This is a genomic window from Streptomyces sp. NPDC033966 (genome assembly GCF_055575955.1).
In genome coordinates this window covers 57,672-115,342 of sequence record NZ_JBVIRQ010000016.1, presented here as the reverse complement: position 1 = coordinate 115,342, position 57,671 = coordinate 57,672, and the positions used below count along the sequence as shown (strand labels likewise).

Here is a 57,671-nt window from a genome sequence, read left to right as displayed (position 1 = left end):
CTGGCGGACGCGGCGCGTCTGGTTGCGGCGCGTGGTGCGCTGATGGGTGCGCTGCCGGAGGGCGGTGCGATGGTCTCCGTACGGGCTACCGAGGAGGAGATACGCCCGCTGCTGTCGGCGGATGTCGACATCGCGGCGGTCAACGGGCCTTCCTCGCTGGTGATTTCGGGTGACGAACAGGCCGTCCTGGCCGTGGCCGCGCAGCTGGCGGAACAGGGCCGCAAGACCAAGCGCCTGACCGTCTCGCACGCTTTCCACTCGCCCCTCATGGAGCCGATGCTGGAGGCGTTCCGCGAGGTCGCGGAATCCCTCACCTACGCGGCCCCCGCCATCCCGGTCGTCTCCAACGTCACCGGCGGGCAGATCACGGAGTTCACCGCCGACTACTGGGTCGAGCACGTCCGGGGTGCGGTCCGCTTCGCCGACGGGGTCCAGTACCTCGCCGCGCAGGGCGTGGGCCACTTCCTGGAGCTGGGCCCGCAGGGTGTCCTCGCCGCCATGGCGGGGGAGTCCCTTCCCGAGGACTTCTCCGGGCTGCTGACCCCCGTCCTGCGCAAGGACCGCCCCGAGCCCGAAGCCTTCCTCGGCGCACTCGCCGAGGCCTGGACCCGCGGCCTGCCCGTCGACTGGGCCCCGCTCCTCGCGGGCCGCCCGGCCCGCCGGGTGGACCTGCCGACGTACGCCTTCGAACACGAGCGGTTCTGGCTCGCCCCCGCCCCCGCCTCGAACGGCGCGGCGGCCGGACTCGGCCTGACCTCCGCCACCCACCCCCTGCTCGGCGCGTCGGTCGACCTGGCCGACGGGGACGGGCTGGTCCTCACCGGCCGGCTGTCCGCCGACACCCTTCCGTGGGCCGTCGACCACGCGGTGGCCGGAACGGTCCTGCTGCCCGGCACCGCCTTCGTGGAACTCGCGCTCCGCGCGGGCGACGAAGCGGGCTGCGGCCGTCTGGAGGAGCTGACCCTGGAAGCCCCGCTCGCGCTCCCGGAGCGCGGCGCGGCCCGCCTCCAGATCGCGGTGGGCGCCCCGGACGAGGAGTCGGGCTCCCGCAGCGTCGTGATCCACTCGCGGCCGGAAGGCGCCGAGGCGGCCCTGCCGTGGACCCGGCACGCCACCGGTACCCTCACCGCCGCCGGGCCCGCGCCGAGCGGTGCGGAGTTCGCGGTGTGGCCGCCGGCCGGGGCCCGGCCGGTCGACCTGCGCGGGTTCTACGAGGGGCTCGCCGAGGCCGGTTACGCCTACGGGCCCGCCTTCCAGGGCCTCAAGGCCGCCTGGCGGTCCGGCGAGGAGGTCTACGCCGAGGTCGTCCTCGACCCGGCCCGGCAGGAGGAGGCCGCCGCGTTCGGCGTGCACCCGGCCCTGCTCGACGCCTCCCTGCACGGCATGCTGCTCGACGTCGCGTCCGGTGCCGACAGCGGTCTGCGGCTGCCCTTCGCCTGGAGCGGGGTGACCGTGCACGCCGAGGGGGCCTCGGCGGTACGGGTCCGCCTGGTGCCCGCGGGCGCCGACGCGGTGGCGGTCACCGTCGTGGACCCGGCCGGGCTGCCGGTCGCGACCATCGACTCCCTCACCCTGCTGCCCGTCTCCCACGACCAGCTGCACCGGGCGCGGTCCGCCGACCAGGACGCCCTGTACCGGGTCGACTGGACGACGGCCACCGCCGCCGACGCACCGCAGCTGAACTGGGCGGTGATCGGCTCGCCGGGCGACCCGGACGAGGGTGGCCTGCCGGCCCACCCCGACCTCCAGGCGCTGGCCGCCGCCATCGCGGGCGGCGCCCCCGCCCCCGACGCGGTGCTGCTGCCGGTCGCCCGGACGCGTACCGCCGTACGGGCGGACGACGTACGGGAGGCCACCGCGGCCCTGCTGAGCACGCTCCAGCACTGGCTCGCCGAGCCCGCGTTCGCCTCGTCCCGCCTGGTCGTGGCGACGCGCGGCGCGGTCGCGGCCCGCCCGGGCGAGGACGTCACCGACCTGACGCACGCCGGGCTCTGGGGCCTGGTGCGCTCCGCGCAGGCCGAGAACCCCGGCCGGCTCGTGCTCATCGACACGGACACCGCCGTCGAGGACGCCCCGGTGATCCCGGCCGTCGCCACCGGCGAGAGCCAGATCGCCGTCCGCGACGGGGAGTTCCTCGTGCCGCGCCTGGCCCGCACCGACGCGGGAGCCCTGCTCGCCGCGCCGCAGGACGCCCCGCACTGGCGGCTCGACACCACCGGCGGCGGCACCCTGGAGAGCCTCGCCCTCACCCCGTTCCCGGAGGCGGCCGAGCCGCTGGCCCCCGGCCAGGTGCGGATCGCGGTCCGCGCCGCAGGCCTGAACTTCCGTGACGTCCTGATGGCGCTCGGCATGTACCCGGACAAGATCGTCCTGGGCAGCGAGGCCTCCGGCGTCGTCACCGAGACGGGCCCGGGCGTCACCCACCTCGCCCCCGGCGACCGGGTGATGGGCATGGTCCCGTACGCCTTCGGCGAGGTGGCCGTCGCCGACGCGCGGATGCTGGCGCCGATGCCCGGGGGCTGGTCCTTCGAGCAGGCCGCCTCCGTGCCCGCGGTGTTCCTGACCGCCTACTACGCGCTCGTCGACCTGGCCGGACTGCGGACCGGGGAACGCGTCCTGGTGCACTCGGCGGCCGGCGGCGTGGGCATGGCCGCCGTCCAGCTGGCCCGCCACCTGGGTGCCGAGGTGTTCGGCACGGCCAGCGAGGGCAAGTGGGACGTACTGCGCCGGCAGGTCAGGCTGGAGGGCGCCCATTACGGCTCCTCCCGCTCGACCTCCTTCGAGGAGCGGTTCACGCACGCGACCGGCGGCCGGGGCATGGACGTGGTCCTGGACTGCCTGGCCGGGGAGCTGGTGGACGCCTCGCTGCGGCTGCTGCCGCGCGGCGGCCGCTTCATCGAGATGGGCAAGACCGACATCCGCGACCCGCAGGACGTGGCCCGCGCCTACCCGGGCGTGCGCTACCGGGCCTTCGACCTGATGGAGGCCGGTCCGGACCGGATCGGGGAGATGCTCGCCGAGCTGGGCCGGCTGTTCGAGGCGGGCGTGCTGCGGCCGCTGCCGGTCCGGGCGTGGGACATCCGGCGTGCGCCGGAGGCGTTCCGCTTCATGAGCCAGGCCAAGCACGTGGGCAAGATCGTGCTGACGGTCCCGCAGGGCTGGGACCCGGCCGGGACCGTCCTGGTCACCGGCGGTACGGGCACCCTGGGCGCGCTGGTCGCCAAGCACCTGGTCACCACGCACGGCGTCCGGCACCTGCTGCTGGCGGGCCGGCGCGGCCCGGACGCCCCCGGGGCGGCCGAACTGGTGGCGGAGATAGCCGAGTTGGGCGGTACGGCCGAGGTGGTGGCCTGCGACGCCGCCGACCGCGACGCGCTCACCGCCCTCCTCGCCGCGATCCCCGCCGACCGGCCGCTGCGCGGGGTCGTCCACACCGCCGGGGTCGTGGACGACGGAGTCCTCGGCTCGCTCGACGCCGAACGGCTGGACCGCGTCCTGCGGCCCAAGGTCGACGCCGCCGTCAACCTGCACGAACTCACCCGCGACCTGGACCTGACCGCCTTCGTCCTCTACTCGTCGGCGGCCGGTGTCCTCGGCAACGCGGGCCAGGCCAACTACGCGGCGGGCAACTCCTTCCTGGACGCCCTCGCCCAGCACCGGCGCGCCCACGGCAGGCCGGGCGTCTCCCTCGCCTGGGGCCACTGGGCCGAGTCCAGCGGCATGACCGCCGGACTCGACACCACCGACCTCGCCCGCCTCGGCCGGTCCGGCTTCCTGCCCATGACCAACGAGCAGGGCCTGAGCCTCCTCGACGACTCCCTCAGCCAGGACGAGCCGCTGCTCGCCCCCGTCCGGCTGGACCTGGCCGGACTGCGCGGACAGGCCCGCGACGGCTCCCTGCCCGACGTGCTCAAGGGCCTCGTACGCGCCCCGGCACGCCGCATCGCCGGACCGGCCGCCGTCGAGGGCGCCGAGCCGCTGGGCCGGCGGCTCGCCGCCCAGCCGGAATCGGAGCGGGAGCACCTGCTGCTGGAGCTCGTACGGACCAACGTCGCCACCGTCCTCGGACACGGCGCTCCCGCCGCCGTCGGCGCGGACCGCACCTTCAAGGAGCTCGGCTTCGACTCGCTGACCGCCGTCGAGTTCCGCAACCGGCTCGGGGCCGCCACCGGACTGCGGCTGCCCCCCACGCTGATCTTCGACTACCCGACGGCCGGCACGCTCGCCAAGCACCTGCTGAACGAGCTGGTGCCCGAGGAGGCCGCCGCCCCCGGCGCCGACCTCCTCGCCGAACTCGGCCGCTTCGAAGCGGCCGTGTTCGCCGCCGACGCCGAGGCACCCGGACACGACGAGGTGACCGGCCGCATCGAGGACCTCCTCCAGCGCTGGAAGGCGGCGGCAGCCGCCTCCGCGCCGACGGCGTCCGCCGGCGGGGAGGACGTGGCGGACCGGCTCCAGTCGGCCTCGGCCGACGAGGTACTCGACTTCATCCAGAACGAGCTCGGGGTCTCCTGATCCCCGGCGACCGCGAGAACAGGGAAGGACACGCCGCGATGGCGAACGAGGACAAGCTGGTCGAGTCCCTCAAGCGAGTGGCCGCCGAGCTCCACGAGACCCGGCAGCGGCTCAGTGAGGCCGAGAGCCGGGGCAGCGAGCCCATCGCCCTGGTGGGCATGGCCTGCCGCTACCCGGGCGGGGTCCGCTCCCCCGAGGACCTGTGGCGGCTGGTCGCGGAGGGACGCGACGCGATATCCGGGTTCCCGGCCGACCGCGGCTGGGACCTGGACACCCTCTACCACCCGGACCCCGACCACCCCGGGACCACGTACACCCGCTCCGGCGGCTTCCTGCACGACGCGCCGGAGTTCGACCCCGGCCTGTTCGGCATCTCCCCGCGCGAGGCACTGGCCATGGACCCGCAGCAGCGGGTCCTGCTGGAGACCTCCTGGGAGGCGCTGGAACGGGCCGGGCTCGACCCCGGCACCCTCAAGGGCACCCAGACCGGGGTGTACGTGGGCGCGGCGACGCCCGCCTACATCGTCGGAGGACACAACACCCAGGGCGGCGCCGAGGGCTACTCCCTCACCGGCACCTCCGGCAGCGTCGTCTCCGGACGCCTCGCCTACCACTACGGCTTCGAGGGCCCGGCCGTCACCGTCGACACCGCCTGCTCCTCCTCACTGGTCGCCCTGCACCTCGCCGCCCAGGCGCTCCGCAACGGCGAGTGCTCGATGGCGCTCGCCGGCGGCGTGAGCGTCATGTCCGTCCCCGGCCTGTTCGTCGAGTTCAGCCGCCAGCGCGGCCTGTCCGAGGACGGCCGCTGCAAGGCCTTCGCCGCCGCAGCCGACGGCACCGGCTGGGGCGAGGGCGTCGGCGTGATCGTCCTCGAACGGCTCTCCGACGCCCGCCGCAACGGCCACCGCGTCCTCGCCGTCGTCCGGGGCTCCGCCACCAACCAGGACGGCGCCAGCAACGGCCTCGCCGCCCCCAACGGCCCCTCCCAGCAGCGCGTCATCCGCCAGGCCCTGGCCAACGCCCGGCTGCGCGGGCGGGACGTCGACGTCGTCGAGGCGCACGGCACCGGCACCACCCTCGGCGACCCGATCGAGGCCCAGGCCGTCATCGCCACCTACGGCCAGGACCGGCCGCAGGACGCCCCGCTGTGGCTGGGCTCGCTGAAGACCAACATCGGACACACCGCGGCCGCCGCCGGTATCGCCGGAGTCATCAAGATGACGATGGCGATCCGCAACGGCGTCCTCCCCAAGACCCTCCACGTCGACGAGCCCACCCCGCACGTCGACTGGTCGGCCGGCGCCGTCGAGCTCCTCACCGACGCCCGGGAATGGCCCGACCACGAACGCCCCCGCCGTGCCGCCGTCTCGGCGTTCGGCATCAGCGGCACCAACGCCCACCTCATCCTGGAGCAGGCCGCACCCGCCGAGGAGCCCGCCCCCGCCCCGGCCGCCGGCCCCGCCCCCTTCACGGCCGCGGCCCCCACGCCCTGGCCGCTCTCCGGCCACAGCGAGGCCGCCCTGCGCGGCCAGGCCGGCCGGCTGCACGCCTTCGCCGCCGGTACGGACGCCGGCACGGACGCCCCGCGCCCCGCCGACACCGCCCTCTCCCTGGCCGTCACCCGCTCCGCACTGGCCCACCGCGCGGTCGTCGTCGCCGGCCCGGACTCCGGTCCGGACTCCGGCGCCGACGACGCGGCCGGCGCGGACGCCCGGCTGGACGCGCTCGCCCGGCTCGCCGCCGGCGAGAGTGCCGCCCGGCTCGTCGAGGGCACCGCCGACATCGAGGGCAAGACCGCCTTCGTCTTCCCCGGGCAGGGCTCCCAGTGGGTGGGCATGGCCGTCGAACTGTACGGGTCCTCCCCGGCGTTCGCCGCCCGCCTCGACGAGTGCGCCGAGGCCCTCGCCCCGCACACCGACTGGTCCCTCCTCGCCGTCCTGCGCCAGGAGGACGGCGCACCCGGCTTCGACCGCGTCGACGTCGTCCAGCCCGTCCTGTGGGCCGTCATGGTCTCCCTCGCCGAGCTGTGGCGGGCGAGCGGCATCGAACCCGACGCCGTCGTCGGCCACTCCCAGGGAGAGATCGCCGCAGCCGCCGTCTCCGGCGCCCTGTCCCTCCAGGACGCCGCGAAGGTCTCCGCGCTGCGCGCCAAGGCCCTCCTCGCCCTGGCCGGCAAGGGCGGCATGATGTCCGTCGCCGACACCGCCGACGCCGTCGCGGAACGCATCCGCGCCTGGGGCGACCGGCTCGCCGTCGCCGCCGTCAACGGCCCCCGCTCCACCGTCGTCTCCGGCACCCCGCGGGCCCTCGACGAACTGCTCGCCGCATGCGAGGCCGACGGCGTCCGCGCCCGCCGCGTCAACGTCGACTACGCCTCCCACGGCCCCCAGGTCGAAGAGATCCGCGACGCCGTCATCGGCGCCCTCGCCGGCATCACCCCGCGCCGGACCCGCGTGCCGTTCCTGTCCACGGTCACCGGACGGCCCGTCGACGGCACCGAACTCGACGCCGAGTACTGGTACACCAACCTGCGCCGGACCGTGCGCTTCGAGGACGGCATCCGCGCCCTCCTCGAACGCGGCCACGGCTTCTTCATCGAGGCCAGCGCCCACCCGGTGCTCACCGTCGGCGTCCAGGAGACCATCGACGCCGCCGGCCTGCCCGCCGTCGCCCTCGGCTCCCTGCGCCGCGACGAAGGCGGCCCGCAGCGCTTCCTCACCTCCCTCGCCGAGGCCTGGACCCGGGGCGCCTCCCCCGACTGGCCCGCCGTGCTCGCCGGACACGCCCCCCGTACGGTCGACCTGCCCACGTACGCCTTCCAGCGCCGCCGGTACTGGGCCGAGGCGGCGGCCGGCGGCGCCGACGTGTCCGCCGCCGGACTGGCCGACGCCGGACACCCGCTGCTGGGCGCGTCCGTACGCTCCGCCGACGGCGACCGGTTCCTGCTGACCGGCCGGATCTCCCTGCACAGCCACCCCTGGCTCGCCGACCACGCCGTCGGTGACACCGTCCTCCTGCCGGGCACCGCATTCGTGGAACTCGCCGTCCGCGCCGGCGACGAGGCGGGCTGCGGACAGCTGCGCGAGCTCACCCTGGAGACCCCGCTGCCGCTGCCCGCGACCGGCACCGTCCAGCTGCAGCTCGTGGTCGGAGAACCCGCCGCCGACGGCAGCCGCCCGGTCGCCGTCCACGCCCGGCCCGACGACTCGGGCGCGGACACCGCCTGGACCCGCCACGCCACCGGCGTCGTCGCCCCCGCCCCCGCTGCCGCCCCGGTCCCGGCCGTGGACCTGGCGGTCTGGCCGCCGGCGGGTGCGCGGCCGGTGGACGTCGAGGGGTTCTACGAGCGGGCGGCCGGGGCCGGTTACGGCTACGGGCCCGCTTTCCAGGGCCTCAAGGCCGCCTGGGCCGAGGGCGGGACGGTGTACGCGGAGGTCGCGCTGGATTCCGCGCAGCGCGAGGAGGCGGCCGCCTTCGGCCTGCACCCCGCCCTCCTCGACGCCGCCCTGCACGCCACCCTCCTCGGGACCGGCACCGCCTTCGACGGGGTCCGGCTGCCCTTCGCGTGGAGCGGCGTGTCCCTGCACGCCACCGGAGCGCCCGCCCTGCGGGTCCGTATCACCCCGGCCGGCACCGGCGAACTCGCCGTGGACCTCGCCGACCCCGAGGGCCGGCCCGTCGCCACCGTGGACTCCCTCAGCCTGCTGCCCGTCACCCCCGACCGCCTCCAGGGCACCCGCGCGGACACCCTGCACCGGGTCACCTGGCACGACGTCCCGCTGCCCGCCGACGCGCCCGCAGACGGCTGGGCCGAGCTCGGCGGCGCCGGCTTCCCCGACCTGGGCGCGCTCACCGCCGCCCTCGACGCCGGAACCGCCGCTCCCACCCACGTCCTCCTCACCCACCCGGGCGCCGCCGCCGGCTCCGGTGACGACCCGGCCCGCGCCGCCCGCGCCGCGACGGCCGCGCTCCTGGCCACCCTCCGCGACTGGCTGGCCGACGAACGCCTCGCCGCCCCGCGCCTGGTCGTCACCACCACCGGCGCGGTCCGCACCGGGCCCGGCGACCCCGCGCCCGACCTGACCCTCGCCCCGCTGTGGGGCCTGGTCCGCTCGGCGCAGTCCGAACACCCCGACCGCATCCAGCTCGTCGACCTCGACGGCACCGACGCCTCCCGCGCCGCCCTGGAACGGGCCGTCGCCACCGGCGAACCCCAGCTCGCCCTGCGTACGGGCACCGCCCTCTCCCCGCGCCTGGTCCGGGCGGGCGCCGTGTCCGGCGGGGGTGTGGTGTGGGATCCGGAGGGGACGGTGCTGGTCACCGGTGGTACGGGTGCGCTGGGTGCGTTGGTGGCCCGGCATCTGGTGTCGGAGCACGGGGTGCGTTCGCTGGTGTTGGCGGGCCGTCGTGGTGCGGATGCGCCGGGTGCGGTGGAGCTGGCTGATGCGCTGCGGGCTTCGGGTGCGGTGGTGGAGGTCGTGGCGTGTGACGCGGCGGACCGGGAGGCGCTGGCTTCGGTGCTGGCGGGGATCCCGGCGGACCGTCCCCTGAGGGGCGTGGTCCACGCGGCGGGTGTGCTGGACGACGGGCTGGTCGCCTCGCTGACCGAGGAGCGGCTGGACGCGGTGATGCGTCCGAAGGTGGATGCGGCGTGGAACCTCCACGAGCTGACCCGCGACCTCGACCTCACCGCCCTCGTGTTCTTCTCCTCCGCCGCGGGTGTGTTCGGCAATCCCGGCCAGGCCAACTACGCGGCCGCCAACGCCTTCATGGACGCCCTCGCCGCCCACCGCCGGCACCAGGGCCTGCCCGCCCGCTCCCTGGCCTGGGGCCTGTGGGAGACCAGCGGCCTCACCGGCCACCTCACCGACGGCGACCTCGGCTGGGCCGCCCGCGCCGGCATCCTCCCGCTCACCGCGGCCCAGGGCCTCGCCGCCCTCGACGCGGCCGCGGCCGACACCGACGCCGACACCGAACCCGTCCTGGTCCCCGTACGCCTGGACGCGGCGACCCTGCGCACCCGCGCCGCCGCCGGGCTGCTGCCCGCACTGCTGCGCTCCCTAGTCCGCACCCCCGCCCGGCGCGCCGTCGAGACCGGCTCCGACGCCGAGGCCTCCTCCCTCGCCCGGCGGCTCGCCCCGCTCGGCGAGAGCGAACGCGAACGCGAACTCCTCGGCCTCGTCAGCGGCCAGGTCGCCGCCGTGCTCGGCCACGCCGATCCCTCCGCGATCCGCCCCGACGCGGCGTTCAAGGAACTCGGCTTCGACTCCCTCACCGCCGTCGAACTGCGCAACCGGCTCAACGCCGCCACCGGCCTGAAACTGGCCGCCACGCTCATCTTCGACCACCCCACCCCGGCCGCCCTGGCCCGCCACCTCCTCTCCGGGATCCTCACCCCCGCCACCACCAGCCCCGCCCCGGCCGCCCCGGCGCCCGCGCACGCCCCCGACGAGCCGATCGCGATCGTCGGGATGGCCTGCCGCTACCCCGGCGGGGTCCGCTCACCCGAGGACCTGTGGCGGCTCGTCACCGAAGGCCGCGACGCCGTCGCCGGCTTCCCCACCGACCGCGGCTGGGACCTCGACGCCCTCTACGACCCCGAGGGGAGCCGCCCCGGCACCTCGTACACCCGCAACGGCGGGTTCCTCTACGACGCCGCCGACTTCGACCCCGAACTCTTCGGGATCTCGCCGCGCGAGGCCGTCACCATGGACCCGCAGCAGCGGCTCCTCCTCGAAGCCTCCTGGGAGGCCTTCGAGCGCGCCGGACTCGACCCGGCGGAACGCAAGGGCACGCGTACCGGCGTCTTCGCCGGCGTCATGTACCACGACTACGCCAGCCACGTGGAGCGCGCCGCCGACAGCGCCGAGGGCTACCTGCTCACCGGCACCTCCGGCAGCGTTGTCTCCGGCCGCCTCTCGTACGCCTTCGGGCTGGAGGGCCCGGCCGTCACCGTCGACACCGCCTGCTCCTCCTCGCTGGTCGCCCTGCACCTGGCCGCCCAGGCCCTGCGGGCCGGCGAGTGCACCATGGCGCTGGCCGGCGGCGTCACCGTCATGGCCACCCCCAGCGTGTTCGTCGAGTTCAGCAAGCAGCGCGGACTGTCCGCCGACGGCCGCTGCAAGTCCTTCTCCGCCGCCGCCGACGGCGCCGGCTGGTCCGAAGGAGCCGGCGTGCTGCTCCTGGAGAAGCTCTCCGACGCCCAGGCCAACGGCCACCGGGTCCTCGCCGTACTCCGCGGCTCGGCCGTCAACCAGGACGGCGCCAGCAACGGACTCACCGCCCCCAACGGCCCCTCCCAGCAGCGGGTCATCGAACAGGCCCTCGCCAACGCCCGGCTGACCACGCACGACGTCGACGCGGTCGAGGCCCACGGCACCGGCACCACCCTCGGTGACCCCATCGAGGCCCAGGCACTCCTCGCCACCTACGGCCAGGACCGCCCCGAGGACCGGCCGCTGTGGCTCGGCTCCGTCAAGTCCAACATCGGACACGCCCAGGCCGCCGCCGGCGTCGCCGGCGTCATCAAGATGGTCATGGCCCTGCGCGAAGGGATCCTGCCCAAGACCCTGCACGTCGACGAGCCGTCGGCACACGTGGACTGGTCGGCGGGCGCCGTGGAACTCCTGACGGAGGCCGTGGACTGGCCCGAGACCGACCGTCCGCGCCGCGCGGGCGTCTCCTCCTTCGGAGCCAGCGGCACCAACGCCCACGTAGTCCTGGAACAGGCACCCGCGACGGCGCCCGCCCCCGCCGCCCCCGACACGGACGGCGGCCCGGTCACGTGGACCGTCTCCGGCCGCGGCGCCGAGGCCCTGCGCGCCCAGGCGGCACGGCTCGCCGCGTACGCCCGTACGCACACCGGCCTGGACCCGCGCGCCGTCGCGCACTCCCTGGCCACCACCCGCTCCGCGCTCGAACACCGGGGAGCGGTGACCGCCACGGGCCTGGACGGCCTGCTGGCCGGACTCGATGCCCTGACCGAGGCCACCAAGGCCCCGGTCCAGCCCGGGAAGCTGGCCTTCCTGTTCTCGGGTCAGGGTGCGCAGCGTGCGGGCATGGGCCGTGAGCTGTACTCGGCTCAGCCGGTGTTCGCGGCGGCCTTCGACGAGGTGTGCGCCCACTTCGACCTGCCGTTGAAGGAGATCGTCTTCGGGGGCGGGGACGAGGTCCACCGCACCGAGTACACCCAGCCGGCGCTGTTCGCGGTCGAGGTGGCCCTGTACCGGCTGCTGGAGTCCTACGGCGTCCGCCCGGACTTCGTGGCGGGTCATTCGATCGGTGAGATCGCGGCCGCGCATGTGGCCGGTGTGCTCTCGCTGGCGGACGCGGCGCGTCTGGTGGCGGCGCGTGGTGCGCTGATGGGTGCGCTGCCGGAGGGCGGTGCGATGGTCTCGATCCGTGCCACTGAGGAGGAGATACGCCCGCTGCTGTCGGCGGATGTCGACATCGCGGCGGTCAACGGGCCTTCCTCGCTGGTGATCTCGGGTGACGAACAGGCCGTCCTGGCCGTGGCCGCGCAGCTGGCGGAACAGGGTCGCAAGACCAAGCGGCTGACCGTCTCGCACGCTTTCCACTCGCCCCTCATGGAGCCGATGCTGGAGGCGTTCCGCGAGGTCGCAGAATCCCTCACCTACGCGGCCCCCGCCATCCCGGTCGTCTCCAACGTCACCGGCGGGCAGATCACCGAGTTCACCGCCGACTACTGGGTCGAGCACGTCCGGGGTGCGGTCCGCTTCGCCGACGGGGTCCAGTACCTCGCCGGACAGGGCGTCGCCCACTTCCTGGAGCTGGGCCCGCAGGGTGTCCTGGCCGCCATGGCGGGGGAGTCCCTCCCCGACACCTTCTCGGGACTGCTGACCCCCGTCCTGCGCAAGGACCGCCCCGAGCCGGAGGCCTTCCTCGGGGCCCTCGCCGAGGCCTGGACCCGCGGCCTGCCCGTCGACCGGGCGGCCCTGGCCGGCGGTACTGCGGCGGCCCCGGCCACCGTGGACCTTCCCACGTACGCCTTCCAGCGCAGCCGCTACTGGCCGCGCCCCGCCGCCTCCGCCTCCGCGGACGTGCTCGCGGCCGGACTCAGTGCTGCCGGACACCCGCTGCTCGGCGCCACCGTGGCGCCCGCCGACGGAGGGCAGCTGCTGCTCACCGGACGGCTCTCCCTGCACAGCCACCCCTGGCTCGCCGACCACGCGGTGGCCGGGACGGTCCTGCTGCCCGGCACCGCCTTCGTGGAACTCGCGCTCCGCGCGGGCGACGAAGCGGGCTGCGGCGAGCTGGAGGAGCTCACCATCGAGACGCCCCTGGTCGTTCCCGACCGGGGCGGCGTCCTGCTCCAGGTGCTCGTGGGTGCCGTCGACGAGGACGGCACCCGGCCGGTGAGCGTCCACTCGCGTCCCGAGGACGCCGACGCGGTCTGGACCCGGCACGCCGCCGGACGGCTCGCCCCTGCCCCCGAAACGGCCCCCGAACCCCTGTCCGACCTGGCCGTATGGCCTCCGGCGGACGCCGAGCCGGTCGACCTCGACGGGTTCTATGAGGGGCTCGCCGCGGCCGGTTACGGGTACGGGCAGGCCTTCCAGGGGTTGGCCCGGGCCTGGCGTCGGAGCGACGGTGACGTGGTGTTCGCCGAGGTGGGGCTGCCCGATGCGCAGCAGGATGAGGCGGGCTGGTTTGCACTGCATCCGGCCCTGCTCGACGCTGCGCTGCACGGGCTCGCTGTCGCCGGGCCGGCCACGGACGCGGGGCAGGTCCGCCTGCCCTTCGCCTGGAGCGGTGTGCGTCTGCACGCCGTGGGCGCGTCCAGGCTGAGGGTGCGGCTGACGCCGGCCGGCCCGGATTCCCTCTCGCTCGACATCGCGGACCCGGCCGGAAACCCGGTCGTCTCCGTGGCCTCGCTGGCGACCCGTACGGTCGCCGCCGAGCAGCTGACCGCCGCCGTGGCGGGTGCCGGCCACTCCGACGCCCTGTACCGGCTCGACTGGACCGCCGCTCCGCCGGCCGCCGGAACCGCCGGTGGGCCGCGGGTGGCGATCGGCGGTGCGGGCGCGGACCACGCGGACCTCGCTTCCCTGCGGGCCGCCCTCGACGAGGGTGCGCCGGTCCCCGCCGCGGTCCTCCTGCACACCGGCTCCCCGGCCGTCGCCCCGGCCGAAGGACTGGCCGGAGCCGTGCACGGGACCACCGCCGCGCTGCTCGACACCCTCCAGACCTGGCTGGCCGACGAGCGGCTCGGGGCCACCCGGCTGGTCGTCGTCACGCGCGGTGCGGTGGCCGTACTGCCGGGAGAGGACGTCACGGACCTGGCGCAGGCGCCCCTGTGGGGTCTGGTGCGGGCCGCGCAGGCCGAGAACCCCGGCCGCTTCGTCCTCCTCGACACCGACGCCGACACCGACGCCGGCAGTGACGCCGGCGCCGGCACCGGACACCCCTTCCCCGACGCGGTGTTCACCGGGAACGAGCCGCAGGCCGCGCTCCGCGACGGTGCGCTGCTCGTACCGCGCCTGGTCCCGTCCGCCGGAACGTCGGCCGCGGGCGGCGCCCTGGCCCTGCCCGCCGGTTCCTCCTGGATCCTCAACAGCACCCAGGCCGGGACGTTCGACAGCCTGGACTTCGTTCCGGCCCCGGCCGCCGGGATGGAGCTCGCCGAGGGCGAGATCCGGGTAGCGGTCCGCGCCGCCGGCCTGAACTTCCGCGACGTGATGATCGCGCTCGGCATGTACCCGGGTCTGGCCCGCATGGGCAACGAGGGAGCCGGCGTCGTCACCGAGGTGGGCCCGGGGGTCACCGGCATCGAGGTCGGGGACAAGGTCACCGGTCTCATCCGGGGCGCGTTCGGCCCCGTCGCGGTCGTCGACCACCGCCTCGTGGTCCGCATCCCCGACGGCTGGACCTTCGAGCAGGCCGCCGCGATCCCGACCGTGTTCCTCACCGCCTACTACGGGCTCGTCGACCTGGCGGGCCTGAAGGCCGGCGAGCGGGTCCTCGTCCACGCCACCGCCGGAGGCGTCGGCATGGCCGCCGTGCAGCTCATCCGCCACCTGGGTGCCGAGGTGTTCGGCACGGCCAGCGAGGGCAAGTGGGACGTGCTGCGCGAACTCGGGCTGGACGAGGCGCACATCGCCTCCTCCCGCGACGCCTCCTTCGAGGAGCGCTTCTCCGCCGCCACCGGCGGCGAGGGCGTCGACGTGGTCCTCGACTGCCTGGCCGGGGAGCTGGTGGACGCCTCGCTGCGGCTGCTGCCGCGCGGCGGCCGCTTCCTGGAGATGGGCAAGACGGACGTACGCGACCCCGAAGAGGTCGCCCGGCTCCACCCCGGAGTGACGTACCAGGCCTTCGACATGGTCGAGGGCGCCGGTCCGGAGCGGATCGGGGAGATGCTCGCGGAGCTGGGCCGGCTGTTCGAGGCGGGCGTGCTCCAGCCGCTGCCGGTCCGGGCGTGGGACATCCGGCGTGCACCGGAGGCCTTCCGCTTCATGAGCCAGGCCAAGCACGTGGGCAAGATCGTGCTGACGGTCCCGCAGGGCTGGGACCCGGCCGGCACCGTCCTGATCACCGGCGGTACCGGCACCCTGGGCGCGCTCGTCGCCAAGCACCTGGTCACCACGCACGGCGTACGGCACCTGCTGCTGGCGGGCCGGCGCGGCCCGGACGCCCCCGGCGCGGCCGAACTGGTGGCGGAGATAGCCGAGTTGGGCGGCACGGCCGAGGTCGTGGCCTGCGACGCCGCCGACCGCGACGCGCTCACGGCACTCCTCGCCGCGATCCCGGCCGACCGGCCGCTGCGCGGGGTCGTCCATACTGCCGGGGTCGTGGACGACGGAGTCCTCGGCTCGCTCGACGCCGAACGGCTGGACCGCGTCCTGCGGCCCAAGGTCGACGCCGCCGTCAACCTGCACGAACTCACCCGCGACCTGGACCTGACCGCCTTCGTCCTCTACTCCTCCGTGGCCGGCGTCATGGGCGGCCCCGGCCAGGGCAACTACGCCGCCGCCAACTCCTTCCTGGACGCCCTCGCCCAGCACCGGCGCGCCCACGGACGGCCGGGCGTCTCCCTCGCCTGGGGCCAGTGGGCCGAGTCCAGCGGCATGACCGCCGGACTCGACACCACCGACCTCGCGCGGATGAGCCGCAGCGGCGTCCTGCCGCTCGCCACCGAACAGGGCCTGGCCCTGTTCGACGAAGCGGCACGCCACGACGAGGCCCTGCTGGCCGCCGTACGCCTGGACACCACGGCGCTGCGCGGCCAGGCCGACGCGGGCCGGCTGCCCGGTGTGCTCAGGGGGCTCGTGCGGGCCTCCGTACGCCGGGCCGCGGGCGAGGCGGCCGCCGCCTCGGGGGCCTCGGCCCTGGCCGAGCGGCTGTCCCGGCTCACCGGCGCCGAACGCGCCGAAGCCCTCCTCGACCTGGTCCGCACCCAGGTCGCCCACGTCCTCGCCCACCCCAACCCGGCGGCCATCGACACCGAACGCGGGTTCCTCGACCTCGGGTTCGACTCGCTGACGGCCGTGGAACTGCGCAACGGACTCGGCGCGGCCACCGGTCTCCGGCTCCCGACCACGCTGATCTTCGACTATCCGTCGCCCGCCGCCCTCGCCGGTTTCCTGCACACGGAACTGGACCCGGGCGAGGGCACCCGGGAGGCCGCGGTGCTCGACGCCATGGCCGGCTGGGAGGCGGCCGTGGCCGCGCTGCCGGAGGGCAGCGACGGCAGGGAACGGGCCGTGAACCGGCTGCGCTCGATCCTGTGGAAGCTCGAGCAGGCCGGCACCGAGAACGACATTGACGAGGAAGCACAGACCTCCGACGGGACCGCGGAGATCACCTCGGCGAGCGACGACGAGATGTTCGCCCTCATCGAGAAGGAACTCGGTCTCAGCTGATCCCCGACCCGTCGTCCTGACCGTCCCACCGGAGGCACTGCCACGATGGCCAGCAGTAACGAAGACAAGCTCCGCGACTACCTGAAACTCGTCACCGCCGACCTCCAGCAGACCCGCAAGCGTCTGCAGGCCGCGGAGGCGAAGGAGCAGGAGCCGATCGCCATCGTCGCCATGGCCTGCCGCTACCCAGGGGACGTCGGTTCACCGGAGGACCTGTGGCGGCTGGTGGCGGAAGGCGGCGACGGCATCGTCGCCTTCCCCACCGACCGCGGCTGGGACCTCGACGGACTCTACGACCCGGACCCGGACGCCCACGGCAGCAGCTACGTCCGGGAGGGCGGGTTCGTCCCCGACGCGGCCGGGTTCGACGCGGGCTTCTTCGGGATCCCGCCGCGCGAGGCCCTCGCCATGGACCCCCAGCAGCGGCTCTTCCTGGAGTCCTCCTGGGAGGTCTTCGAACGCGCCGGGATCGATCCCGCCACCCTCAAGGGCAGCCGTACCGGGGTCTTCGTCGGCGCCGGAAACCCCGGCTACCTGGGCGGGGGCACGGGAACCCCGCACCGCGAGGTCGAGGGCTACACCCTCACCGGAAACGTCAACAGCGTCATCTCCGGCCGCGTCGCCTACACCTTCGGGCTGGAAGGCCCGGCCATCACCGTCGACACGGCCTGCTCCTCCTCCCTCGTCGCCGTCCACCAGGCCACCCAGGCCCTGCGCGCCGACGAGTGCTCCATGGCGATCGCCGGCGGCGTCACCGTCATGCCCAACCCGTGGCTGTTCCAGGAGTTCAGCCGCCAGCGCGGCCTGGCCGCCGACGGCCGCTGCAAGGCGTTCTCCTCCACCGCCGACGGCACCATCTGGGGCGAGGGCGTGGGCGTCCTCCTCCTGGAGAAGCTCTCCGACGCCCGCCGCAACGGCCACCGCGTCCTCGCCGTGGTCCGCGGCTCCGCCGTCAACCAGGACGGCGCGAGCAGCGGCCTGACCGCCCCCAACGGGCCCTCCCAGCAGCGGGTGATCCGCCAGGCGTTGGCCAATGCCCGGCTGACGGCGCAGGACGTGGACGCGGTCGAGGCGCACGGTACGGGCACCGCCCTGGGCGACCCGATCGAGGCGCAGGCGCTGCTCGCCACGTACGGCCAGGACCGGCCGGAGGACCGGCCGCTGCTGCTCGGCTCGGTCAAGTCGAACATCGGCCACACGGCCGCCGCGGCGGGCGTCGCCGGCATCATCAAGATGGTCATGGCGATGCGGGAGGGCGTGCTGCCGCGCACCCTCCACGTGGACGAGCCCACCCCCCAGGTCGACTGGTCGGCGGGCGCCGTGGAACTCCTGACGGAGGCCGTGGACTGGCCCGAGGCCGACCGTCCGCGCCGGGCCGGCGTCTCCTCGTTCGGCATCAGCGGCACCAACGCCCACGTGATCATCGAGCAGGCGCCCGCCGGCGCACCGGAGGAACAGCGGCCCGCCCCGGCCACCGCCGGGCCGCTGCCGTGGGTGGTCTCGGCGCACAGCGCGCAGGCGCTGCGCGGCCAGGCCGAGCGCCTCCTCGGCCTCGACACCTCCCTCCCGGCGGCGGACGTCGCGGCAGCACTCGTGACGACCCGCTCCGCGCTGGACCACCGCGCGGTGGTCCTGGCCGAGGACACCGACGGCCTCCGCTCCGGCCTGCGCGCCCTCGCGGACGGCACCCCGGACGGGTCCCTGTCCGAGGGCACGGCACGCCCGGGGAAGCTGGCCTTCCTGTTCTCGGGCCAGGGTGCGCAGCGTGCGGGCATGGGCCGTGAGCTGTACTCGGCTCAGCCGGTGTTCGCGGCGGCCTTCGACGAGGTGTGCGCCCACTTCGACCTGCCGTTGAAGGACCTGGTCTTCGGGGGCGGGGACGAGGTCCACCGCACCGAGTACACCCAGCCGGCCCTCTTCGCGGTCGAGGTGGCCCTGTACCGGCTGCTGGAGTCCTACGGCGTCCGCCCGGACTTCGTGGCGGGGCATTCGATCGGTGAGATCGCGGCCGCGCACGTGGCCGGTGTCTTCTCGCTGGCGGACGCGGCGCGTCTGGTGGCGGCCCGTGGTGCGCTGATGGGTGCGCTGCCCGAGGGCGGGGCGATGGTCTCCGTACGGGCCGGCGAGGACGAGGTCCGCGCACTGCTGACGGCCGGTGTCGACATCGCGGCGGTCAACGGGCCGGAGTCCGTGGTGGTTTCGGGCGCCGAGGACGCCGTCCTGGCGGTGGCCGCCACGCTCGCGGAGCGGGGCCGCAAGACCAAGCGGCTGACCGTCTCGCACGCCTTCCACTCCCCCCTCATGGAGCCGATGCTGGAGGCCTTCCGCGAGGTTGCGGAATCCCTCACCCACACCGCGCCCGCCATCCCGGTCGTCTCCAACGTCACCGGCGGGCAGATCACCGAGTTCACCGCCGACTACTGGGTCGAACACGTCCGCGCCGCCGTCCGCTTCGGCGACGGCGTCGCCCACCTCGCCGGACGCGGCGTCGGACACTTCCTGGAGCTCGGCCCCGCCGGGGTGCTCACCGCGATGGCCCGGGAGAACCTCCCCGAGGACTTCGACGGCCTGGTCGCCACCGCCCTCGACAGGCACCGCCCCGAGCCGGAAGGGTTCCTCGGCGCGCTCGCCGCGGCCTGGACGCGTGGCCTCCCCGTCGACTGGACGCCCCTCCTCGCCCCCGGCACCCCGGCGAACTCCGTCGAGCTGCCCACGTACGCCTTCCAGCACCGCCACTACTGGCTGACCCCCGGCACCGGCACCCCCCGCGACGCGGCCGAGGAGCGGTTCTGGCAGGCCGTCGACGAGGAGGACGTCGACACCCTCATCGCCACCCTGGACATCGACGGCGACAAGCCGCTGCGCGAAGCCCTCCCCGACATGGCCTCCTGGCTGCGCCGCCGCCGGGCCCCCGAGACCCGTACCGCCCTCGCGGCCCTGCACTCGGCACCCGACGCGGAGGCCGACGAGGCCGCCGGGTCGGCGCTGCGCGAGCAGCTCCGCGGCCTCCCCGAGGCCGAGCAGCTCCGCATCGTCCTGGACCTCGTACGCGCCCACGCCGCCGCCGTGCTCGGCCACGACGGGCCGGCCGCCATCGACCCGCAGCGGGCCTTCAAGGAGCTGGGCTTCGACTCGCTGGCAGCCGTCAACCTGCGCAACCGGCTGAACAACGCCACCGGGCTGCGGCTGCCCACCGCCTTCGCCTACGACCACCCGACCCCCACCGCCGTCGCCGCCTACGTCCGGGCCGAAGTGCTCGGTGAGCACACCGCCGCCGTCACCGGCCACATCGCGGGCGCGGCGGCGCACGACGAGCCCGTGGCGATCGTCGCCATGGCCTGCCGCTACCCCGGCGGGGTCCGCTCGCCCGAGGACCTGTGGCAGCTCGTCGACACCGGCGCCGACGTCATCAGCCCCTTCCCCGTCGACCGCGGCTGGGACCTGGAGGCCCTCTACCACCCGGACCCCGACCACCCCGGCACCACCTACGTCCGCGAGGGCGGGTTCCTCCACGACGCCGCCGACTTCGACCCGGCCTTCTTCGGGATCTCCCCGCGCGAGGCCGTCGCCATGGACCCGCAGCAGCGGCTGCTCCTGGAGGCCTCCTGGGAGGCCTTCGAGCGGGCCGGCATCGACCCGACGAGCGTGAAGTCCGCCCCCATCGGCGTCTTCGCGGGCGCCACCCAGCCCGGCTACTTCGGCGGGCTCCAGCAGATGGGCGGCGAAGGCGTCGAGGGCTACTCCCTCACCGGCAACCTGACCAGCGTCATCTCCGGCCGCATCGCCTACACCTTCGGGCTGGAGGGGCCGGCCGTCACCGTCGACACCGCCTGCTCCTCCTCCCTCGTCGCCCTGCACCTCGCCGCCCAGGCCCTGCGGGCCGGCGAGTGCACCATGGCACTGGCCGCGGGTGTCACCGTCATGCCGACGCCCGACCTGTTCGTGGAGTTCAGCCGCCAGCGCGGGCTGGCCGCCGACGGCCGCTGCAAGGCGTTCTCCGCCGACGCCGACGGCACCGCCTGGTCCGAGGGCGCCGGGGTCCTCCTCCTGGAGAAGCTCTCCGACGCCCGCCGCAACGGACACCGCGTCCTCGCCGTGGTGCGCGGTACGGCCACCAACCAGGACGGCGCCAGCAACGGCCTCATGGCCCCCAACGGGCCCTCCCAGCAGCGCGTCATCCGCCAGGCCCTCGCCAACGCCCGGCTCGCCCCGCAGGACGTGGACGCCGTCGAGGCGCACGGCACCGGCACCGCCCTGGGCGACCCGATCGAGGCGCAGGCGCTGCTCGCCACGTACGGCCAGGACCGGCCCGAGGACCGTCCGCTGCTGCTCGGATCGATCAAGTCGAACATCGGTCACACCTCGGCCGCCGCCGGTGTCGCCGGCGTCATGAAGATGGTCATGGCCATGCGCCACGGCGTACTGCCCAGGACCCTGCACGCCGACGAGGCCACCCCGCACGTGGACTGGTCCGCGGGCGCGGTGGAGCTGCTCACCGAGGCCGTGGAGTGGCCGGAGACCGGCCGCCCGCGCCGGGCCGGCGTCTCCTCGTTCGGCGTCAGCGGCACCAACGCCCACGTGATCATCGAAGAGGGCCCGCAGGAGCAGGAGCAGGAGCCCGTGCCGGCCCCGGAGCCCGCGCCCGGGGAGCTGCTGCCCTGGCTGGTCTCCGCCCGCACCCCCGACGCCCTGACCGAACAGGCGCGCCGCCTGCGCGACCTCACCGCCGCCCGCCCCGAGCTGGACACGGCGAGCACCGCCTCCGCCCTGCTGGCCTGGCGCGCCCAGCTGGAGAGCCGCGCCGTGGTCCTCGCCGACAGCCGCGAGGGCTACCTGGAGGGCCTCGACGCCCTCGCGGCCGGAGCCTCGGCACCCGGCACCTTCCGCGGCGAGTCCGTCGCGGGCGCCCGCACCGCCTTCCTGTTCTCCGGGCAGGGCGCGCAGCGCGTGGGCATGGGCCGGGACCTGTACGACGCCCAGCCGGTGTTCGCCGACGCCTTCGACGAGGTCTGCGCCCACTTCGACCTGCCGCTGAAGGAGATCGTCTTCGGCGGCGGGGACGAGGTCCACCGCACCGAGTACACGCAGCCGGCGCTGTTCGCCGTCGAGGTCGCGCTCTTCCGCGTACTGGCGTCCTACGGCATCCGCCCGGACTTCGTCGCGGGCCACTCGATCGGCGAGATCGCCGCCGCGCACGTCGCCGGGGTGCTCTCGCTGGCGGACGCGGCCCGTCTGGTGACGGCCCGCGGCGCCCTGATGGGCGCCCTGCCGGAAGGCGGCGCGATGGTCTCCGTACGGGCTACCGAGGAGGAGATACGCCCGCTGCTGTCGGCCGACGCGGACATCGCGGCGGTCAACGGCCCCGAGTCCGTGGTGATCTCGGGTGACGAGGACGCCGTCCTGGCCGTGGCCGCGAAGCTGGCGGAGCAGGGCCGCAAGACCAAGCGGCTGACCGTCTCGCACGCCTTCCACTCGCCGCTGATGGAGCCGATGCTGGAGGCGTTCCGCGAGGTCGCCGAGACCCTTGCCTACGCGACCCCCTCTATCCCGGTCGTCTCCAACGTCAGCGGTGAGCAGATCACCGAGTTCACCGCCGCCTACTGGGTCGAGCACGTCCGCGCCGCCGTCCGCTTCGCCGACGGCGTCGCCCACCTCGCCGGACAGGGCGTCACCCACTTCCTGGAGCTGGGCCCGCAGGGTGTCCTCGCCGCCATGGCGGGGGAGTCCCTCCCCGAGGACTTTTCCGGACTCCTCACCCCCGTGCTGCGCAAGGACCGCCCCGAGCCCGAGGCCTTCCTCGGGGCCCTCGCCGAGGCCTGGACCCGCGGCCTGCCCGTCGACTGGACACCGCCGCTCGCCGACCGCCCCGCCTGCCGGGTCGACCTCCCCACGTACGCCTTCCAGCGCAGCCGCTACTGGCTCGACGCCGCCCCCGCCGGCGCCGGAACGCCCACCGCGCAGGACGAGGTCGACGCCGAGTTCTGGGCGGCCGTCGAACGCGAGGACCTCCCGGCCCTCACCGGGACCCTGCGCCTCCCCGACGAGGAGCAGCTGCGCGGCGTCCTGCCCGCCCTGTCCACGTGGCGGCGCGGCCGCCGCGAGCAGCACACCATCGACTCCTGGCGCTACCGCATCACCTGGAAGCCCGCCCCCGACCCGGCCGCCGCCGCCCGCCCGGACGGACGCTGGCTGCTCGTCGTACCGGAAGGCGCGGACCCCGCCGGGCCGCTCGCCGACCGGGCCGCCGCCGCGCTCACCGCCGCCGGAGCCACCACCACCGTCCTGCGCCTGGACGCGACCGCCGCCGACCGCACCGACTGGGCCGCCCGGCTGCGCGCCGCCGCCGGCACCGGCCCGGAGCCCGCCGGCGTGCTCTCCCTGCTCCCGCTCGACGTCCGCCCGCACACCGCCCAGCCCGGGGTCAGCGCCGCGCTCGCCGCGACCGCCGCCCTGGCACAGGCCCTCGGAGACGCCGGCTTCGGCGCCCCGCTGTGGAACGTGACCAGCGGCGCCGTCTCCACCGGACCCTCGGACCCGACGGCCGACCCCACCGGAGCCCAGGCCCAGGTGTGGGCCCTCGGCCGGGTCGCCGCCCTCGAGTACCCCGACCGCTGGGGCGGCCTCGTCGACGTGCCCCACGACCTCGACGAGCGGGCCGCCGCCCGCCTCGCCGCCGTCCTGGCCGCACCCGGCGGCGAGGACCAGCTCGCCGTCCGCGGCGCCGGCGTCCAGGTACGCCGACTGCGCCGCGCCCCCGCCCCCGCCGCCCGCCCGGCCGCCGCACCCTGGCGGCCCACCGGAACCGTCCTCGTCACCGGCGGCACCGGCGCCCTGGGCAGCCGGCTCGCCGGCTGGCTCGCCGAAGGCGGCGCCGACCACCTGCTGCTGACCAGCAGGCGCGGCGCGGACGCCCCCGGTGCCACCGAACTCGCCGCCGCCCTGCGCGCGTCGGGCACCGAGGTCACCCTCGCCGCCTGCGACGTCGCGGACCGCGACCAGCTCGCCGCCCTGCTGGCGTCCGTACCGGCCGACCGGCCGCTGACCGCCGTCGTCCACGCCGCGGGCGTCTCCGACAACGGCTTCATGGACGAGGTCACCGCCGAACACCTGGCCCACGTCCTGCGCCCCAAGGCCGTCGCCGCCGACCTGCTCGACGAACTCACCCGCGGCCTCGACCTGTCCGCGTTCGTCGTCTTCGCGTCCAGCGCCGGCATGTGGGGCAGCGGCGGCCAGGCCGCCTACGCGGCCGCCAACGCCCACCTCGACGCCCTCGCCGAACGCCGCCGCGCCCACGGCCTGCCCGCCACCGCCGTCGCCTGGGGCCCCTGGGCCGAGGCCGGCATGGCGGCCTCCGAGGACATCGACGAACACCTGCGCCGCCGCGGCGTGATCGGCATCGCGCCCGGAACCGCCATCGCCGCCCTCCAGCAGGCCCTCGACCTCGACGAGACCTGCGTCGGCGTCGCCGACGTCGACTGGGCGCTGTTCGCCCCCACCTACACGGCCATGCGCCACAGCGCGCTGATCAGCGAACTGGCCGACGTACAGGAGGCGTTGGCGGACAGCGGTCCGGACGCCGGGCAGGGGACCACCGCCTCGGCCTCCGCCCTCAGGCAGCGGCTCGCCGCCGCCGCGCCCGCCGAACAGCAGCACCTCCTCGTCGAACTGGTCCGCGGACACGCCGCCGCGGTCCTCGGCCACCGCACCGCCGACGGGGTCCAGGAGGCGCGGCCCTTCAAGGACCTGGGCTTCGACTCGCTCAGCGCCGTCGAACTGCGCAACCGCCTCGCGGGCGACACAGGCCTGAAACTGTCCGCCACCCTCCTCTTCGACCACCCCACACCCGCCGTGCTCGCCCAGCACCTGCGCGAACACCTGCAGGGCGGCGACATCGACACGGACCAGTCCGTCCTCGCCGACCTCGACCGCATCGACGCGGCCCTCACCCGGCTCACCCCGGACGACGGGGCGCGCCACCGCATCGCCGGCCGGCTCCAGGTGCTGCTCACCAAGTGGGGCGGCACGAACCCGGAGAAGGCCGAAGAAGCCGACGCCCACGACGAACTGGCGTCCGCCTCGGCCGAAGAGATCTTCGCGTTCATCCACGAAGAGCTCGGCAAGTCGTAGCCCGTGCCGGAACGTCATCCAAGGAGCTCCCGCCAGATGGACAACGAACAGAAGCTGCTCGATCACCTCAGGTGGGTGACCGCCGAGCTGAAGCAGACCCGGCAGCGGCTGCGCGAGGTCGAGGCGGACGAGCCCGAGCCCATCGCCGTCGTCGGCATGGCCTGCCGCTACCCAGGCGGCGTGCGCTCGCCCGAGGACCTGTGGCAGCTCGTCCGCGACGGCCGCGACGCCGTCTCCGGCTTCCCCGTCAACCGCGGCTGGGACCTCGACTCCCTCTACGACCCGGACCCCGACCACCTCGGCACCACGTACGTCCGCGAGGGCGGCTTCGTCCACGACGCGGGCGACTTCGACGCCGACTTCTTCGGGATCTCCCCGCGCGAGGCCCTCGCCATGGACCCCCAGCAGCGGCTGCTGCTGGAGACCGCCTGGGAGGCCTTCGAGCGGGCGTCCGTCGACCCGACGGCGGTCGCCGGCAGCCGGACCGGCGTCTACGTCGGCACCACGTACACCGGCTACGGCAGCGACCGGGAGGGGGCCGCCGAGAACGTCGAGGGCCATCTGATGACCGGCATCGCCACCGCCGTGTCCTCCGGGCGCCTGTCGTACGCCTTCGGGCTGGAGGGCCCGGCCGTCTCCGTCGACACCATGTGCTCCTCCTCCCTCGTCGCCATCCACCTGGCCGTGCAGTCCCTGCGCCAGGGCGAGTGCGCGCTCGCCCTCGCGGGCGGCGCGCAGATCATGTCGACGCCCGAGGTGTACGTCGAGTTCAGCCGCCAGCGCGGGCTCTCCCCCGACGGCCGCTGCAAGCCGTTCGCGGCCGCCGCCGACGGCACCGGCTGGTCGGAGGGCGTCGGCGTCCTGCTCCTGGAGAAGCTGTCGGACGCCCGCCGCAACGGACACCGCGTACTGGCCGTCGTCCGCGGCTCCGCCGTCAACCAGGACGGCGCCTCCAACGGCCTGACCGCCCCCAACGGCCCCTCCCAGCAGCGGGTCATCGAGGAAGCCCTCGCCAACGCCCGGCTCTCGCCCCACGAGGTCGACCTCGTCGAGGCGCACGGCACCGGCACCACCCTCGGCGACCCCATCGAGGCCCAGGCCCTCCTCGCCACCTACGGCCGCAGCCGCCCCGAGGGCCGCCCCCTGCACCTGGGCTCCATCAAGTCCAACATCGGCCACTCGGCGGCCGCGGCCGGTGTCGCGGGCGTGATCAAGGCCGTGATGTCCGTACGCGACGGGGTGCTTCCCCGCAGCCTGCACATCGACGGCCCCACGCCCGAGGTCGACTGGTCCTCCGGCGCCGTCGAGCTCCTCACCGAGGAGCGGCCCTGGCCCGCCACGGAGGGTCCCCGCACCGCCGCCGTCTCCTCCTTCGGCGCGAGCGGCACCAACGCCCACGTGATCGTGCAGGCGGCCACCGGCCAGGACACGGACGTTGACGCGGACGCCGAATCCGCCCCGCGGGCAGCCGAGCCGGCCCGGCCGGTCCTCCCCGCCGCCGCCCTGCCCTGGGTGCTCTCCGGCCGCACCGCCGAGGGCCTGCGCGGCCAGGCGGCCCGGCTGCGCGCCTTCGCCGACGAAGCCGGCACCGGGGTCTCCGAGGCGGCCATCGGCCTCGCCCTGGCCACGACCCGGGCCGGGCTGGAGCAGCGCGGCGTCGTCCCGGCGGGCTCGCGGGCCGGTCTGGAGGCGCTGGCCGCCGGGCTCCCGGCGGCGGGCGTCGTGGACGGCGCCGTGGTGACGGGCGCGGAGCGTCCGGTGTTCGTGTTCCCGGGTCAGGGTTCGCAGTGGGCGGGGATGGCGGTGGAGCTCTACGAGGCCTCCCCGGTGTTCGCGGCCCGCCTGGACGCGTGCGCCGAGGCGCTGGCCCCGCACACGGACTGGTCGCTGCTGGAGGTGCTGCGTCAGGAGGGCGGCGCGCCCGGTTTCGACCGGGTCGACGTGGTCCAGCCGGCGTTGTGGGCGGTGATGGTGTCCCTGGCCGAGCTGTGGCGTGCCGCCGGTGTCGTCCCGGCGGCGGTCGTCGGCCACTCGCAGGGCGAGATCGCGGCCGCGGCCGTCTCGGGCGCGCTGTCGCTGCAGGACGCGGCGAAGGTGTCCGCGCTGCGGGCCCGGGCCATCGTGGCCCTGGCGGGCAAGGGCGGGATGGTGTCGGTCGCGGCTGCGGCCGACGCCGTGGCGGAACGTATCTCCGCCTGGGGTGAGCGCCTGGCGCTGGCTTCGGTGAACGGTCCGCAGTCGACGGTGGTTTCGGGTGATCCGGAGGCTCTGGACGAGCTGATGGCGGCCTGCGAGGCCGACGGCGTCCGTGCCCGCCGCATCAACGTGGACTACGCCTCCCACGGCCCGCAGGTCGAGTCGATCCGCGACGAGGTCATCGGCCTCCTTGCCGGGATCGAGCCCCGCACCGCCGAGATCCCGTTCTTCTCGACGGTGACGGGGGAGTGGGCCGACGGGTCGGAGCTGGACGCCGAGTACTGGTACACCAACCTCCGCCGCACGGTCCGTTTCCAGGACGCCATCAGCGCCCTGCTGGAGCGCGGGCACGGGCTGTTCGTGGAGTCCAGCGCGCACCCGGTGCTGACGATCGGCGTGCAGGAGACCATCGAGGCCGCCGGCTCCCCGGCCGTCACGCAGGGCACCCTGCGCCGCGACGAAGGCGGAGCCCAGCGCTTCCTCGCCTCCCTCGCCGAAGCCTGGACCCACGGCGCCCCCGTCGACTGGCAGAGCGTCTGCGACACCCCCGACGCGCCCGCCGACCTCCCCACGTACGCCTTCCAGCGCCGCACCTACTGGCTCGAAGGCACCCCGGCAGCCGACCGCGCACCCGTCGTGGACGAGGCCGAAGCCGGCTTCTGGAACTCCGTGGAGAGCGCCGACGTCACCGCCCTCGCCGACACCCTCGCCCTCCAGGACACCGGGCCGCTCCAGGAACTGCTGCCCGCCCTGTCCGCCTGGCGTCGCGACCGCCGCGAGGCGAGCGCGCTCGACGCCCGCCGCTACCGCATCACCTGGAAGCACCTGCCCGACGCTGCACCGGCCCGCCTCCGCGGCGACTGGCTGCTGCTGGCCCCCGAAGGCGCCACCGCCACCGCCGCCGGGCCCTTCGAAGAACTGCTCACCGCCCACGGCGCCCGCGCCCACCTCCTCACCCTCGACCCCGCCCGGGCCGACCGCGATGCCTGGGCCGGAGCCCTGCGCACCGCGCAGGACGGCCACGAGCCGTTCACCGGAGTCCTCTCCCTGCTCTCCACCGACGAGAGCGCCGGCCTCCTCGGCACCCTCGTCGCCACCCAGGCACTCGACGACGCCGGCATCGAGGCCCCCCTGTGGGCCCTCACCCGCGGGGCCGTCGCCGCCGGCCCCGAGAACGCTCCGCGCAGCGCCGTACAGGCACAGGTCTGGGGCCTCGGCCTCGTGGCCGCACTGGAACGGCCGCGCGGCTGGGGCGGCCTCGTCGACCTCCCCGCCGACCTCGACGAGGCCGCCGCGGCACGCCTCGCCGGGGCCCTCGCGGGCCGGGACGGCGAGGACCAGATAGCGATCCGCACCGCCGGCACCTACGTACGCCGGCTCGTCCGGGCCGCCCTGCCCGACGGCGCACCCGCCCGCGACTGGCAGCCGTCCGGCACGACCCTGCTCACCGGCGCCGCGGGCCCCCTGGGAGCCGAGGCGGCCCGCCGCCTCGCCGCCGCGGGCGCCGGCCACCTCCTGCTCACCGCGGCCCCCGCGGAGTTCACCCCCGCTCTCGAAGCCCTCGCCGGCGAACTCGCCGCCGACGGCACCGAGGTGACCCTGGAGGAGTGGGACGGCGCGGACCCGGCGGCGCTCGCCGCGCTGACCGTACGCGCCGAGCAGGCGGGACGGCCGGTCCGCACCGTCGTCCACGCCGCCGCCCACGTCGAACTCACCCCCCTCTCCGCCACCACCGGCCGGCACCTGGAGGAGGCCCTCGCCGCCAAGGTCACCTCCGCCCGGGCCCTCGACGAGGTGTTCGGCGCGGACGGCCCCGCCCTGGACGCGTTCGTACTGTTCTCCTCCGTCACCTCCTACTGGGGCGGCGGCGAGCACGCCGCGTTCGCCGCGGCCAACGCCCACCTGGACGCCCTCGCCCAGCAGCGCCGCGCCCGGAACCTGCCGGCCACCGCCGTCGGCTGGGGCGTATGGGACCTGTTCGACGCCGAAGCCCACCCCGACGAGGCGCGCGAACTCCACGAGCGTTCCGCCCAGCGCGGCCTGCCGCTCCTGGACCCGGCTGCGGCCCTCCAGGCCCTGCGGCGGATCCTCGGCCACGACGAGACGGCCGTGGCCGTCGCCGACGTCGACTGGGACCGCTTCCTGCCCCTGTTCACCTCGGCCCGTACCGGACGCCTCACCGAGGACGTCCCGCAGGCCCGCCGGATCCTCGCGCAGGCCGGCCACGGCGGCGACGAGGACGCCGGGAACACGGGAGCGGCCGACGCGCTGCGCCACAAGCTCGCCGAACTGTCCGGCGAGGAACAGGACCGCGTCCTCACCGACCTGGTGTGCGGCCACGCCGCCGCCGTCCTCGGCCACGCCTCGTCCGGCGCGGTCGACGCAGCCCGTGCCTTCAAGGACCTCGGCTTCGACTCGCTGACGGCCGTCGGCCTGCGCAACGGGCTGAACGCCGCCACCGGCCTCACCCTGCCCGCCACGATGGTCTTCGACTACCCCACCCCCGGCGCGCTCGCCGGCTACCTGCGCGGCCTGCTCCTGGACGGCGGCGCCCGACGCGAAGAGGCGACCACGGACTCCGTGCACGGAGACCTCGACCGCCTCGAGTCCGACCTGCTGTCGCTGGCACCCGGCCAGGACGAGCGCAAGAACCTCACCCGCCGCCTGGAGGCACTGCTCTCCCGCTGGAAGGACGCGCAGGCCGCCGCGGACGCCGAATCCGTCAGCGGAAAGCTCGACGCCGCGTCCGACGAAGAGATATTCGCATTCATCCGCAAGGAATTCGGCCGCCCGGAGTAGGGCGTCCTCCGGCCAGTCGGTCACACGAATTCCAGCTCTATCCGAGAGGTCCAAAGAGGTCCCCATGGCGACGAACGAAGAGACGCTCCGCGATTACCTCAAGTGGGTCACCGCCGATCTGCACGAGACGAAGCAGCGGCTGCGCGAGGTCGAGGACGCCGGCCACGAGCCGATCGCGATCGTCGGCATGGCCTGCCGCTTCCCCGGCGGCGTCGAGTCGCCGGAGGACCTGTGGCGTCTGGTGTCGGACGGCGCGGACGCCATCGGCCCCTTCCCCGAGGACCGCGGCTGGGACCTCGACGCGATCTACGACCCGGACCCCGAGCGCTCCGGCCGCACCTACGTGAAGGAAGGCGGATTCCTCTACGAGGCCGGCGCGTTCGACCCGGGCGTGTTCGGCATTTCGCCGCGCGAGGCCCTCGCGATGGACCCCCAGCAGCGCCTCGTCATGGAAGCCGCCTGGGAGGCCTTCGAGCGGGCCGGAATCGACCCGCAGTCCGTGAAGGGCAGCCGCACCGGTACCTTCGTCGGCTGCTACAACCTGGACTACTGCTGGTCCCTGCCCTCCATCCCCGAAGGGTACGAGGGCCACCTGACCACCGGCAGCGCGGCGAGCGTCGTCTCCGGCCGCGTCGCCTACACGTTCGGGCTGGAGGGCCCGGCCGTCTCCGTCGACACCGCCTGCTCCTCGGGACTCGTGGCCCTGCACATGGCCGCGCAGGCGCTGCGCGCCGACGAGTGCTCCATGGCCCTCGTCGGCGGCGTCACCGTCATGTCCACCCCGCTGGAGTTCATCGGCTACAGCGAACAGCGCGGCATGGCCGCCGACGGCCGCTGCAAGGCCTTCTCCGCGGGTGCCGACGGCATGGCGCTCGCCGAGGGCGCCGGCATCCTGCTCGTCGAGCGGCTCTCCGACGCCCTGCGCAACGGCCACGAAGTACTGGCCGTCGTACGGGGTTCGGCGACCAACCAGGACGGCGCCAGCAACGGCATGACCGCCCCCAACGGCCCCTCCCAGCAGCGCGTCATCAAACAAGCCCTCGCCAACGCCCGGCTGTCCACCCACGACGTCGACGTCGTCGAGGCGCACGGCACCGGAACGGCCCTCGGCGACCCGATCGAGGCCGGGGCGCTGCTCGCGACCTACGGTCAGCGGCCCGCGGACGCCGCACCGCTGCGGCTGGGCTCCGTGAAGTCCAACATCGGCCACACACAGGCCGCTTCGGGCATCGCCGGCGTGATCAAGATGGTCATGGCGATGCGCAACGGCGTCCTGCCCAAGACCCTCCACGTCAGCGAGCCGTCCCACGAGATCGACTGGTCCTCCGGCGCGGTGGAGCTGCTCGCCGAGCCCGCGGACTGGACCGTCGACGGCCGCCCGCGCCGGGCCGCCGTCTCCTCGTTCGGCATCAGCGGCACCAACGCCCACATCATCCTGGAGCAGCACCTCGCACAGGACGAGGCCGAGGGCGGCGCCGAGAGCGCGGCGCCCGGGGCGCCCGCCGAGACCGTGGTCACCGGCGGCCTGATCCCGTGGACCCTGTCCGGCAAGACCACCGAGGCCCTGCACGGGCAGGCGGCCCGGCTGCACGCCCACGCGGAATCCGACACCGCCGTCGAACCGGCCCGGGTGGCCGGGGCCCTGGCCACGACGCGGGCCGCGCTGGAGCGGCGCGGCGTCGTCCTGGCGGCCGACCGCGAGGGCTTCCTGACCGGCCTGGAGGCGCTGGCCGCCGGGCTCCCGGCGACGGGCGTCGTGGACGGCGCCGTCGTCAAGGGCGCCGACCGGCCGGTGTTCGTGTTCCCGGGTCAGGGTTCGCAGTGGGCGGGGATGGCGGTGGAGCTGTACGACTCCTCGCCGGTGTTCGCGGCCCGTCTGGACGCGTGCGCCGAGGCCCTGGCCCCGCACACGGACTGGTCGCTGCTGGATGTGCTGCGTCAGAAGGGCGGCGCGCCCGGTTTCGACCGGGTCGACGTGGTCCAGCCGGCGTTGTGGGCGGTGATGGTGTCCCTGGCCGAGCTGTGGCGTGCGGCGGGTGTCGTCCCGGCGGCGGTCGTCGGTCACTCGCAGGGTGAGATCGCGGCTGCTGCTGTTTCGGGCGCGTTGTCGCTGGAGGACGCGGCGAAGGTGTCGGCTCTGCGTGCCAAGGCGCTGCTCGCGCTGGCGGGCAAGGGCGGGATGGTGTCGGTCGCGGCTGCGGCCGACGCCGTGGCGGAACGTATCTCCGCCTGGGGTGAGCGCCTGGCGCTGGCTTCGGTGAACGGTCCGCAGTCGACGGTGGTTTCGGGTGATCCGGAGGCTCTGGACGAGCTGATGGCGGCCTGCGAGGCCGACGGCGTCCGTGCCCGCCGCATCAACGTGGACTACGCCTCCCACGGCCCGCAGGTCGAGTCGATCCGCGACGAGGTCATCGGTCTGCTGGCCGGGATCGAGCCGCGTACGGCCGAGATCCCGTTCTTCTCGACGGTGACGGGGGAGTGGGCCGACGGGTCGGAGCTGGACGCCGAGTACTGGTACACCAACCTCCGCCGCACGGTCCGTTTCCAGGACGCCATCAGCGCCCTGCTGGAGCGCGGGCACGGGCTGTTCGTGGAGTCCAGTGCGCACCCGGTGCTGACGATCGGCGTGCAGGAGACCATCGAGTCCGCCGGCTCCCCGGCCGTCACGCAGGGCACCCTGCGCCGCGACGAAGGCGGAGCCCAGCGCTTCCTCGCCTCCCTCGCCGAGGCCTGGACCCACGGCGCCCCCGTCGACTGGCAGGCCGTCCACGGCGGCCAGGACACCGCACGCGTCGACCTGCCCACGTACGCCTTCCAGCGCGAGCGCTACTGGCTGGAGGTGGCCGACACCGGCTCCGGGGACGTCTCCGCCGCCGGTCTCGGCGCCGCCGACCACCCCCTCCTCGGTGCGACCGTCCGCCTCGCCGACGGGGACCAGGCCGTCCTCACCGGGCGCCTCTCGCTGCGCACCCACCCCTGGCTCGCCGACCACGCCGTGAACGGCACCGTCATCCTCCCCGGCACCGCGTTCGTCGAACTCGTCGTCCGCGCCGGGGACGAGGTCGGCTGCGACACCCTCGACGAACTGACCCTGGAAGCCCCGCTCGTCCTGCCCCCCGACAGCGCGGCCCGCCTCCAGCTCGTCGTAGGCGGCCCCGAATCCGACGGCCGCAGGCCCGTGGCCCTCTACTCCCTCCCCGAGGACGCCCCCGAGGGCACCCCGTGGACCCGCCACGCCACCGGCCTGCTGCTCGCCGCCCGCCGCGAACCGGCCTTCGACCTCTCCGCCTGGCCGCCGCCCGGCGCGGAACCCGTCGGCCTCGACGGCTTCTACGAGGCCCTCTCCGGGTCCGGCTACCAGTACGGGCCCGCCTTCCAGGGCCTGACCGCCGTGTGGAAGCAGACCGACGGCGAGGAGATCTACGCCGAGGTCGCCCTCGCCCACGAGCAGCACGACGACGCCGCCCGGTTCGGCCTCCACCCCGCCCTCCTCGACGCCGCCCTGCACGCCGGCCTGGTGTCCGCCGCCCGCGGCGAGGCCGAAGGCGTACGCCTGCCGTTCGCCTGGAACGGGGTCACCCTGCACGCGGTCGGCGCGACCGCGCTGCGCGTGCGGATCTCCCCGGCCGGGGAGGACGGCGTCGGCCTGGAGATCGCCGACGCCACGGGCCGCCCCGTCGCCACCGTCGGCGCCCTGGTGTCCCGGGCCGTCACCGCCGCGTCGCTCGACGCCGGCCCGGCGACCGACGACTCCCTGTTCCGGCTGGACTGGACCGCCGTGGACACCGACGGCCTCCCGCAGGACGCCGCGCCGCACGACTGGTGCGTGCTCGGCGAGGACCGCCTCGGCGTCGAGGCCGCCTTCCAGCGGCTCGGCGCGTTCCCGCAGGTCTTCGACGACGTGGCCACCCTCGGCGACGCCGTCGCCGCCGGACTGCCCGCCCCCGAGGTCGTCGTCCTGCCCGTCGGCGGCGCCCCGGCGATGCCGGCGGCCGGCTCGGCCGCCGCGCTCGCCGACGCGGTCCGCGAGGAGACCGCCCGGATCCTCGCGGTCCTCCAGGACTGGCTCGCGGACGAGCGGCTGGAGGACGTCCGCCTGGCGGTCGTCACCCGCGGCGCCGTCTCCGTACGACCCGGCGAGGACGTCACCGACCTGGTGCACGCCCCGCTGTGGGGCCTGGTCCGCTCCGCGCAGGCCGAGAACCCCGGCCGGCTGCTGCTCGTCGACCTCGACGCGCCCGAGGACGCCGCCGCCGCGCTCCCGGCGGCCGTGGCAGCCGCGCACCGGGCCGGCGAACCGCAGGCCGCCGTACGCGACACGGCGGTGCTCGCGCCGCGCCTGGTCCGCGGGACCGCCCCCGGCGGCACCCTGACGCCCCCGCGGAACGCCGACGGCTGGCAGCTCGGCTCCTCCGGCGGCACCCTCGACCACCTGGCCCTCGTGCCCGCCGGGACCCGGCCGCTCGCCGAGGGCGAGATCCGCGTCGCGGTCCGCGCCGCCGGCCTGAACTTCCGCGACGTGATGATCGCGCTCGGCATGTACCCGGGCGACGCGACCATGGGCAACGAAGGCGCCGGCACCGTCACCGAGACCGGCCCCGGCGTCACCGGACTCGCCGTCGGCGACCGGGTGATGGGCCCGTTCCCCGGCGCCTTCGGCCCGCACACGGTGGCCGACCGGCGCGTCGTCACCCGTATCCCCGACGGCTGGACCTTCGAGGAGGCCGCGTCCGCGCCGACCGCCTTCCTCACCGCCTACTACGCGCTCGTGGACCTGGCCGGCCTGAAGGCCGGCGAGCGGATCCTCGTCCACGCCGCCGCGGGCGGTGTCGGATCGGCCGCCGTACGGATCGCCCGCCACCTGGGCGCCGAGGTCTTCGCCACCGCCAGTGAGGGCAAGTGGGACGCGCTGCGCGCGGCCGGTCTCGACGACGCCCACATCGCCTCCTCCCGCGACGCCTCCTTCGAGGAGCGCTTCTCCGCCGCCACCGGCGGCGAGGGCGTCGACGTCGTCCTGAACTCCCTCGCCGGTGAACTCACCGACGCCTCGCTGCGGCTGCTGCCGCGCGGCGGCCGCTTCGTCGAGATGGGCAAGACCGACGTCCGCGACGCCCAGGACATCGGACGGGACCACAGCGGGGTCGCCTACCGGGCCTTCGACCTCGCCGAGGCCGGACCCGACCGGATCGGGGAGATGCTCGCCGAGCTGGGCCGGCTGTTCGAGGCGGGCGTGCTCCAGCCGCTGCCGGTCCGGGCGTGGGACATCCGGCGTGCACCGGAGGCCTTCCGCTTCATGAGCCAGGCCAAGCACACCGGCAAGATCGTCCTGACGGTCCCGCAGGGCTGGGACCCGGCCGGCACCGTCCTGATCACCGGCGGCACCGGCACCCTGGGCGCGCTCGTCGCCAAGCACCTGGTCACCACGCACGGCGTACGGCACCTGCTGCTCGCGGGCCGGCGCGGCCCGGACGCACCCGGCGCGACCGAACTGGTGGCGGAGATAGCCGAGTTGGGGGGCACGGCCGAGGTCGTGGCCTGCGACGCCGCCGACCGCGACGCGCTCACCGCCCTCCTCGCCGCCATCCCCGCCGACCGGCCCCTGCGCGGAGTCGTCCACACCGCCGGAGTCCTCGACGACGGGGTGATCGCCTCCCTCGACGCCGACCAGATCGGCGCCGTCCTGCGGCCCAAGGCCGACGCCGCCGCGCTCCTCCACGAGCTCACCCGCGACCTCGACCTCACCGCCTTCGTCCTGTTCTCCTCCGCCGCCGGCGTCATCGGCGGCCCCGCCCAGGGCAACTACGCCGCCGCCAACGCCTTCCTCGACGCCCTCGCCCAGCACCGCTGCGCCCGGGGCCTGCCCGCCACCTCTCTGGCCTGGGGCCTCTGGGACGGGGCCAGCGGCATGACCGGCCACCTCTCCGAGGAGGACGTGGCCCGCATGGCCCGCTCCGGCATGGTCGCCTTCTCCCCGGCCGAGGGCCTCGCCCTCCTCGACGCCGGCACGGCCGACGGCACACCCCTGCTGGTCCCCGCACGCCTGGACCAGGCCGCCCTGCGCACCATGGCCACCACCCACACCCTGCCCGCGCTCGCCCGCGGCCTGGTCCGCGTCTCCGCCCGCCGTACCGTGGAGAGCGCCGACGGCGCCGGCGGCTCGGCCCTCGCCCGCCGGCTGACCGCACTGAGCCCCGACGACCAGCTGCGGACCCTGCTCGACCTGGTCCGCACCCACGCGGCCGCCGTCCTCGGACACTCCGCAGCCGAAGCCGTCGGCGCCGAGAAGGCCTTCAAGGAGCTCGGCTTCGACTCGCTGACCGCCGTCGAGCTGCGCAACCGCCTCGGCGGGGCCACCGGACTGCGGCTGCCCGCGACCATCGTCTTCGACCACCCCACCCCCGCCTCCCTCGCCCGTGAGCTGCGCACCGCGCTCGTCGGCGACGCCGGGCCGGAGCGGCGGGACGAGGACAACGCCCCCCTCACCGCCCCGGCCGCCGACGGCGACCCGGTCGTGATCGTGGGCATGGCCTGCCGCTTCCCCGACGGCGTGGAATCGCCCGAAGCGCTGTGGCGGCTCGTCGACGCCGAGGGCGACGCCATCGGCGCCTTCCCCGCCGACCGGGGCTGGGACCTGGACGCCCTCTACGACCCGGAGCCCGGCACGCCCGGCCGCACGTACGTCAAGGAGGGCGGGTTCCTGCACGACGCGGGCCGCTTCGACGCCGAACTCTTCGGGATCTCCCCGCGCGAGGCCCTCGCCATGGACCCGCAGCAGCGGCTCGTGCTGGAAGGCGCCTGGCAGGTCTTCGAACGGGCCGGCATCGACCCCGCCACCCTCAAGGGCACCCGCACCGGCGTCTTCGTCGGCGCCGTCCCGTCCGGATACGCCACCGAACTGCGCGAGATCCCCGAAGGCGTCGAGGGCTACTTCGGCACCGGTCTCTCCAACAGCGTCATCTCCGGCCGCGTCGCCTACACCTTCGGGCTGGAGGGCCCGGCCGTCACCGTCGACACCGCCTGCTCCTCCTCTCTGGTCGCCCTGCACCTGGCCGCCCAGTCCCTGCGCCAGGGCGAGTGCTCGATGGCGCTGGCCGGCGGCGTCGCCGTGATGTCGACCCCCGCCGAGTTCGTCGAGTTCGGACGCCAGCGGGCGCTCGCCGCCGACGGCCGCGCCAAGGCCTTCGCGGGCGCGGCCGACGGCACCGCCTTCTCCGAGGGCCTCGGCGTACTCCTCCTGGAGAAGCTCTCCGACGCCCGCCGCAACGGACACCGCGTCCTCGCCGTCGTACGGGGCTCCGCCACCAACCAGGACGGCGCCTCCAACGGCCTGACCGCCCCCAGCGGCCCCGCCCAGCAGCGCGTCATCCGCCAGGCCCTGGCCTCCGCCAAGCTCTCCGCCCAGGACGTCGACGCCGTCGAGGCGCACGGCACCGGCACCAAGCTGGGCGACCCGATCGAGGCGCACGCCCTGCTCGCCACCTACGGCCAGGGCCGCGACGCGGACCGGCCGCTGTGGCTCGGCTCCCTCAAGTCCAACATCGGCCACACCCAGGCCGTCTCGGGCATCGCCGGCGTCATCAAGTCCGTGATGGCCCTGCGCCACGGCGTCCTCGCCAGGACCCTGCACGTCGACGAGCCCTCCCCGCACGTCGAATGGTCCACCGGGGCCGTCGAACTGCTCACCGAGCGGCGTGCCTGGCCCGAGACCGGCCACCCGCGCCGGGTCGGCGTCTCCTCCTTCGGCCTCAGCGGCACCAACGCGCACGTCATCCTGGAGCAGGCCCCGCAGACCGCCTCCCCGGACCGCGACCGGGCACCCGAGGACCCCGCCCGCCCGGCGGTGGCCGGAGTCCTCGCCGCCACCGTTCCCTGGACCCTGACCGGCAAGAACCCCGGGGCCCTCCAGGCACAGGCACGGCGGCTGTACGACCACCTCGCCGCCGACGTCGACCTGTCCCTGTCCGACGTCGCCCTGTCCCTGGCCACCACCCGGGCCCGCCTGGAACACCGGGCCGCCGTGGTCCTCGGCAGCCGCGAGGAGGCCCTCGCCGGACTCGCCGCCCTCGCGGACGGGGCGCCCGCCGGACGCACCGTCACCGGCACCGCCGACACCGAGGGCAAGACGGTGTTCGTCTTCCCCGGTCAGGGGTCCCAGTGGGCCGGGATGGGTGTCGAGCTGCTGGATTCCTCGCCGGTGTTCGCGGCGCGGTTCGCGGAGGTCGCGGCGGCGGTGGAGGCGCATGTCGGCTGGTCGGTGGAGGGGGTGCTGCGCGGGGACGGGGATCTGACCCGGATCGAGGTGCTGCAGCCGGTGCTGTTCGCCGTGATGGTCTCCCTGGCCGAGTTGTGGCGTGCGGCGGGTGTGGTGCCGGACGCGGTGGTGGGTCACTCGCAGGGTGAGATCGCCGCCGCGGTCGTGTCGGGTGCGCTGTCGCTGGAGGACGGCGCGAAGGTCGTCGTGCTCCGTTCGCAGCTGTTCGCCGACGAGCTGGTGGGCCGGGGCGCTGTCGCCTCGGTGTCGCTGGGCGCCGACGCGGTGCGCCGGCGGATCGCCCCGTACGGGGACGCCTTGTCGATCGCCGGGATCAACGGTCCGGGTACGGTCACCGTCGCCGGCGAGGTCGCCCCGCTGGAGGAACTCGTCGCGGCCCTGGAGGCCGAGGGGGTACGGGCCAAGGTCATCCCCTCCACGGTGGCCTCCCACTGCGCCCAGGTCGACCGCCTCAAGGACCGGGTGATCGAACTCCTCTCGTTCGTCCGGCCGCGCGCCGGATCCGTCCCCCTCTACTCCACCGTCACCGGCGAGGTCCTCGACGGCTCCGAACTCACCGCCGCCTACTGGTACGAGAACTGCCGGCAGCCCGTCTCCTTCGAACCCGTCGTCCGCTCGCTGCTCGCCGACGGACACCGCGTGTTCGTCGAGTCCAGCGCCCACCCCGTCCTCGTGTACGGGGTCATGGAGACCGCGGAGGACGCCGGGTCCGAGGCCCTGGCCCTGGGCACCCTGCGCCGCGAGGAGGGCGGCCTGGCCCGCTTCTACACCTCGCTCGCCACCGCCTGGACCCGCGGCGTCGACGTCGACTGGACCTCCGTCCTCGCCGGACGCGGCGCGCGCACCGTCGAACTCCCCACGTACGCCTTCCAGCAGCAGCGCTACTGGCTGGCCTCCGGCCCCGCCGAAGCCGCCGCCCCGCAGGGCCCGGCCGAGGAGACCGAGGGCGCGTTCTGGTCGGCCGTCGAAGCCGGCGACCTCGACTCCCTGGCCGAGACCGTCGGCCTCGACGGCGACCGCCCGCTGCGCGAGCTGCTGCCCGAGCTCGCCACCTGGCGGCGCGGCCGCCGCGAGCGCTCCACCGTCGACTCCTGGCGCTACGACGTCGACTGGACCCTGCTGCCCGAGGACGCCACCGACCGGCTCACCGGAAGCTGGCTCGTCGTGGAGCCCCTGCGGGCGGCCGACCCGGAGCGCACCGGAGCCACCGTCGCCGCGCTCGCCGCGCACGGCGCCGACGTCCACCGGATCGCCCTCGACCCGGCCGGGGCCGACCGCACGGCCTGGGCCGCGCTGCTGCCCGGCACCCCGCTCGCCGGCGTGGTCTCCCTGCTCGGCGACGCGGCCGACCGGGACGCCGTCGCCACCGGCACCCTCGTCCTCGTCCAGGCCCTGAACGACGCCGGAGTGACCGCACCCCTGTGGGCGCTCACCCACGGCGCCGTCGCCACCGGTCCCGCGGACGCGCCCGCCGACCCCGTCCAGGCCCAGCTGTGGGGCCTCGGCCGGGTCGTCGGACTCGAACAGCCCCGAACCTGGGGCGGCCTCGTCGACCTGCCGGCGGAGCTGGACGAGCGGGCCGCGGCCCGGCTCGCCCGGGTCCTCACCGGCCTCGGCGACGAGGACCAGGTCGCGGTGCGCTCCGGCGGAGCCTTCGGCCGCCGCCTGGTGCGCGCCCCGCTCGGCGACCGCGAGCCGGTCCGCCGCTGGCAGCCGTCCGGGACCGTCCTGGTCACCGGCGGCACCGGAGGCGTCGGCGCCCGCGTCGCCCGCCGTCTCGCCGCCACCGGCGCCGCCCACCTCGTCCTCACCAGCCGGCGCGGCGCCGACGCCCCCGGGGCGGCGGAACTCGCCGCCGAACTCCGGGCCCTGGGCGCCGACGTCACCATCCCGGCCTGCGACGTGTCCGACCGCGACCAGCTCAAGGCGGTCCTCGACGCGATCCCGGCCGACCAGCCCCTGACCGCCGTCGTCCACGCCGTCGGCATCGTCCAGTCGACCCTCGTCGACGAGATGACCACCGACGAATACCGGAAGATCAACGAAGGCAAGATCGACGGCGCCCGCCACCTCGACGAGCTCCTCGGTGACACCGCCCTCGACGCGTTCGTCCTGTTCTCCTCGAACTCCGGTGTCTGGGGCAGCGGCCGGCACGGCGGCTACGCCCCCGGCAACGCCTGGCTCGACGCGTTCGCCCAGCAGCGCCGCGCCCGCGGCCTGACCGCCACCTCCCTCGCCTGGGGCGCCTGGGGCGGCGGCGGCATGATGGAGGGCGAGGGCGTCGAGGAGTACATGCGCCGCCGCGGCGTCATCGAGATGGACCCCGAACTCGCCCTGAACGCGATGGTCCAGGCCGTGGAGCACGACGAGGTGTTCCGCGCCGTCGCCGACGTCGAATGGGAGCGCTTCGCCCGCGGCTTCACCTCCGGCCGCCCCAGCCCGCTCATCCAGGGCGTCCCCGAGGCACGCGCCGCCCTCAAGGCCTCCGACGAGCCCGCCCAGGCGGCCGGGGCCGCCACCGGTGCCGCGGCACGGCTCGTCGAAGAGCTCACCGCGGCGAACCCCGCCGAGCGCGAGACGATCCTCCTCGACCTGGTGCGCGAGAAGGTGGCCGGCGTCCTCGGCCACGACTCGGCCGACGCCATCGAACCCGGCCGCGCGTTCAAGGGCCTCGGCTTCGACTCGCTGACCGCCGTCGAACTGCGCGACCGGCTCGGCGCCGCCACCGGCCTCAAGCTCCCCGCCACGATCGTCTTCGACTACCCCAACCCGGCAGCCCTCGCCGGCCACCTGCGCGGCGCCCTGCTGCCGGAGTCGACGGCACCCGTCGGCTCGGTCCTCGACGAGCTCGACCGCCTCGAAGGCGCACTCGCCGCCACCGCGCCCGACAGCGACACCCGCACCAAGCTCAAGCAGCGCCTCGAAGCCCTGCTGTGGACCGTGGGCGGCACCGGAGCCACCCCGGACGAGACCACCGGCGAAGGCCTGCAGAGCGCCACCGCCGACGACATGTTCGCCCTGCTCGACAAAGAGCTGGGCACCTCCTGACACATCCGGGAGGGGTGTCTCCGCCGGACGGCCGCGACCACGGTCCGTCCGGCGGGGGCACCCCTTCCCCCATCCCACCCGCCGGCCAGCGATCCGCCCCACGGGGCCCACGGAGATACCGACCATGGCGAACAACGAAGAGAAGCTCCTCGAATACCTCAAGCGGGCGACGGCCGACCTGCAGCAGACCCGCAAGCGGCTGCAGGCCGCCGAGTCGGCCGGCCACGAACCCATCGCGATCACCGGCATGGCCTGCCGCTACCCGGGCGGGGTGAGCTCCCCCGAAGACCTGTGGGAGCTGGTCGCGGCCGGCGGCGACGCCGTCGGCGGCTTCCCCGTCAACCGCGGGTGGGACATCGAATCCCTCTACGACCCCGACCCCGACAAGCCGGGCACCAACTACGTGAAGGAAGGCGGCTTCCTGCACGACCTCGACGAGTTCGACGCCGGCTTCTTCGGGATCTCCCCGCGCGAGGCCCTCGCCATGGACCCCCAGCAGCGCCTGCTCCTGGAGACCGGCTGGGAGGCCGTCGAACGCGCCGGGATCGACCCCGCCGCCCTCACCGGCAGCCTCACGGGCACCTTCGTCGGCTTCAGCGCCATCGACTACACGACCGGCATCCTCCAGGCCCCGGAGGAGCTGGAGGGCTACCTCGGCACCGGCAACCTGGCCAGCGTCATGTCCGGCCGGCTCGCCTACTCCCTCGGCCTGGAGGGCCCGGCCGTCACCATCGACACCGCCTGCTCCTCCTCGCTCGTCGCCCTGCACATGGCCGTCCAGGCCCTGCGCAACGGCGAATGCTCCATGGCCCTCGCCGGCGGCGTCACCGTCATGTCGAACCCCGCCGGGTTCGTGGAGTTCAGCCGCCAGCGGGCGCTCGCCGCCGACGGCCGCTGCAAGGCCTTCGCCGCCGCCGCCGACGGCTTCGGGCCCGCCGAGGGCGTCGGCATGCTCCTCGTCGAACGGCTCTCCGACGCCCGCCGCGCCGGCCGCCGGGTCCTCGCCGTGATCCGGGGCACCGCCGTCAACCAGGACGGTGCCAGCAACGGCCTCACCGCCCCCAACGGGCCCGCCCAGATGCGGGTCATCAAGCAGGCCCTCGCCAGCGCCCGCGTCACCGCCGCCGACGTCGACGCCGTCGAGGCGCACGGCACCGGCACCACCCTCGGCGACCCCATCGAGGCCCAGGCCCTGCTCGCCACCTACGGGCAGAACCGGCCGGCCGACCAGCCGCTGTGGCTGGGCTCCGTGAAGTCCAACATCGGCCACACCTCGGCCGCTTCGGGCGCGGCCGGCGTGATGAAGATGGTCATGGCGATGCGCAACGGCCTGCTCCCGCAGACCCTGCACGTCGACGCCCCCTCCCCGAAGATCGACTGGGCCTCCGGCGCCGTGGAGCTGCTGACCGAGGCCCGTACCTGGCCGGAGACCGGCCGCCCGCGCCGGGCCGGCGTCTCCGCGTTCGGCATCAGCGGCACCAACGCCCACGTCATCCTGGAGCAGACCCCCGAGGACCCCGGAACGGACACCGAGGCCGAGCCGGCCGAGACCGGCCCCGGCCGCCCCGCCATCCTGTCCGGCCCCGTCGACGGCACCCCGTGGCTCCTGTCGGGCCGCACCGCCGCCGCCCTGCGCGGCCAGGCCGAAAGGCTCGCCGCGCACGCCGCCGCCCACCCCGGCGCGCACACCGCCACCGGCGTCGCCCTCGCCACCACCCGGGCCGCCTTCGACCACCGCGCGGCGGTCACCTCCCTCACCTCCGCGCAGGACACCGGGCGAGCCCTCGCCGCCCTCGCCGGGGGCGACACCGCGACGGGCGTCCACCAGGGCCAGGCGGGCACCGGCAAGTCGGTGTTCGTCTTCCCCGGCCAGGGTTCGCAGTGGGCGGGGATGGCGGTGGAGCTCTACGAGGCCTCCCCGGTGTTCGCGGCCCGCCTGGACGCGTGCGCCGAGGCGCTGGCCCCGCACACGGACTGGTCGCTGCTGGAGGTGCTGCGTCAGGAGGACGGCGCGCCCGGTTTCGACCGGGTCGACGTGGTCCAGCCGGCGCTGTGGGCGGTGATGGTGTCCCTGGCCGAGCTGTGGCGTGCCGCCGGTGTCGTCCCGGCGGCGGTCGTCGGTCACTCGCAGGGTGAGATCGCGGCCGCGGCTGTTTCGGGCGCGCTGTCGCTGCAGGACGCGGCGAAGGTGTCCGCGCTGCGGGCCCGGGCCATCGTGGCCCTGGCGGGCAAGGGCGGCATGGTGTCGGTCGCGGACGTCGCCGACGCCGTGGCGGAACGTATCTCCGCCTGGGGTGAGCGCCTCGCGCTGGCTTCGGTGAACGGTCCGCAGTCGACGGTGGTTTCGGGTGATCCGGAGGCTCTGGACGAGCTGATGGCGGCCTGCGAGGCCGACGGCGTCCGCGCCCGCCGCATCAACGTGGACTACGCCTCCCACGGCCCCCAGGTCGAGTCGATCCGCGACGAGGTCATCGGTCTGCTGGCCGGGATCGAGCCGCGTACGGCCGAGATCCCGTTCTTCTCCACCGTCACCGGGGAGTGGGCCGACGGTTCCGAGCTGGACGCCGAGTACTGGTACACCAACCTCCGCCGCACCGTCCGTTTCCAGGACGCCATCACGGCCCTCCTGGAGCGCGGCCACAAGGTCTTCGTGGAGTCCAGCGCCCACCCGGTGCTGACCATCGGCGTCCAGGAGACCATCGACACCACGGAGTCGGCCGCCGTCACCCTCGGCACCCTGCGCCGCGACGAAGGCGGCCCCCGGCGCTTCCTGGCCTCCCTCGCCGAGGCCTGGACCCACGGCGCCCCCGTCGACTGGCAGGCCGTCCACGCCGGCCAGGACGCCTCCGGCGTCGAGCTGCCCACGTACGCCTTCCAGCGCGAGCGCTACTGGCTGACGGCCGGCGCCACCGCCACCGGCGCCGCCGACGTGGCCGCCGCCGGCCTCGGCGCCGCCGACCACCCCCTCCTCGGCGCGGCCGTCCGCCTCGCCGAAGGCGGCCAGACCGTCCTCACCGGCCGCCTGTCGCTGCGCACCCACCCCTGGCTCGCCGACCACGTCGTCGCCGGAGCCCGCGTGCTGCCCGGCGCCGCGTTCGTCGAGCTGGCCGTCCGCGCCGGCGACGAGGCGGGCTGCGACACCCTCGACGAACTGACCCTGGAAGCCCCGCTCGTCCTGCCCGACGAGGGCCCCGTACTGCTCCAGATCGTCGTCGGCCCCCCTGACACCGGTTCCAGGCGCACCGTCGCCGTGTACGGCCGCCAGGACGCCGCCGACGGCCCCTGGACCCGCCACGCCCAAGGCGTCCTCAGCCGCGCCGAGACCCCGCAGCCCGGCCGCGAGCTCACCGTCTGGCCCCCGGCCGGCGCCGAGCGCGTGGACCTCGACGGCTTCTATGAGGGGCTGTCGGGGTCGGGGTACGGGTACGGTCCGGCCTTTCAGGGGTTGGCCGAGGTCTGGCTCCCGGGCGACGGTGTCGGGGTGTACGCCGAGGTGGTGCTGCCCGAGGATCAGCAGGAGGACGCCGGCCGGTTCGGCCTCCACCCGGCCCTGCTCGACGCCGCGCTCCACGCGCTGGCGGTGAGCGGGCCGGAAGCGGAGGACGGAACGGCCTGGCTGCCGTTCGCGTGGAGCGGAGTGCGCCTGCACGCCGCGGGAGCCTCGCGCGTGCGCGTGCACCTGACCCCGGCCGGCCCGGACGAGGTGGCCCTCACGGTCGCCGACGCCACCGGCCGCCCCGTGGCCTCCATCGCGTCGTTCGCGTCGCGGCTGGTGTCCGCCGGGGAACTGTCCGCGGCCGCGGCCGCCGCCGGAGCCACCGGCGGGGCGAGCACCGTGACACGTACGCCCGTACGCCGGACGGCCGCCTCGCAGGAGGCGGCGGAGGCCGAATCGTTCGCACAGCGGCTGGCCGCGCTCTCCCCGCAGGAGCAGGAGCGCACGGTCACCGACCTCGTCCGTACCCGGGTGGCCGCGGTCCTCGGCCACCCGGAGACGGAATCGGTCGAGGCGGAACGGGCCTTCCGGGAGCTCGGGTTCGACTCGCTGAGCGCGGTCGAGCTGCGCAACCGGCTCACCGCCGCGACCGGCCTGTCCCTGCCCGCGACCCTCGTCTTCAGCCACCCGAACCCGCTCGCCCTCGCCCGGCACCTCCTCGACCAGCTGGGCACCGCCCGCGGCGCGCAAGCGCCCGGGCTGCGTGAACTCGCCGCCCTGGAGGCCGTACTGGCGGAGGCCGACCCGGACGGCACCGCCCGCGACACCGTCGCCAAGAGGCTCGAAGCGCTGCTGTGGAAGTGGCGCGGCACCGAGACGGAAGGGGACGTCCTCGACGACGACGCCCTGGCGTCGGTGACGGACGACGAGATCTTCGCACTGATCGACAAGGAACTGGGAGCTTCCTGACCTGCTCCTCTGTCCCATATCCACTTAGGAGTACCGAGCATGTCGACGAGCAACGAAGAGAAGCTCCGTGATTACCTCAAGCGCGTCACAGCCGATCTGAGCCGTACCAAGCAGCAGCTGCGCGACGCCGAGGACGCCGGGTGCGAGCCGATCGCCATCGTTTCGATGGCCTGCCGCTTCCCGGGCGGGGTCACCGACCCCGAGGGCTTCTGGAACCTCGTGGCGTCCGGTACCGACGCGATCGGCCCCTTCCCGGCCGACCGCGGCTGGGACACCGACCTGTACGACCCCGACCCCGACGCCCCCGGCAAGACGTACGTCCGCGAGGGCGGCTTCCTCCAGGGCGCCACCCTCTTCGACCCGGAGCTCTTCGGCATCTCGCCGCGCGAGGCGGCCGCCATGGACCCGCAGCAGCGGCTGTTCCTGGAGACCGCCTGGGAGACCCTGGAGCGGGCCGGCTACGACCCGCTGTCGCTGAAGGGCACCGGGACGGGCGTCTTCGTCGGCGCCGTCGCCTCCGACTACGCCTCCCGGCTGGACGCCCTGCCGGACGGCGTGGAGGGCTACATCGGCACCGGCACCATGTCGAGCGTCCTGTCCGGCCGGGTCGCCTACACCTTCGGGCTGGCCGGCCCCGCCGTCACCGTCGACACCGCCTGCTCCTCCGGCCTGGTCGCGCTGCACCTGGCCGTGCAGGCCCTGCGCCAGGGCGAGTGCTCGCTCGCCCTGGCCGCGGGCGTGGCCGTCATGGCCAGCCCCGCCGCGTTCGTGGAGTTCAGCCGTCAGCGCGCGCTGGCCGCCGACGGCCGCTGCAAGGCCTTCGGCGCCGGCGCCGACGGCACCACCTGGTCCGAGGGCGCCGGAGTGCTGCTCGTGGAGCGCCTCTCCGACGCGCGCCGCAACGGCCACCAGGTCCTCGCCGTCATCCGCGGCTCCGCCCTCAACCAGGACGGTGCCAGCAACGGCCTCACCGCCCCCAGCGAGCCCGCGCAGCAGGAGGTCATCCGCCGCGCCCTCGCCAACGCCCGGCTCACCCCGGGGGACGTGGACGCGGTCGAGGCGCACGGCACCGGCACATCCCTCGGCGACCCGATCGAGGCCCAGGCCCTGCTCGCCACCTACGGGCAGGAGCACTCCGCCGACCGGCCGCTGTGGCTCGGCTCGTCGAAGTCCAACATCGGGCACGGCGGCCCCGTGGCCGGTCTCGCCGGCGTCATCAAGATGGTGCAGGCACTGCGCCACGGAACGCTCCCCAAGACCCTGCACGCCGACGAGCCGTCGCCGCACATCGACTGGTCCTCCGGCGGCGTCCGGCTGCTGAACGAGTCCCGCGACTGGACCCGCCGGGGTGAGGAGCCCCGCCGGGCCGGCGTCTCCTCCTTCGGCGTGAGCGGTACGAACGCCCACGTCATCCTCGAAGAGGCCGCCCCGGCCGACCAGCCGGCCGCGCCCTCCCCCGAGGACGGCGCCGGCGCGCCCGTGCCGTGGATCCTCTCCGGCCGCACCCAGGCCGCCCTGCGCGAGCAGGCCGCCCGCCTCCTGGACCACGTCCGGGACGGCGCCGCGCCCGCCTCCACCGGCTTCTCGCTGGCCACCACCCGCAGCGCCCACCCGGTGCGCGGTGCGGTCGTCGCCGCCAAGCACGAGGAGTTCCTCGCCGGGCTCGCCGGGCTCGCCGAGGGCGACACCACCGGAGTCACCGCCGCCGCGGGCGCGGACCGCCCCGTCTTCGTCTTCCCCGGCCAGGGCTCCCAATGGGCGGGCATGGCCGTGGAACTGTACGACTCCTCCCCGGTGTTCGCCGCCCGCCTGGAGGAGTGCGCCCAGGCCCTGGCCCCCCACACCGACTGGTCGCTGCTCGACGTACTCCGCCAGAAGGACGGCGTCCCCGGCTTCGACCGGGTCGACGTCGTACAGCCCGCCCTGTGGGCCGTGATGGTGTCGCTCGCCGACCTGTGGCGCTTCCACGGGGTGCGCCCGGCCGCCGTGCTGGGCCACTCGCAGGGCGAGATCGCCGCCGCGGCCGTCTCGGGCGCGCTGTCGCTCGAGGACGCGGCGAAGGTGTCCGCACTGCGGGCGAAGGCGATCGTGGCGCTGGCCGGCAAGGGCGGCATGGTGTCGGTGGCGGATGTCGCCGACGCGGTGAAGGAACGTATCTCCGCCTGGGGCGAGCGGCTTGCGCTCGCCTCCGTCAACGGCCCGCGGTCCACCGTGGTCTCCGGTGACCCGGAGGCCCTGGACGAGCTGCTGGCCGCCTGCGAGGCCGACGGCGTCCGCGCCCGCCGCATCAACGTCGACTACGCCTCGCACTCCGCGCAGGTCGAGTCGATCCGCGAGGAGGTCGTCGGCCTGCTCGCCGGGATCGAGCCGCGCACCGCCGAGATCCCCTTCTTCTCCACCGTCACCGGGCAGTGGGCCGACGGGTCGGAGCTCGACGCCGAGTACTGGTACACCAACCTGCGCACCACCGTCCGCTTCGAGGACGGCGTCCGCAGCCTCCTGGCCGCCGGCCACGGCCTGTTCGTCGAGGCCAGCGCCCACCCCGTCCTCACCATCGGCGTGCAGGAGACCATCGACGCCGCCGAGGCCCCGGCCGCCGCCTCCGCCGTCACCCTCGCCACCCTGCGCCGCGACGAGGGCGGTCCGCAGCGCTTCCTCACCTCCCTCGCCGAGGCCTGGACCCACGGCGCCGGCGTCGACTGGCCCACCGTCTTCCCCGAGGGCGCGCAGCGCGTCGAGCTGCCCACGTACGCCTTCCAGCACCGCCCGTACTGGCTCGACGCCGCGCCCTCGGACCCGGCGGCCCCCGCCCCCGCCGCGCACGGCGCCGACGAGGTCGACACGGCCTTCTGGGCGGCCGTGGACAGCGGCGACCTGGCTCCCCTCGGCGTCGGCGCGGACCAGCCCCTCGGCGAGGCGCTGCCCGCCCTGGCCGCCTGGCGCCGCACCCGCCGCGAGAAGTCCGCGATCGACTCCTGGCGCTACCGCACCGTGTGGACGGTCGCCGACACCGCCGCACCGCAGCTCACCGGCACCTGGCTGATCGTGGAGTCCGAGGGCGGCGACGACGCCCTCGCCGCGGCCGCCGCCGACCGCCTCGCCGCCCAGGGCGCCCGCACCGTCCGCATCCCCGTCGACGTCTGGGCGAGCGACCGGTACACCCTCGCCCAGCAGCTCCACCAGGAGCTCACCGCCGAGGGCGAGGACCGCGTCACCGGGATCCTGTCCCTGCTGTCCCTCGACGAGCGGCCCCACCCCGACCACCCGGAGCTCCCGCTCGGCCTGGCCGGCACGGTCACCCTCGTCCAGGCGGTCCTCCAGGTCCGCGAACTCGCCGAGTTCGACGCCCCCCTGTGGACCCTCACCCAGGGCGCCGTCTCCGTCGGCGACTCCGACCCGCTCACCAGCCCCGTCCAGGCCGCCGTGTGGGGCCTGGCCCGCGTCCTCGTCCAGGAGCACCCGCGGCTGTGGGGCGGCATCGTCGACCTGCCGCAGCAGCCCGACGAGGAGGCCTGGAAGCGGCTCGCCGGCGTCCTCACGGAGCCCGGCGACGAGGACCAGCTCGCCGTACGGTCCTGGAACGTCCTGGTCCGCAGGCTGGTCCGGGCGCCGCTCGGCGACGCCGAACCGGTCCGCACCTGGCAGCCCTCCGGCACCGCCCTCATCACCGGCGGCACCGGCGGCCTCGGCGCGCAGACCGCCCGCTGGCTCGCCCGCGCCGGCGCCGAACACCTGCTGCTGATCAGCCGCAGCGGACCCGACGCCCCCGGCGCCGGCGCCCTGGAAGCCGAACTCACCGAGCTCGGCGCCAAGGTCACCATCGCCGCCGCCGACGTCCGCGACGCCGCCGCGCTCGCCGCCGTCATCGAGGCGCTGCCCGCCGACGCCCCGCTGACCTCCGTGTTCCACACCGCCGCCGTCCTCGACGACGGCATGGTCGACTCGCTCACCCCCGACCGCATGGAGCGCGTCCTCGCCGTCAAGGCGCGCGGCGCCCTCAACCTCCAGGAACTGACCCGGGACAAGGAGCTCACGGCCTTCGTCCTGTTCTCCTCCTTCGGCGCCGCCTACGGCTCCGCGGGCCTGGGCAACTACACCCCCGGCAACACCTTCCTCGACGCCCTCGCCGAGCAGCGCCGCGCCCTCGGCCTGCCCGCCACCGCCGTCGTGTGGGGCACCTGGGAGGGCAGCGGCATGGCCGACAACGGCGTCGGCGAACGCGCCCGCCTCCAGGGCGTCTGGGAGCTCCCCCCGGAGCTCGCCACCGCCGCGCTCCAGCAGTCCCTCGACCACGAGGAGACCAGCCCGGTCATCATCGACATCCGCTGGGACAGCTTCTCGCTGGGCACCAACACCGAGCGCGACAGCCCCCTGTTCGAGATGGTCCCCGAGGCGGCGAAGCTCCTCGCCCAGGCCGAGGCCACGGCCGCCGCCGAGGCCCAGGAGGCCGACGGCGCCGCCGACGCCCTGCTGCACCGGCTCACCGGCCTCCCGCCCGCCGAGCAGGACCGCGTCCTGCTCGACCTGGTCCGCAAGCAGGCCGCCTCCGTCCTGGGCCACGGCACCGCCGGCCCGGAGGCCCTGGCCGCCGTCGGCCCCCAGCGGGCCTTCCGCGAGCTGGGCTTCGACTCCCTCAGCGCGGTCGAACTGCGCAACCGGCTCGGCGCCGCCACCGGCCTGAGCCTGCCCTCCACCCTGGTCTTCGACCACCCGACGCCCGTCGAGCTCGCCGCCCTGCTGCGCACCGAACTCCTCGGCGACACCGACGGCCTGGACCCGCTGCTCGACGAGATCGACCGGCTCGGCGGAGCCCTGGCCGGGGCCGCGCAGGCCACCCCCGAGGACCGCGGCCGGATCAGCAGCAGGCTCCAGGGGCTGCTCGCCGCCTGGAACGCCACCGCGGCGGACGCGGCGCCCGCCTCCGACGCCGACCTCGACTCGGCCTCGGACAGCGAGCTCTTCGACCTGCTCGACGACGAGTTGGAGACGCAGTGACCCCGCGCCCGCAACGACCGCGCCGTGTTGGCTTCCCGTTCCCGGTAGGTGAGTGACGTTGAGCACGAACAATGAAGACAAGCTCCGCGAGTATCTGAAGCGGGCCACCGCCGACCTGCGCAACGCGCGCCGGCGCGTCAAGGAGCTCGAAGAGCCCGAGCCCGTGGCCATCGTCCGCATGGCCTGCCGCTTCCCCGGACAGGTCGCCAGCCCCGAACAGCTGTGGGACCTCGTCGCCGACGGCCGCGACGGCATCGGCGGCTTCCCCGAGGACCGCGGCTGGGACCTGGACGCCCTCTACGACCCCGACCCCGACCGGGTCGGCACCTCGTACACCAAGCAGGGCGGCTTCCTCCAGGACGTCCCGGGCTTCGACGCACAGCTGTTCGGCATCTCGCCGCGCGAGGCCCTCGCCATGGACCCGCAGCAGCGGCTGCTGCTGGAGGCCACCTGGGAGGTCCTGGAGCGCGCCGGATACGACCCGACGTCGCTCAAGGGCAGCCGCACCGGCGTGTTCGTCGGCGCGTCCTCCTCCAGCTACGCCACCGACCTCGACTCCGTCCCCGACGACGTCGAGGGCTACCTCGGCACGGGCAGCGCGGCCGCCGTGGTCTCCGGGCGCCTCGCCTACACCTTCGGACTGGAGGGTCCGGCGGTCACCGTCGACACCGCCTGCTCCTCCTCGCTCGTCGCCCTGCACCTGGCCGTGCAGGCCCTGCGCCAGGACGAGTGCTCCCTCGCCCTGGCCGCCGGCGTCACCGTCATGTCCACCCCCGGCCTGTTCGTCGAGTTCAGCCGCCAGCGCGGCCTGGCCGCCGACGGCCGCTGCAAGGCCTTCGCCGACTCCGCCGACGGCACCGGATTCGCCGAGGGCATCGGCGTCCTGCTGCTGGAGCGGCTCTCGGACGCCCGTCGCAACGGCCACGAGGTCCTGGCCGTCATCCGCGGCTCGGCCGTCAACCAGGACGGCGCCAGCAACGGCCTGACCGCCCCCAACGGCCCCTCCCAGGTCCGCGTCATCAAGCAGGCCCTCTCCAACGCCCGCCTCGGCGCCCAGCAGATCGACGCCGTCGAGGCGCACGGCACCGGCACCACCCTCGGCGACCCCATCGAGGCGCAGGCCCTGCTGGCCGCCTACGGCAGGAACCGCCCCGAGGACCGGCCGCTGTGGCTCGGCTCCGTCAAATCCAACATCGGCCACACCCAGGCCGCCGCCGGCATGGCCGGCGTGATGAAGATGGTCATGGCCATGCGCCACGGCCTGCTGCCCCGCACCCTCCACGTCGACGCGCCCACCAGCCAGGTCGACTGGTCGGCAGGCTCCGTACGGCTGCTGCGCGAACCCGTCGAGTGGACCTCCCGCGACGGCGGCCCGCGCCGCGCCGGCGTCTCCGCCTTCGGTGTCGGCGGCACCAACGCGCACGTCATCCTCGAACAGGACGCCCACGACGGCCCCGACGCCGACGCCGCGGGCGCCGCCGCCCCCGCCGCCGCCACCCCGGCGGTCCTGTCCACCCCGCTGATCCCGTGGGCCCTCTCCGGCCACACCCCGGGCGCCCTGCGCGCCCAGGCCGACCGGCTGCGCGCCTTCGCCGCCCGCGAGAGCGCGCCGGGCCCCGCCGACGTCGCCCACTCCCTGGCCACCACCCGCGCCGCCCTGGAGCAGCGCGCCGTGGTCGTCGCCGTCGGCGACAGCGGCTTCCAGGAAGGCCTCGCCGCCCTCGCCGACGCCGCACCCGGCGCCGCCACCGTCGTGCAGGGCGCCACCCTGCCGGGCTCCGGGACCGTCCTCGTCTTCCCCGGCCAGGGCTCCCAGTGGGCCGGCATGGCGGTGGAGCTCTACGAGGCCTCCCCGGTGTTCGCGGCCCGCCTGGACGCGTGCGCCGAGGCGCTGGCCCCGCACACGGACTGGTCGCTGCTGGAGGTGCTGCGTCAGGAGGACGGCGCGCCCGGTTTCGACCGCGTGGATGTCGTGCAGCCCGCGTTGTGGGCGGTGATGGTGTCCCTCGCCGAGCTGTGGCGTGCGGCGGGTGTCGTCCCGGCGGCGGTCGTCGGCCACTCGCAGGGTGAGATCGCGGCCGCGGCTGTTTCGGGCGCGCTGTCGCTGCAGGACGCGGCGAAGGTGTCCGCGCTGCGGGCCCGGGCCATCGTGGCCCTGGCGGGCAAGGGCGGCATGGTGTCCGTCGCCGACACCGCCGACGGCGTCGCCGAACGCATCCACGCCTGGGGCGAGCGGCTCTCCCTCGCCTCCGTCAACGGCCCGCGGTCCACCGTGGTCTCCGGTGACCCGGAGGCTCTGGACGAGCTGATGGCGGCCTGCGAGGCCGACGGCGTCCGTGCCCGCCGCATCAACGTCGACTACGCCTCGCACTCCGCGCAGGTCGAGTCGATCCGCGAGGAGGTCGTCGGCCTGCTCGCCGGGATCGAGCCGCGCACCGCCGAGATCCCCTTCTTCTCCACCGTCACCGCCGGATTCGTCGACGGCACGGAGCTCGACGCCGAGTACTGGTACACCAACCTGCGCACCACCGTCCGCTTCGAGGAGGCCGTCCGCGCCCTCCTCGCCGAGGGCCACGGCATCTTCGTCGAGGCCAGCGCCCACCCCGTCCTCACCATCGGCGTGCAGGAGACCATCGACACCACGGCCGCCGCCGCCGTCACCCTCGGCTCCCTGCGCCGCGACGAGGGCGGCTCGCGCCGCATCCTCACCTCCCTCGCCGAAGCCTGGGTCCACGGCGCCGGCGTCGACTGGGCGACGCTCGTCGCCCCGCACGGACCCCGCCCCGTGGAACTGCCCACCTACGCCTTCCAGCAGCAGCGCTACTGGCTGGAGGCGGCCGGGACCGCCGAGGCGACGGGCGCGACGCAGCCCGCCGACGAAACCGAGGCCCGTTTCTGGGACGCCGTCGAACGCGAGGACCTCGAAGCCCTCGCCGGCACCCTCGACCTGGAGGAGCGCCGCTCGCTGGGCGAGCTGCTGCCCGCCCTGTCCTCCTGGCGGCGCCGCCGCCGCGAACGCTCCACCGTCGACTCCTGGCGCTACCGCGTCTCCTGGGACCGCCTCCCGGAACCCGCCCCGGCGCCGCTGACCGGCACCTGGCTGGTCGTGCTGCCCGCCGACCCCGCCCACGAGTCCCTGGCCGCCGACTGCGCCGCCGCGCTCGCCCGGCACGGTGCCTCGACCGTGACCGTACGCGTCACCGGCACCGACCGGACCGCGCTCGCCGAACTGATCCGCACCGCCGTGGCCGCCGCCGAGATCACGGGAGTCCTCTCCCTCGCCGGCCTCGGCGCCGACGGCGCCCTGCACAGCCTCGTCCTGGTCCAGGCCCTCGCCGACGCCGCCGTGACCGGCGCCAGGCTCTGGACCGTGACCCGCGGCGGCGTCTCCACCGGCCGCTCCGACGACGCAGCCGACCCCGCCCAGGCACAGGTCTGGGGCCTGGGCCGGGTCGTCGCACTGGAACAGCCCCGCGGCTGGGGCGGACTCGTCGACCTGCCCCCGACCGCCGACGAACGCGCCCTGACCAGGCTCGTCCAGATCCTCGCCGGAGGTGCCGGCGAGGAGGACCAGATCGCCGTCCGCGGCTCCGGCACCTTCGGCCGCCGCCTCGTCCGCGCCGCCCTCGAGGACCGCGAACCGAACCGCGACTGGCGCCCGCACGGCACCGTCCTCGTCACCGGCGGCACCGGCGGAGTCGGCGCGCACGTGGCCCGCTGGCTCGCCGCCGCGGGCGCCGAACGCCTCGTCCTGGCCGGCCGCCGCGGGCCCGACGCCCCCGGCGCCGCCGAACTCCTCATGGAGCTGCGGGCCCTGGGCGCCGAGGCCGAAGCCGTGGCCTGCGACGTCGCCGACCGCGACGCGGTCGCCGCGCTGCTGGCCGCCGTACCCGCCGCCACCCCCCTCACCGCGGTCGTGCACGCCGCCGGAGTCCCCCAGTCCACCGTCCTGGAGGACGTCACGCCCGAGGAGTTCGAGCGGGTCCTCGCCGGCAAGGCCGCCGGCGCCACCCACCTCGACGAACTCCTCGGTGACACCGCCCTGGACGCCTTCGTCCTGTTCTCCTCCAACTCCGGGGTGTGGGGCGCCGCCGGGCACACCGCCTACGCCGCCGCCAACGCCCACCTCGACGCCCTCGCCGAACGCCGCCGGGCCCGCGGCCTCACCGCCACCTCCGTCGCCTGGGGCGCCTGGGGCGGCGGCGGCATCATGGAGACCGCCGGCGCCCAGGAGTACATGAGCCGCCGCGGCGTCCTGGAGATGGACCCGGTGACCGCCCTGTCCGCGCTGCTCCAGGCCGTCGAACACGACGAGGCGTTCGTCGCCGTCGCCGACGTCGACTGGTCCCGCTTCGCGCCCGGCTTCACCGCCACCCGCCCCAGCCCGCTGCTCACCGGCATCCCCGAGGCCCGCGAGGCCACCCGGGCCGCCCGCGCCGACGAGGACACCGACGGGGGAAGCCCCTCGGGCGAGTTCGCCCGGCGCCTGCGGCAGGCCCCCGAGGGCGAGCGGGACACCATCCTGCTCGACCTGGTCCGCCGGGAGGCGGCCGCCGTCCTCGGCCACCCCTCCCTCGACGCGATCGAGCCCGGACGCGCCTTCAAGGCCACCGGCTTCGACTCGCTGACCTCCGTCGACCTGCGCAACCGGCTCACCGCCGCCACCGGCCTCACCCTGCCCGCGACGATGGTCTTCGACCACCCGACCCCGCAGGCCGTCGCCGGCCTGCTGCGCACCGGACTCCTCGGCGCCGAGGACACCGCCACCGCGGCCGGCGCCACCCCCACGCGGGCCGTCGCCTCCGACGAGCCCATCGCCATCGTCTCCATGAGCTGCCGCTACCCCGGCGGGATCACCTCGCCCGAGGACATGTGGCAGCTCGTCTCCGAAGGCCGCGACGCCATCGGCGACTTCCCCACCGACCGCGGCTGGAACCTCGACGGCTTCTACGACCCCGACCGCGCCAAGGCCGGTACGAGCTACGTCCGCGAGGGCGGCTTCGTCGACACCGCCACCCACTTCGACCCCGGCTTCTTCGGCATCTCGCCCCGCGAGGCCCTCACCATGGACCCCCAGCAGCGCCTCCTCCTGGAGACCGCCTGGGAGGTCTTCGAACGGGCCGGCCTCGACCCGGACACCCTCAAGGGCAGCAGCACCGGCGTGTTCATCGGAGCCGGATACCCCGGCTACGGCCACGACGTGCAGATGCCCGAAGGCTCCGACGGCCAGATGCTGTTCGGCGCCTCCGCGGCCGTCGCCTCCGGCCGCCTCGCCTACACCTTCGGGCTGGAGGGCCCGGCGGTCACCGTCGACACCATGTGCTCCTCCTCCCTGACCGCCCTGCACCTCGCCGTGCAGGCCCTGCGCACCGGGGACTGCCGCATGGCGCTCGCGGGCGGCGCGATGGTCATGTGCTCGCCCGGCGTCTTCATCGGCTTCAGCCAGCAGGGCGGACTCTCCCCGTCCGGCCGCTGCAAGTCCTTCTCCGAGGACGCCGACGGCACCGGCTGGTCCGAGGGCGTCGGCGTGATCATGCTGGAGCGCCTCTCCGACGCACAGGCCAACGGCCACCAGGTCCTCGCCGTCATCCGCGGAACGGCCGCCAACCAGGACGGCGCCAGCAACGGCCTCTCCGCCCCCAGCGGCCCCGCCCAGCAGCGCGTCATCCGCGCGGCCCTCGCCGACGCCGGACTCGGCCCCGCCGACGTCGACGCCGTCGAGGCGCACGGCACCGGCACCACCCTCGGCGACCCCATCGAGGCCCAGGCCCTGCTCGCCACCTACGGCCAGGCCCACACCGCCGAGCAGCCCCTGTGGCTGGGCTCCCTGAAGTCCAACCTGGGCCACTCCCAGGCCGCCTCCGGCGTGGCCGGCGTCATCAAGACCGTCATGGCGCTGCGCCACGGCGTGCTGCCCAAGACCCTCCACGTCGCCGAGCCGTCCCGCGAGATCGACTGGTCCTCGGGCGCCGTGGAACTGCTGACCGAGGCCCGGCAGTGGCCCGAGACGGGCCGCCCGCGCCGCGCCGGCGTGTCCTCCTTCGGCGGCAGCGGCACCAACGTCCACGTCGTGCTGGAGCAGGCGCCGCAGGCCGCGGAGCCCGTCCGCGTACCCGCCGTCCCGGCCTTCCCGGCCGCCGCACTGCCCTGGATCGTCTCCGGGCGCGGTACGGCCGCCCTGCGCGGCCAGGCCGGGCGGCTGCGGGAGTTCGCCGCGGCCGAGGGAGCCGGGGCGCCGCGCCCCGTGGACGTCGCCTGGTCGCTGGCCACCACCCGGGCCGCCCTGGAACGCCGCGCCGCGGTCCAGGCCGACGACCGGGCCGGACTCCTCGCCGGGCTCACGGCCCTGGCCGAGGGCACGCCCGCCGTCGGCGTCACCGAGGGCGCCGTCGTCAAGGGCACCGGCCGCCCGGTGTTCGTGTTCCCGGGTCAGGGTTCGCAGTGGGCGGGGATGGCGGTGGAGCTGTACGACTCCTCGCCGGTGTTCGCGGCCCGCCTGGACGCGTGCGCCGAGGCCCTGGCCCCGCACACGGACTGGTCGCTGCTGGATGTGCTGCGCCAGAAGGACGGCGCGCCCGGTTTCGACCGGGTCGACGTGGTCCAGCCGGCGCTGTGGGCGGTGATGGTGTCCCTGGCCGAGCTGTGGCGTGCGGCGGGTGTCGTTCCGGCGGCGGTCGTCGGCCACTCGCAGGGTGAGATCGCGGCTGCTGCTGTTTCGGGCGCGTTGTCGCTGGAGGACGCCGCGAAGGTGTCGGCTCTGCGTGCCAAGGCGCTGCTCGCGCTGGCGGGCAAGGGCGGGATGGTGTCGGTCGCGGCTGCGGCCGACGCCGTGGCGGAACGGATCTCCGCCTGGGGTGAGCGCCTGGCGCTGGCTTCGGTGAACGGTCCGCAGTCGACGGTGGTTTCGGGTGATCCGGAGGCTCTGGACGAGCTGATGGCGGCCTGCGAGGCCGACGGCGTCCGTGCCCGCCGCATCAACGTGGACTATGCGTCCCACGGCCCCCAGGTCGAGTCGATCCGCGACGAGGTCATCGGTCTGCTGGCCGGGATCGAGCCGCGGACGGCCGAGATCCCGTTCTTCTCCACCGTCACCGGGGAGTGGGCCGACGGGTCGGAGCTGGACGCCGAGTACTGGTACACCAACCTCCGCCGCACCGTCCGCTTCCAGGACGCCATCAGCGCCCTGCTGGAGCGCGGCCACAAGGTCTTCGTGGAGTCCAGCGCCCACCCGGTGCTGACCATCGGCGTCCAGGAGACCATCGAGGCCGCCGGCACCTCCGCCGTCACCCAGGGCACCCTGCGCCGCGACGAAGGCGGAGCCCAGCGCTTCCTCGCCTCCCTCGCCGAGGCCTGGACCCACGGCGCCCCCGTCGACTGGCAGGCCGTCTACGCCGGCCAGGACACCGCACGCGTCGACCTGCCCACGTACGCCTTC

6 protein-coding genes and 2 pseudogenes (2 of these 8 cut by a window edge) are annotated in these 57,671 nt (G+C 75.3%); all 8 read left to right on the top strand.

Annotated features, from left to right (window positions below; all coding sequences use genetic code 11):
• Positions 1–4,515 carry the 3' portion of an SDR family NAD(P)-dependent oxidoreductase gene (locus ACZ518_RS33225; RefSeq protein WP_469116747.1) on the top strand. Its footprint begins 10,290 nt before the window's first position, so only the last 4,515 of its 14,805 coding nucleotides appear in the window; its start codon lies off the left edge, out of view; it ends in the stop codon at positions 4,513–4,515.
• A 77-nt stretch (positions 4,516–4,592) separates the two neighbouring features.
• Positions 4,593–16,394: an SDR family NAD(P)-dependent oxidoreductase gene (locus tag ACZ518_RS33220; RefSeq protein WP_469116775.1), complete on the top strand. Its 11,802-nt coding sequence runs from the start codon at positions 4,593–4,595 to the stop codon at positions 16,392–16,394.
• A 93-nt stretch (positions 16,395–16,487) separates the two neighbouring features.
• Positions 16,488–24,521, top strand: a pseudogene (locus ACZ518_RS33215) (type I polyketide synthase); the annotation flags it as partial.
• A 3-nt stretch (positions 24,522–24,524) separates the two neighbouring features.
• Positions 24,525–29,516, top strand: a complete 4,992-nt coding sequence (locus tag ACZ518_RS33210) for a type I polyketide synthase (RefSeq protein WP_469116746.1) — start codon at positions 24,525–24,527, stop codon at positions 29,514–29,516.
• Positions 29,517–29,580: 64 nt separating this feature from the next.
• Entirely contained in the window at positions 29,581–40,836 is an 11,256-nt protein-coding gene (locus tag ACZ518_RS33205) for a type I polyketide synthase (protein ID WP_469116745.1), read from the top strand.
• A 133-nt stretch (positions 40,837–40,969) separates the two neighbouring features.
• A pseudogene (locus ACZ518_RS33200) lies at positions 40,970–45,019 on the top strand (type I polyketide synthase); the annotation flags it as partial.
• Positions 45,020–45,250: 231 nt separating this feature from the next.
• Positions 45,251–50,236 (top strand): type I polyketide synthase, encoded by a 4,986-nt coding sequence (locus tag ACZ518_RS33195; protein WP_469116774.1) that lies wholly within the window; start codon positions 45,251–45,253, stop codon positions 50,234–50,236.
• A 58-nt stretch (positions 50,237–50,294) separates the two neighbouring features.
• Positions 50,295–57,671, top strand: the 5' portion of a protein-coding gene (locus tag ACZ518_RS33190) for a type I polyketide synthase (protein WP_469116744.1). The gene runs 3,879 nt beyond the window's last position; only the first 7,377 of its 11,256 coding nucleotides appear in the window; the start codon lies at positions 50,295–50,297; its stop codon lies beyond the right edge, outside the window.

What these genes read in the sequence shown, in the direction of transcription:
- ACZ518_RS33205 (WP_469116745.1), top strand. Translation starts at nt 29,581, where the DNA reads ATGGCGACGAACGAAGAGACGCTCCGCGATTACCTCAAGTGGGTCACC.